This window comes from Flavobacterium xizangense (genome assembly GCF_054075145.1).
This window is the reverse complement of sequence record NZ_JBSIPG010000003.1, coordinates 1-57,671: the sequence shown is the minus strand read 5'-3', so window position 1 is coordinate 57,671 and position 57,671 is coordinate 1. Positions and strand designations below refer to the sequence as shown.

56 protein-coding genes and 1 tRNA gene (1 of these 57 running past the window's edge) are annotated in these 57,671 nt (G+C 33.4%); 29 read left to right on the top strand and 28 right to left on the bottom strand.

Translation table 11 applies throughout. From position 1 onward, the window contains the following. Positions 1-150, top strand: partial view of a methylmalonyl Co-A mutase-associated GTPase MeaB gene (meaB, locus tag ACWA1B_RS10425; RefSeq protein ID WP_456906597.1) — the 3' end only. It extends 945 nt beyond the left edge of the window; only the last 150 of its 1,095 coding nucleotides appear in the window; the start codon falls outside the window, past its left edge; its stop codon occupies positions 148-150. 146 nt (positions 151-296) lie between these two features. On the opposite strand, the gene ACWA1B_RS10420 is transcribed toward meaB, so the two are convergent. The 3 genes from ACWA1B_RS10420 to ACWA1B_RS10410 all read right to left on the bottom strand — a co-directional run bounded on the left by ACWA1B_RS10420 (position 297) and on the right by ACWA1B_RS10410 (position 3,984). Then, the gene (locus ACWA1B_RS10420) at positions 297-2,228 is read right to left on the bottom strand and encodes an LTA synthase family protein (protein ID WP_456906595.1); all 1,932 of its coding nucleotides are present in this window, start codon (positions 2,226-2,228) and stop codon (positions 297-299) included. A gap of 61 nt (positions 2,229-2,289) precedes the next feature. Beyond that, positions 2,290-2,517, bottom strand: coding sequence for a hypothetical protein (locus tag ACWA1B_RS10415; RefSeq protein WP_026984926.1), 228 nt, complete (start codon positions 2,515-2,517; stop codon positions 2,290-2,292). 81 nt (positions 2,518-2,598) lie between these two features. Beyond that, the gene (locus tag ACWA1B_RS10410; protein ID WP_035648195.1) at positions 2,599-3,984 is read right to left on the bottom strand and encodes an MATE family efflux transporter; all 1,386 of its coding nucleotides are present in this window, start codon (positions 3,982-3,984) and stop codon (positions 2,599-2,601) included. 189 nt (positions 3,985-4,173) lie between these two features. On the opposite strand from ACWA1B_RS10410, the gene ACWA1B_RS10405 reads away from it, so the two are divergent. Further along, positions 4,174-4,692 (top strand): hypothetical protein, encoded by a 519-nt coding sequence (locus ACWA1B_RS10405; protein WP_456906593.1) that lies wholly within the window; start codon positions 4,174-4,176, stop codon positions 4,690-4,692. Between the two features lie 191 nt (positions 4,693-4,883). On the opposite strand, the gene ACWA1B_RS10400 is transcribed toward ACWA1B_RS10405, so the two are convergent. From ACWA1B_RS10400 to ACWA1B_RS10390, 3 genes are all read right to left on the bottom strand, one after another. Then, the gene (locus ACWA1B_RS10400) at positions 4,884-6,659 is read right to left on the bottom strand and encodes a cytochrome-c peroxidase (RefSeq protein ID WP_456906591.1); all 1,776 of its coding nucleotides are present in this window, start codon (positions 6,657-6,659) and stop codon (positions 4,884-4,886) included. A 98-nt stretch (positions 6,660-6,757) separates the two neighbouring features. Further along, entirely contained in the window at positions 6,758-8,209 is a 1,452-nt protein-coding gene (locus ACWA1B_RS10395) for a PhoX family protein (RefSeq protein WP_456906589.1), read from the bottom strand. A gap of 191 nt (positions 8,210-8,400) precedes the next feature. Continuing rightward, complete coding sequence (locus ACWA1B_RS10390) at positions 8,401-9,282, bottom strand: PPK2 family polyphosphate kinase (RefSeq protein ID WP_456906587.1); 882 nt, start codon at positions 9,280-9,282, stop codon at positions 8,401-8,403. A 216-nt stretch (positions 9,283-9,498) separates the two neighbouring features. Here ACWA1B_RS10390 and ACWA1B_RS10385 point away from each other — a divergent pair, with 216 nt between their 5' ends. From ACWA1B_RS10385 to ACWA1B_RS10345, 9 genes are all read left to right on the top strand, one after another. Next, the gene (locus tag ACWA1B_RS10385; RefSeq protein ID WP_456906586.1) at positions 9,499-10,335 is read left to right on the top strand and encodes a DUF6929 family protein; all 837 of its coding nucleotides are present in this window, start codon (positions 9,499-9,501) and stop codon (positions 10,333-10,335) included. A 137-nt stretch (positions 10,336-10,472) separates the two neighbouring features. After that, positions 10,473-11,150, top strand: coding sequence for a CPBP family intramembrane glutamic endopeptidase (locus ACWA1B_RS10380; RefSeq protein WP_456906584.1), 678 nt, complete (start codon positions 10,473-10,475; stop codon positions 11,148-11,150). Between the two features lie 167 nt (positions 11,151-11,317). Next, positions 11,318-11,818, top strand: a complete 501-nt coding sequence (locus tag ACWA1B_RS10375) for an RNA polymerase sigma factor (RefSeq protein WP_456906582.1) — start codon at positions 11,318-11,320, stop codon at positions 11,816-11,818. 2 nt (positions 11,819-11,820) lie between these two features. Beyond that, positions 11,821-12,783: a hypothetical protein gene (locus ACWA1B_RS10370; RefSeq protein WP_456906580.1), complete on the top strand. Its 963-nt coding sequence runs from the start codon at positions 11,821-11,823 to the stop codon at positions 12,781-12,783. Between the two features lie 71 nt (positions 12,784-12,854). After that, the gene (locus tag ACWA1B_RS10365; RefSeq protein ID WP_456906578.1) at positions 12,855-15,011 is read left to right on the top strand and encodes a vWA domain-containing protein; all 2,157 of its coding nucleotides are present in this window, start codon (positions 12,855-12,857) and stop codon (positions 15,009-15,011) included. A gap of 9 nt (positions 15,012-15,020) precedes the next feature. After that, positions 15,021-15,368 (top strand): hypothetical protein, encoded by a 348-nt coding sequence (locus tag ACWA1B_RS10360; protein ID WP_456906576.1) that lies wholly within the window; start codon positions 15,021-15,023, stop codon positions 15,366-15,368. A 93-nt stretch (positions 15,369-15,461) separates the two neighbouring features. Further along, positions 15,462-16,049, top strand: coding sequence for an LURP-one-related/scramblase family protein (locus ACWA1B_RS10355; RefSeq protein ID WP_456906574.1), 588 nt, complete (start codon positions 15,462-15,464; stop codon positions 16,047-16,049). A 111-nt stretch (positions 16,050-16,160) separates the two neighbouring features. Further along, the gene (locus ACWA1B_RS10350; protein ID WP_456906572.1) at positions 16,161-16,877 is read left to right on the top strand and encodes a 3-ketoacyl-ACP reductase; all 717 of its coding nucleotides are present in this window, start codon (positions 16,161-16,163) and stop codon (positions 16,875-16,877) included. Between the two features lie 99 nt (positions 16,878-16,976). Next, complete coding sequence (locus ACWA1B_RS10345; RefSeq protein WP_456907035.1) at positions 16,977-17,486, top strand: hypothetical protein; 510 nt, start codon at positions 16,977-16,979, stop codon at positions 17,484-17,486. A 108-nt stretch (positions 17,487-17,594) separates the two neighbouring features. On the opposite strand, the gene mtaB is transcribed toward ACWA1B_RS10345, so the two are convergent. Beyond that, positions 17,595-18,929, bottom strand: a complete 1,335-nt coding sequence (gene mtaB, locus ACWA1B_RS10340) for a tRNA (N(6)-L-threonylcarbamoyladenosine(37)-C(2))-methylthiotransferase MtaB (RefSeq protein WP_456906570.1) — start codon at positions 18,927-18,929, stop codon at positions 17,595-17,597. A gap of 485 nt (positions 18,930-19,414) precedes the next feature. On the opposite strand from mtaB, the gene ACWA1B_RS10335 reads away from it, so the two are divergent. Next, a complete protein-coding gene (locus tag ACWA1B_RS10335; protein ID WP_142451264.1) occupies positions 19,415-19,936 on the top strand; it encodes a hypothetical protein in 522 nt (173 codons plus the stop codon). Between the two features lie 75 nt (positions 19,937-20,011). On the opposite strand, the gene ACWA1B_RS10330 is transcribed toward ACWA1B_RS10335, so the two are convergent. The 12 genes from ACWA1B_RS10330 to hisS form a co-directional block, all read right to left on the bottom strand. Further along, the gene (locus tag ACWA1B_RS10330; protein WP_456906568.1) at positions 20,012-20,539 is read right to left on the bottom strand and encodes a GNAT family N-acetyltransferase; all 528 of its coding nucleotides are present in this window, start codon (positions 20,537-20,539) and stop codon (positions 20,012-20,014) included. A gap of 6 nt (positions 20,540-20,545) precedes the next feature. Continuing rightward, positions 20,546-21,349: a Cof-type HAD-IIB family hydrolase gene (locus tag ACWA1B_RS10325; RefSeq protein ID WP_456906566.1), complete on the bottom strand. Its 804-nt coding sequence runs from the start codon at positions 21,347-21,349 to the stop codon at positions 20,546-20,548. Between the two features lie 71 nt (positions 21,350-21,420). Beyond that, complete coding sequence (locus tag ACWA1B_RS10320; RefSeq protein ID WP_026727963.1) at positions 21,421-21,639, bottom strand: putative signal transducing protein; 219 nt, start codon at positions 21,637-21,639, stop codon at positions 21,421-21,423. Positions 21,640-21,652: 13 nt separating this feature from the next. Next, on the bottom strand, positions 21,653-22,465 hold the full coding sequence (locus tag ACWA1B_RS10315; protein WP_456906564.1) for an alpha/beta hydrolase: 813 nt from the start codon (positions 22,463-22,465) through the stop codon (positions 21,653-21,655). A gap of 22 nt (positions 22,466-22,487) precedes the next feature. Then, on the bottom strand, positions 22,488-23,153 hold the full coding sequence (locus ACWA1B_RS10310) for a DEAD/DEAH box helicase (protein ID WP_456906562.1): 666 nt from the start codon (positions 23,151-23,153) through the stop codon (positions 22,488-22,490). Positions 23,154-23,196: 43 nt separating this feature from the next. Next, on the bottom strand, positions 23,197-24,360 hold the full coding sequence (locus ACWA1B_RS10305) for a sigma-54-dependent transcriptional regulator (protein WP_456906560.1): 1,164 nt from the start codon (positions 24,358-24,360) through the stop codon (positions 23,197-23,199). A gap of 99 nt (positions 24,361-24,459) precedes the next feature. After that, positions 24,460-25,776, bottom strand: a complete 1,317-nt coding sequence (locus ACWA1B_RS10300) for an ABC transporter permease (RefSeq protein WP_456906558.1) — start codon at positions 25,774-25,776, stop codon at positions 24,460-24,462. 79 nt (positions 25,777-25,855) lie between these two features. Continuing rightward, on the bottom strand, positions 25,856-26,785 hold the full coding sequence (locus ACWA1B_RS10295; protein WP_456906556.1) for an ABC transporter ATP-binding protein: 930 nt from the start codon (positions 26,783-26,785) through the stop codon (positions 25,856-25,858). A 162-nt stretch (positions 26,786-26,947) separates the two neighbouring features. Further along, entirely contained in the window at positions 26,948-28,057 is a 1,110-nt protein-coding gene (gene dnaJ / locus ACWA1B_RS10290) for a molecular chaperone DnaJ (protein WP_035647994.1), read from the bottom strand. A gap of 72 nt (positions 28,058-28,129) precedes the next feature. Then, entirely contained in the window at positions 28,130-28,708 is a 579-nt protein-coding gene (locus tag ACWA1B_RS10285) for a nucleotide exchange factor GrpE (protein WP_456906554.1), read from the bottom strand. A 308-nt stretch (positions 28,709-29,016) separates the two neighbouring features. Further along, positions 29,017-29,087 (bottom strand) — tRNA-Trp (locus tag ACWA1B_RS10280). A gap of 120 nt (positions 29,088-29,207) precedes the next feature. Continuing rightward, positions 29,208-30,635, bottom strand: coding sequence for a histidine--tRNA ligase (gene hisS, locus ACWA1B_RS10275; RefSeq protein ID WP_456906552.1), 1,428 nt, complete (start codon positions 30,633-30,635; stop codon positions 29,208-29,210). A 240-nt stretch (positions 30,636-30,875) separates the two neighbouring features. Here hisS and ACWA1B_RS10270 point away from each other — a divergent pair, with 240 nt between their 5' ends. Then, entirely contained in the window at positions 30,876-32,120 is a 1,245-nt protein-coding gene (locus ACWA1B_RS10270; RefSeq protein ID WP_456906550.1) for an ABC transporter permease, read from the top strand. Between the two features lie 50 nt (positions 32,121-32,170). On the opposite strand, the gene prmC is transcribed toward ACWA1B_RS10270, so the two are convergent. Next, positions 32,171-33,019 carry a peptide chain release factor N(5)-glutamine methyltransferase gene (prmC, locus tag ACWA1B_RS10265; RefSeq protein WP_456906548.1) on the bottom strand — a complete coding sequence of 283 codons (849 nt, stop codon included), beginning with the start codon at positions 33,017-33,019 and terminating at the stop codon, positions 32,171-32,173. Positions 33,020-33,102: 83 nt separating this feature from the next. Continuing rightward, a complete protein-coding gene (locus tag ACWA1B_RS10260) occupies positions 33,103-33,588 on the bottom strand; it encodes a GNAT family N-acetyltransferase (protein ID WP_456906546.1) in 486 nt (161 codons plus the stop codon). Positions 33,589-33,697: 109 nt separating this feature from the next. Here ACWA1B_RS10260 and ribD point away from each other — a divergent pair, with 109 nt between their 5' ends. Genes ribD through ACWA1B_RS10245 form a run of 3 tightly spaced genes read left to right on the top strand, consistent with a single transcriptional unit; the run spans position 33,698 to position 35,986 of the window. After that, entirely contained in the window at positions 33,698-34,747 is a 1,050-nt protein-coding gene (gene ribD, locus ACWA1B_RS10255; protein WP_456906544.1) for a bifunctional diaminohydroxyphosphoribosylaminopyrimidine deaminase/5-amino-6-(5-phosphoribosylamino)uracil reductase RibD, read from the top strand. Further along, positions 34,740-35,342: an HAD family hydrolase gene (locus ACWA1B_RS10250; RefSeq protein ID WP_456906542.1), complete on the top strand. Its 603-nt coding sequence runs from the start codon at positions 34,740-34,742 to the stop codon at positions 35,340-35,342. The genes ribD and ACWA1B_RS10250 overlap by 8 nt, the downstream gene beginning before the upstream one ends. Before the next feature lie 11 nt (positions 35,343-35,353). Then, the gene (locus ACWA1B_RS10245; RefSeq protein WP_456906540.1) at positions 35,354-35,986 is read left to right on the top strand and encodes an IMPACT family protein; all 633 of its coding nucleotides are present in this window, start codon (positions 35,354-35,356) and stop codon (positions 35,984-35,986) included. Positions 35,987-36,017: 31 nt separating this feature from the next. On the opposite strand, the gene ACWA1B_RS10240 is transcribed toward ACWA1B_RS10245, so the two are convergent. Next, the gene (locus ACWA1B_RS10240) at positions 36,018-36,422 is read right to left on the bottom strand and encodes an acyl-CoA thioesterase (RefSeq protein WP_456906538.1); all 405 of its coding nucleotides are present in this window, start codon (positions 36,420-36,422) and stop codon (positions 36,018-36,020) included. A gap of 186 nt (positions 36,423-36,608) precedes the next feature. Between ACWA1B_RS10240 and dnaA the strand changes: the two genes are divergently transcribed. The 10 genes from dnaA (at position 36,609) to scpA (ending at position 46,847) form a co-directional block, all read left to right on the top strand. Beyond that, positions 36,609-38,036 carry a chromosomal replication initiator protein DnaA gene (gene dnaA, locus ACWA1B_RS10235; RefSeq protein ID WP_026727948.1) on the top strand — a complete coding sequence of 476 codons (1,428 nt, stop codon included), beginning with the start codon at positions 36,609-36,611 and terminating at the stop codon, positions 38,034-38,036. 9 nt (positions 38,037-38,045) lie between these two features. Continuing rightward, positions 38,046-38,513 carry a low molecular weight protein-tyrosine-phosphatase gene (locus tag ACWA1B_RS10230; RefSeq protein ID WP_456906536.1) on the top strand — a complete coding sequence of 156 codons (468 nt, stop codon included), beginning with the start codon at positions 38,046-38,048 and terminating at the stop codon, positions 38,511-38,513. A gap of 66 nt (positions 38,514-38,579) precedes the next feature. Continuing rightward, entirely contained in the window at positions 38,580-39,293 is a 714-nt protein-coding gene (locus ACWA1B_RS10225) for an SAM-dependent methyltransferase (RefSeq protein WP_456906534.1), read from the top strand. A gap of 21 nt (positions 39,294-39,314) precedes the next feature. Beyond that, complete coding sequence (locus tag ACWA1B_RS10220; RefSeq protein WP_456906532.1) at positions 39,315-39,773, top strand: energy transducer TonB; 459 nt, start codon at positions 39,315-39,317, stop codon at positions 39,771-39,773. Between the two features lie 57 nt (positions 39,774-39,830). Then, positions 39,831-40,958: a methionine aminotransferase gene (locus ACWA1B_RS10215; RefSeq protein WP_456906530.1), complete on the top strand. Its 1,128-nt coding sequence runs from the start codon at positions 39,831-39,833 to the stop codon at positions 40,956-40,958. A gap of 74 nt (positions 40,959-41,032) precedes the next feature. Then, complete coding sequence (locus tag ACWA1B_RS10210; RefSeq protein WP_456906528.1) at positions 41,033-41,914, top strand: SDR family oxidoreductase; 882 nt, start codon at positions 41,033-41,035, stop codon at positions 41,912-41,914. Positions 41,915-42,177: 263 nt separating this feature from the next. Next, on the top strand, positions 42,178-42,786 hold the full coding sequence (gene udk, locus ACWA1B_RS10205; protein ID WP_115888988.1) for a uridine kinase: 609 nt from the start codon (positions 42,178-42,180) through the stop codon (positions 42,784-42,786). A 169-nt stretch (positions 42,787-42,955) separates the two neighbouring features. Next, positions 42,956-43,288 (top strand): FtsB family cell division protein, encoded by a 333-nt coding sequence (locus ACWA1B_RS10200; RefSeq protein ID WP_035648023.1) that lies wholly within the window; start codon positions 42,956-42,958, stop codon positions 43,286-43,288. 12 nt (positions 43,289-43,300) lie between these two features. Next, positions 43,301-44,665 carry a methylmalonyl-CoA mutase subunit beta gene (locus ACWA1B_RS10195; RefSeq protein ID WP_456906526.1) on the top strand — a complete coding sequence of 455 codons (1,365 nt, stop codon included), beginning with the start codon at positions 43,301-43,303 and terminating at the stop codon, positions 44,663-44,665. 46 nt (positions 44,666-44,711) lie between these two features. Next, complete coding sequence (gene scpA / locus ACWA1B_RS10190; protein ID WP_456906524.1) at positions 44,712-46,847, top strand: methylmalonyl-CoA mutase; 2,136 nt, start codon at positions 44,712-44,714, stop codon at positions 46,845-46,847. Between the two features lie 54 nt (positions 46,848-46,901). Here scpA and ACWA1B_RS10185 read toward each other — a convergent pair whose 3' ends face one another. From ACWA1B_RS10185 to dapF, 4 genes are all read right to left on the bottom strand, one after another. Next, positions 46,902-47,543 (bottom strand): peptidoglycan-binding protein LysM, encoded by a 642-nt coding sequence (locus ACWA1B_RS10185; RefSeq protein ID WP_456906522.1) that lies wholly within the window; start codon positions 47,541-47,543, stop codon positions 46,902-46,904. A 532-nt stretch (positions 47,544-48,075) separates the two neighbouring features. Continuing rightward, positions 48,076-49,116 carry an endolytic transglycosylase MltG gene (gene mltG, locus ACWA1B_RS10180; protein ID WP_456906520.1) on the bottom strand — a complete coding sequence of 347 codons (1,041 nt, stop codon included), beginning with the start codon at positions 49,114-49,116 and terminating at the stop codon, positions 48,076-48,078. A gap of 10 nt (positions 49,117-49,126) precedes the next feature. After that, positions 49,127-49,660 (bottom strand): GNAT family N-acetyltransferase, encoded by a 534-nt coding sequence (locus tag ACWA1B_RS10175; protein WP_456906518.1) that lies wholly within the window; start codon positions 49,658-49,660, stop codon positions 49,127-49,129. Between the two features lie 15 nt (positions 49,661-49,675). Further along, positions 49,676-50,458, bottom strand: a complete 783-nt coding sequence (gene dapF / locus ACWA1B_RS10170; protein ID WP_456906516.1) for a diaminopimelate epimerase — start codon at positions 50,456-50,458, stop codon at positions 49,676-49,678. 148 nt (positions 50,459-50,606) lie between these two features. Here dapF and ACWA1B_RS10165 point away from each other — a divergent pair, with 148 nt between their 5' ends. Continuing rightward, positions 50,607-52,007, top strand: a complete 1,401-nt coding sequence (locus tag ACWA1B_RS10165; protein WP_456906514.1) for a Do family serine endopeptidase — start codon at positions 50,607-50,609, stop codon at positions 52,005-52,007. A 222-nt stretch (positions 52,008-52,229) separates the two neighbouring features. After that, positions 52,230-53,678: a glyceraldehyde-3-phosphate dehydrogenase gene (locus tag ACWA1B_RS10160; protein WP_456906512.1), complete on the top strand. Its 1,449-nt coding sequence runs from the start codon at positions 52,230-52,232 to the stop codon at positions 53,676-53,678. 62 nt (positions 53,679-53,740) lie between these two features. Here the strand turns inward: ACWA1B_RS10160 and ACWA1B_RS10155 are convergent, their stop codons facing one another. Further along, complete coding sequence (locus ACWA1B_RS10155; protein WP_035648038.1) at positions 53,741-54,199, bottom strand: Lrp/AsnC family transcriptional regulator; 459 nt, start codon at positions 54,197-54,199, stop codon at positions 53,741-53,743. Between the two features lie 199 nt (positions 54,200-54,398). On the opposite strand from ACWA1B_RS10155, the gene ald reads away from it, so the two are divergent. Next, a complete protein-coding gene (gene ald / locus ACWA1B_RS10150; RefSeq protein WP_456906510.1) occupies positions 54,399-55,517 on the top strand; it encodes an alanine dehydrogenase in 1,119 nt (372 codons plus the stop codon). A gap of 129 nt (positions 55,518-55,646) precedes the next feature. Here the strand turns inward: ald and pafA are convergent, their stop codons facing one another. Further along, positions 55,647-57,287, bottom strand: coding sequence for an alkaline phosphatase PafA (gene pafA / locus ACWA1B_RS10145; RefSeq protein ID WP_456907033.1), 1,641 nt, complete (start codon positions 57,285-57,287; stop codon positions 55,647-55,649). Positions 57,288-57,671: the final 384 nt, after the last annotated feature.

The following is a 57,671-nucleotide window of genomic DNA, read 5'->3' as shown; positions in this document are numbered from 1 at the left end:
ATTAACGAACAATTAAAATCAAATTTCTATAATCAACCAGAAATTATTTCGCTTTTAGAACAAAATAAAAAAGCAGTGCAAAATGATGAAATTTCACCTTTTGCAGCTGCTTCTGAGTTATTAAAATTTTATTTTTCTAAAAGCCGCTAAGTGACTAAGATGCTAAGGTTCTAAGTTTTTTTCTTGATATAGTCATAGAGCTAAATCGAGAATATACAAAGCATTTCGACTTCGCTCAAAGTGACAAGCAAAATAGTCACTAAATTAAAAACTTAGAACCTTAGCATCTTAGAATCTTAGCGCCTTAGTTTATATTTGCTTTCTTTATATAAATTCCCTGCTGTTATCACGTGAGCCAAAGCATCTTTTGCTAAATCTTCATTTAATTTTACAGGAATTAAAGTAGTATCGTTTTTGATTTCAAATTGAAGCGGTTTCAAATTCGGTTGCATGATTACGACCTGATTTTCTACTCTAAATGCATTGATATCATTAAACTGCATAATTGATCTTCCTTGTACTTTTTGATCTAACTTAGTCAGGTTTCTTCCAACCATTGGTGTTTCAAACGGAATTCCTAAATACCCTAATAATGTAGGCGGAATATCAATTTGACTTGCTAATCTGTCATAAACCGCACCTTTTGCAACCCCAGGTCCCATAATAAATGCCGGAATATGGAATTTATTAATTGGCACTAAATTTTTTCCGTACGTTCTTGTATTATGATCCGCAATTACGATGAAAATCGTGTTTTTAAAATACGCTTCTTTTTTAGCCATCTCGAAGAATTTTCCAATTGAAAAATCTGCATATTTCATGGCATTATTAACTGTTGCCGGTTTTTTGTCGTAAGGTTTTATTCTTCCTGCAGGATATTCAAAAGGTTCATGATTTGAAGTCGAGAACATCAAAGAGAAAAATGGCTTGTTTCCTTTTGACTTGAAATATTGATTCGCTTTAGTAACCAAATCTTCATCAGAATAGCCCCAAGTTCCTTTGAAAGCATATTTATTTCCGTCTGATTCAAAATCCGTTTGATCTACAATGTCGCTGAAACCATTTCCGTTGAAAAATGAAGCCATATTATCAAAATTGGCCATTCCACCATAAATGAAACTCGTGTCATATCCTTTTTGTTTTAAAGCATCGGCAAGTGTAAAAAATCCTTGTTGAGAATTTCCAAGTCTGACAACGCTTTCAGAAGGTGAAGGCAAAAATCCTGTTACAACTGCCTCGATTCCTCTCACACTTCTGGTTCCTGTGCAGTACAAATTGGTGAATAATGTTCCTTCTTTTGACAACTTGTCAAATTCTGGAGTCAATGGTTTTCCTCCTAAAATTCCAACATATTCAGCGCCTAAACTTTCCTGAAGGAAAATCACCAAATTATACGGTTTTTGTCTCACTGAATCTGGTTGTTGTACGTGAAGAAACGGAATTTCAGCATCGGTAAAATCGTTTGGACCTGCAATCATGTATTTTTTCACACGAGCAATTGCTTCGGCTTCATCCATTTTACCGTACATTTTTGTGTTTGCTTCATTTTTAATCGAATAAGCAGCAAAAGCAACAGTATAAAAAGAGTTTAAGCCTAAAGTATTTGTTAACTGATCGGTAGAAAAAACCGCATTACTGGCATTGATTGGTCGTTTTGAAGTAAGGCTTGAACGCGCACCAAAAAACAATAAAAAAGCCAATAATGGAAAAACCATCAATTTGAATTTATAATCTGTACTTGAAGTATGAAAATATTTTTTCCCTTTTTTGATAGCAAAATAAAGCACGGCTCCCAAAATCAGGAGAGAAACAATAATTGAAGTTAGATAACTTTTCAAAAGCATTCCAACAACCTCTTTCGGGTAGATTAGATAATCTAAGAAAATTTTATTCGGACGTGTATCGTATTGTTTTACAAAATCAGGTGAAGCCAATTCAACAAAAAGTATCAGAAAGAGAAACAAGAAATTATAAAATACCAAAAATTTGTTGGTGAACTTTATTCCTTTATTTGGAATAAAAGTAATAAGGGCAGCCGGAAGAAATGATAAATAACAAAGCAATATCATATCCATTCGCAGACCGATTGGAAAAATATACCAGAAATTTGGCGTTTCGACTACTCTATCTTTAAAAATAAAAAATAAAACAAGACGGCTTAAAGTAGTGATCAGCAATCCGATTGCTATAAAGTTAAAAATGGGTTTTAAGTAACTTAATTTTTTCATTGAACGATTTACATTTTTTTAGACAGTTGCACAATTTAGGACGCACTGCGTTGCCTCTCTACTACTCTTCGTAACGATTAATTTCTCTGTCGTAAAAATCATTTGCTTTCTCGATCAAACCTTCCATTTCGGCATTTAATTCAGCTTCATCAAGATCCTCTGCTTCTTCTAAAAATTCAACCTCATCGTCTTTTAAATTAATAATAAATCGAGGATAATCTAGATGAATGATGAAAATATCATCTGGGAAATCAGTATTGTCTCCAAGTAAAAATTTAGGTAATTCCATTATATTTATTTTTTAGTATTTGTTATTATTTTCCACAGATTTACAAAAAATTTACAATCTGTGATTTATCTTTTATCAAATTTAATTATTTGAATCTGAATTAATGATTAATCTCTTTGTTAAGTAGTGGAAGCGAATGTACAGAAAAATTGCTGCTGTTGTTAAACCCGCCAAAAGTCCAATCCAAACTCCCTGCGCTTTCAGTTCTGTATGTTCTCCTAAATAATATGAAATTGGAAAACCAATAACCCAATAGGCCATAAAAGTGATGTACATAGGGATTTTTACATCCTGCAAACCACGCAAAGCCCCAAGGACCACAACCTGAATTCCGTCAGAAATTTGAAAAACCGCGGCAATTAAAAGCAATTTTGATGCAATGCTGATTACTTCGCTATTATCCAGAACCTGTCCGGTATTTTCCATATTTAAAAAGATGTATGGCAGATATTCGTGAAAAGCGATAAACAAAATTGCAAAAACAGTTTCGAGTATAATTGCCAAAAGGAAAATAGATCTTGCTACAACAACCAGTTTTTTATAATCCATTAAACCTCTTTGGTTACTAACTCTGATCATCGAAGTCACACTTAACCCCATGGCAAACATAAAAGTCATCGACGCCAGACTCAAAGCAATTTGATTGGCTGCCTGGCTTGTTTTTCCAATATTACCACAAAGCCAAACTGAAGCAGAAAATAAAACTACTTCAAAAAGCATTTGCATTGCAGATGGAAAACCAATACTGATTATTTTTTTTATGGTTGCTTTTTTTATTTCGCTAAAACTGAAATCCTTGAAAAAACGTTTTAAATCATTTCGTCTGGAAAGCATGATATGCATGAACATTACGAGAAATATTCTTGAAATTACAGTTCCAAGAGCGGCACCAATAATTCCCATTTTAGGAAAAATCCAAATTCCGTAAATCAACATATAATTGATTCCGACGTGAAGCACATTAGCCATAACCATTGCATACATCGAATATTTTGTAAGTGACAATCCGTCGGCAAATTGCTTATAACCTTGGTAAACTATTAAAGGAATTAGTGAAAAAGCAACCCAATCTAAATAAGGTTTTGCCAATTTAATTACATCAGCAGGTTGATCCAGCATTTCCATTATTGGCTTTGCCAAAACAATTATCCCAAAAAGAAACAATCCTAAGATGGCGCATAAAAATAAACCATGATGAAATGCAGAACGAATTTTGACATCATTTTTCTCGGCATCACCTTCGGCAACAATTGGCGTAATGGCTGTCGAAAAACCAATTCCTATTGACATTGCCACAAAAATCATCGTATTTCCTAATGAAACTGCTGCTAATTCAGTAGCTCCAATTTTACCTACCATAATATTATCGACCATACCTATTAAAGTATGCCCGACCATTCCCAAAATTACAGGATATGCCAGTTTTAAATTATACGAAAACTCCTTGGTGTACTGCTTTAAATTCACTTCTATTTTATTTTGTCGGCAAAGATAGTCAGAAGCTTGGAATTCTGTCCTATCAATAAAAAGATATCCCATTTTTAAGGCAAAATTAAGCACACCCTAATATTATGTAACGATTTTTAAAAATTATATAACAAGCCCCAAAGCCCTTGATTATACTTTTACATTATTAATAATTCAAATATATAAGCCATGAGAAAAGTACAAATGATATGCCTAGCTGCTTTTGCATTTTTATTCGCCAACACTGCCTTCGCACAAGACAACGCAGCAACAAATTATGATCAGGGATTTAGATTAGGATTCGGGATCAACGGAGGAATTCCAACAGATAACGATTATGACTGGTCACTTGGTGGAGATGTTCGTTTACAATATGATTTGTCAAAAAGAACATCGCTGACACTAACAACGGGATTTACCAATTTATTTATGGGAAAAGATGAACTTGGAAATAACGTAAAAGATCTTGGATTTATTCCTGCAAAAGCAGGTTTTAAAGCCTTTGTTTGGGAAGATCAATTTTATGTTTTAGGTGAAATCGGTGCCGGTTTTGCAGTAACAAACGGTTATGATCAAACCACTTTTTTATGGGCACCAGGAATTGGATACGCAAACAAATACATTGATTTGAGCGTACGTTACGAAGATTATCATGATTTCAGAACCAATCAGGTAGCATTGCGTGTTGCTTATGGTTTTGACTTATAAAAGTTAAGGTTTAATTTATTTTTTGTTTTTGGTATGAACCCGGCAGATTGCACAGTCTGCCGGGTTTGGTGTTTTATATGCTTTCAAATTTCCTAAAAAAAGAAACCCGACAGTCTCGAAGCTTCGGAACTGTCGGGTTTCTTATAAATTTAACATTGAAAAATTATCAAATTATCAAATTGGCACATTATCTAATTACTAGAATATTTTTTATCCGTCAGTGTTTTCATAAAAGCAATCAATTGTTTTTTCTCTTGATCAGACAGATTCAATTTATCTTCTGGCAATGTCTGATTTGGAACATCAAAACCTTTTCCTAAACCTCCACCTTCATTATAAAAATCAATAACTTCTTCTAAAGTTTTATAAACACCATTGTGCATGTACGGCGCTGTGAGTTCAATATTTCTGATTGTTGGCGTTTTAAAAGAATGTTTATGAATCGCCGCCTGTGTTATAACAAATTTGCCTAAGTCACCATCAAGTTTTTTATTTTTGTCAGGAACACCTAAAATTTCACTTTCAGATCGGTCAAAATTTGGCGGCACAGTGCCATTTGTAAGCGGAATAAAATGACACGTAGCGCATTTTGCTTTTCCGGCAAATAAATTAAAACCTGCTTTTTCATCAGCAGTAAAATTTGTTTTCTTTTGCATCACACGGTCAAATTTAGAATCGTAATGACTTAATGAACGAATGTAAGACCCCAAAGCATTTTTGATTGTAAATTCATTTATTTCTCCTTTTGGGAAAGCCTTTTTGAAAGACTGTACATATTGAACATTTTTCTGAATCGCCAAAGCCGATTTTTCCAAAGAGCCATGCATTTCGTTTTCATTTTTAATAACCGCAACGGCTTGATCTTCGAGATAACTCACTCTCGAATCTGCGAAAAATACGCGCTGAAAAGCGATGTTTGAAAGTGTTGGCGTATTACGCTGAATCATTGATTTTCCGTCTAATGAAACCGCTCTTTCCAATCCGTCTGTAAATGCTTTATCGGCATGATGGCAGGAAGCGCAGGAACGTGTGTTGTTTCCAGATAAAATAGGATCATTGAATAACTTTTTGCCTAATGCAATTTTTTCTGGTGTTGTTTTATAATCGGGAAAGCCAGAGAAAGCTTCTGGATCAAAGGCATCTTTATCAAATAAAGTCTGAGCTGTAACTTTTAATCCGCGCTGTTCTTTCATTAATGAAATTCCTAATTCAGATTGCGTTTTAAAAAGTCCTTTGCTTAACGGATTTAGAATTTCATTGATAAAATAAGCACGATCAAAAGCATTAAAATTGGTATTCGATTTTAAATATTTTTTCCCTTTTTCAAAAATCTGAAGTACTTGTTTCGAATTTGAAGCCGATTGATTCTGAAGATAAATTCGATAATATTTTTCGATTGTTTCTAAAGATACTAACGCTTCGGGAAGTGAATTTAAAACAACTGGTGAATCAAAACCTGTTATTCCCAATGTAATGATTCGGTATACTTCTAACCGCATAGCGTCAAAAACATGAGCATCAGTCAATTCATTGGAACTTGAAACTTTTTCCAGCCGAATTAAATTGGCAGATAAAACACCCAATTCCAAAATTAATTCTTTTTTATTCGCTTTGCTGTATTTCGGAAAAACCAATTCTTCAATAACCTGAAATCCTTCGGGCAACACTGTTACTTTATCATTTTCTTCAAATTCAGGTATCGCAGGACCATTAATGGATTTTGAAACTGCTGGCGAATAATACTCACTTATCATTTCGACCTTTTTATAACTTTCGTGCGCTTCCAGAAACTGCCTCTGAATTTGTGCTTCAGTCGAATCTTCCTGCACAGAATATTTCAACTTTGCAACTTTTTCAATTAATGAAGTAATATCTTTCTGAAATAATTCATTTATTTCTTGATGTTTGCTCTTTTTTTGACAGGAAACAAAAGCCATCAAAAACAACAAACAATATATTTTTTTCATGATTTTATGAGAATTAAAAAGAAGAATATTTAGAAAAACAGAAACCACTACCTCAAAATCGAGATAGTGGATTACTGTTTTATAATGACTTAAAAAAATTATCTCGCCAAACCTTTAATAACTACAATTTGACTTGCTTGTTGTTCGTTAGGACGGTTAGTTCCACCATCAACACCTTTATATTTTGCACCAGTCCAAGTATGTGGCTGCACGCTTAGCATAAAAGTATCAGCAATACCAACTTGCTCCGAAACATCGATCAAAGCACCGTATTCCCAATCTCCAAACTTTGAAGTTCCGCCTACATTGTATTTTGCAGCATCTGCAGCAGTACGACGGTGATCTAATTCAACTACAACTTTTAAATCTTTTGTAGCAATGTTGTATTGATAGATGTAAGCATCGTGCGTTTCGTCACCATATCCGTTTGCATCTTCCTGAACATAAACGTAGTTTTTAGTCACACAGATATTATCTGGATTTTGGAATTTACCTGCAATTCCGCTTCTATTGTCTCCGTCAAGAATAACTTCCAAAGTTCCTTTTAATGGGTCAGCAGCATCAAGATTAAGTCTGTAAACTCTTCCGTATTTCGTTCTTGAACCATCAGCATTTGTTCCGGTTGTTGCTTGTCCGGTTACGTTAAAGTACAATTCACGATCTGCATTGCTTCCACCTTTACGGTAATCCAAATCCTCAACTCGTCCAAATTTTATTCCTTTTAAAGTATTTACTGCAGCATTAATTTGTGCACCAGTAAGCGTTGTATGGTTATCGATTTTTACAAAAGAAACTGGATAGGTTTTGCTAACTTCCATGTCTTTCTCTCTTTGGTTATCATCATTTCTTTTAAGCATGTATAAAGAACCATTTGTTAAATCACCAACAGTATTTGATACATACATAAAAACCTGACCTCCATAAGTTCCAGAATCGTCATCGCCAATTACTACAACTGTTTTACCGCTGTATGCGCTAGAACGCAATGGCAAAGCATTCTCAGCACTTAAACGTCCAAAACCTGATAATTCCTTAGATACAGATGCAGAACCTACATCTCCATAAGGGTTTAATGCATGTGTACGAGATTCTTCACCAGATTCTCCACAAGTCAAATAAACCGGCCCAAAACCGTGTTCTGCCTGAGTTGCCATAGTTGCACCGCATAATCTCCAGGTTCCTCCGCTAGAATTCAACAAATATTCTCCCTTTGTAGGCTTGAATGTTTTATCAAGCGTAATTCTTGAAACAGCAAAGTTATCTTCGTTATTTACTAAAAAAGTAAAAGTTCCATCTGTATTTTTTAATAAACCAGAACCATCAGCAGAACCACCAAAAACAAAGTTTGGGCTATCTGGAAAAACATCATCTGAGCTAAAAAGAGAATAAATTTTTAAATTTTCAAATCCTGCCTGCGCTTTCAATAAACTTGGCGTTACAGACTGGTCTTTCAAGACAACACTTGTTGGTTCGGTTTCATCTTTAGAATCGTTATTACATGATGTAAGTACCGACCCTAAAATAATTAAAGGTAGAATGATTCGTTTCATAAGCTAAAATTGGTTTTTTATTTTTTACAAAGTAAATCCCAGTATTTTAACTTAAAATGACTTCTATATTATCAAAAAAACAAGACTTTTAACACAAAACACATTTGTTGCTAAAAAATTTAACAATAAATTAGTAATACAAAATTCTCATAAACTTTCAGTAACATTTAAACAAAAAAAAGAGCCTTACTTTAAGACTCTTCTTTTAACTGTGCTTTATAAGACTCAAAATTGGCTTTTATCTTCTCATCCAGTTCTGGTTCCCTAATATCAGTATGTTTTTGCATTTCTTCCCAAATAATTTTGGCTACAATGTATCGCGCCATTTCTTTATCATCGGCAGGAATGATATACCAGGGAGCATAATCTGTTGATGTTTTATTAATTGCCTCTTCGTAATACTTTTGGTATTCATCCCAATGTTCGCGCTCCTTTAAATCTCCGGGTGAAAATTTCCAATGGTGTTTTTCTTCTTCTAAGCGACGCAACAATCGTTCTCTTTGCTCCTCTTTGCTCAAATGCATATAAAACTTCATTACAATGGTTCCGTTTTGCGAAATATGCTTTTCAAAATTATTGATCTGTTCAATTCTGTTTTCCCAAAAAGCGGGCGTAATATCTTCAACCGAATTAATTCCTGGCAAATTCTCTCCCAAAATATATTCCGGATGCACGCGCGTTACTAACACATTTTCATAATGCGTTCTGTTAAAAATCGCAAACTTTCCTTTTTCCGGCAAAGCAATATAATGGCGCCATAAATAATCATGTTCCAATTCACTTGAATTTGGCGTTTTAAAACTATGCACTACAACCCCACGCGGATTAAATTCTTTAAAAACTTCCCTGATCAAACTGTCTTTTCCCGAAGTATCCATTCCTTGAAGGCAAATTAAAACTCCATATTTATTGTGCGCATACATCACATCCTGCAAATCGCTTAATTTTGCCTGAACTTTATCTAGTTTTTCTTCCTTTTCATCATCATCGGCATCAATATTTAATAAAGTCGGAATCTTGCTTAGTTTTATTTTATCGGTAACTTTAAAATCTTTCGGGTCTATTGATTTCATATATTTTGATTTTTTTATATCATAAATATACTATTTTTACGTAGCACATTCCTGCTATTCATTGCAATACTTTTCAATAAATTGCTTTTTTCCAAAGCCATAACAAGAGCTTCCGTTGGTCGCTTTGTTCTGTCAGGAAAAAATGCAATTTCTTTTCAAAGTATTTCCATTGCTATCAGGGCTAGGCATTGGTTTTCAAAACAACATTTTAATTTCATGGAAAAATTCACATTAGAAATATTATTTCAAATCATCGGAATCGGTTCGGCGTCAGGATTGTTTTATAACAATGATGCACTTTATATTATTGGCGACAACAGCGGATTTCTTTACGAATACAATATGCAGAATCAGCAATTAAACCAACATCCTTTAATTGACAACCCAACGCAAAATATTCCGAAAAACCTAAAACCAGATTTCGAATCCTTAACAAATCATAACGATACTTTATATGTTTTTGGTTCCGGTTCAACCGAAAACCGAAACAAAATGATTGAGTTTGATCTTAAAAACAAAAAGGTTTTACAAAAAAATAATTTAGTTGATATATACGCTTTGATGCAAAGTTTTGGCGAAATAAAACCAGAAGATTTTAATTTGGAAGGCGCAATTTTCGATGGCGAAAACTGGTATTTATTTAACCGAGGCAATGGCGTCTCAAACAAAAACACGATTTTTACGATTCATGCGAAAAAACTGGATCAAGAATTTGCTTTGATTTCTGTCAATTATAAACTTCCAAAAATAAAAGGCATTCGTTCCAGTTTTACCGATGCGATTTTAGTCGAAGATAAAATCTATTTTCTTTCAACTGCCGAAGACACAAAATCAACTTACGACGACGGCGAAATTCTAGGAAGTTTCATCGGAAGAATCGATGTTAAAACCATGAAAATTGATTTCACTCAAAAAATAACTTCAACCAATAAATTTGAAGGTTTGACTTTCTATAAAAAAGAAAACAACAAAATCGAGTTTTTGCTTTGCGAGGATAATGATACGGATGTTTTAGAAACTAAGATTTTTAAATTGACTTTGCCAGTTAAATAAAGTATTTTGCTTTGCGTGCCTTTACGTAATTCTTTGCTAATCTTTGCGTTATAGTTTTACCGCAAAGATTCACAAAGTCTGCGCAGAGATTCACAAAGGCTCTTATTTGCACTAAAACCAACCTACAACCAAAATAAATGCTCAATATTTCAAATTCAGCCAAGAAACCAGCTTTAATTATTAGCATCATAATTTCTATACTTCTTCCTGTTCTGGCTCTTTATACTCCTTTATTATTCAAAAACCTAGGAATCAGCAAGGAAATTCAATTCTACATTTCGAGATTTGCTATTTGGATTTCGCTTTTGCTGTTATTCTTATATTCGTTAAAAATAGAAAAACAGCCTTTTTTGCTTTGGCCGGAAACTAAATATTCTTTTCCTGATTTCGCAATGGCATTCTTCAAAACCTTTGTAAAATTATTCATTGCGGTATATTTTACTGGGCTTTTAATGATGTTATTTAAAATTACAGGCGAAAGCGTGGTATTACAAAAAGCTTTGGCACTTTTTAAAAAGAGTTACATTTTACTTTTTTTTACTTGTATCACTGCCGGAATTACCGAGGAATTAATTTTCAGAGGCTATTTAATGCAAAGATTAGAACTTCTTTTTAAAAACAAAATTCTGGCTATAATCATTTCCAGTGTTCTGTTTGGATTGCTGCATATTGGTTACGGAACATTGCTGAATGTCATTGGACCAATTGTTATCGGACTCGTATTTGCGATTCAATATGAGAAATACAGAAACATTAAAATTCTGATAATCTGTCATTTTTTATGGGATCTTTTTCTTTTGACGGCAAAAACATAAAAAAGCGAGCTAAAAATAAAACCCACAAAAACAACCATTTACACAACAATTTAAATTATTTTTATATTTATTTCATCTTCGTCCCAACCTTTTTATCTTTTTCGCTCTCTTTATAAATAAAGACCAACATTGTGATAAACGAAACACTAATTTCTAACTGCAAAAAAATGAACCGCGAAGCGCAGCGTCAGGTTTATGAGCATATGGCTCCAAAGCTGTATCGCGTTTGCAAACGATACCTCAAGAAAGAAGAAGAAATTGAAGAAGCTCTGGCCGATGCCTTCTATACCTTATTTACCAAATTAGACCAGCTCAAAGAAGACAAAGCTTTTAAAGCCTGGGCCAGAAAAATTACCGTTAATCACTGTTTGGCAACCATCAGGAAGAACATTAATTTCAATATGTATCTTGATGATGTAAAAGTGCTTTCACAACCTTTTACAGAAGAAATGAGCGAGTTAGAAGAGGAAGATTTACTCAATTTATTAAACCATATTCCGGATGGATGTAAAACGGTTTTCAACCTTTTCGTTATTGAAGGTTACGGGCACAAAGAAATAGCGACAATGCTAAATATTTCTGAAGGCACTTCAAAATCACAATTGAATGCGGCCAAAACCAAACTAAAAGATCTGGTTAATAAATTGTATTATCAAAAAGCAAAATAGTCATGGACAATCAAGATAAAATATTCGATAGATTTAAAGAAGCGGCAGAAAATGTTCCCGCAAAAGATTTTCCTGGAATGGAAAAAGTCTGGTCGCGCGTTGAACAAAAACTCGACAAAAAAGAGGATAAAAAAACAATTTCTCTTTGGAAAAAAATTGCAGTTGCGGCTTCACTTTTGTTAGTAATCTCATTAGGTTATCAATTTCTGAAAACAGATAAAAAAGCAACTTTAGAAAACACAGATCAAGTTGTAACCAATGATTCACAAAATCAAACAACTAAAAACAATTCGGCAGAAAAAAATAGTGCGCCAGTTTCATCAGATCCACAATTAGTTACAAAAGAAGAAGGTGCAGCAATTTTAGGAAATCAGATAAAACATAAACAAAGCGTTGCAATTCAGGAAAAAATGAGTTCAAACAATCCGGAAGAATTAGCATTGCCAATAAGTACGGGAACCCAAGAAGTAATTGTAGCAGCAAATGAAGAAAGCGCTGACGAAGAAAGTGACAACATCGTTTCTAAAAAAGAAGTTACACCACAAATGGGTTACTCAAATTATCCTGAAAGAGAGGCGGCAAAAGTTGCTTTTGCTGACAAACAAGCGGCAAAAGCTAAAAAAAGTGCTCCTTTAATTATTATGAACGGAAACGCAATGGCGCACAGCGATGATGCAAAAAGAGATAAAATGATGCAGACAGAACTTCCTAATGTACAACCTGAAAATGTCGAATCACTAGTAATTCTGGACGAACCGCTTTACATTATTGACGGGATATATTATTCGGAAAATGATTTATTCGGAAAAAATCCAACGAGTCCATATGCGCCGTTAAATCAGCAAGACATCAAAACAATAACCATTTTACAAGACCTTGAAGCTACTGAAAAATATGGCGAAAAAGGTAAAAAAGGAGTTGTAATCATTACTACAAAAACAGGAAAACCAACTCTGAAAAAATAATCTTAAGCTTTGTCAAAGTCTGCAGCTTTGACAAAGCAAAATCAAAACATTAATTCTTAAAACTTATTATCATGAAAAGTCTAAAACTTATTTCATCAGCCATTGCTATGCTTATATGTTTCGTAAGCATGGCACAAAAAAGAACTATTACTGGAATTGTTTCAGATGAAACACATCAACCAATTCCCGGCGTTACTATTTTTAATCAAAACTCAAAAGCAAGTTCTGCCACGAATTTTGATGGCCAATACAGTATTCAGGCACAAAAAGGAGATATACTTGTTTTCAGTTTTATTGGGTTCAAAACGCAAAGGCAAAAAGTTGAAAACTCAGACACGATTAATATCAAAATGTATTCTGATGCTCAAGCATTGAATGAAGTAGTTGTTGTTGGTTATGGTGTCCAAAAAAAATCAATGGTAACAGGTTCCGTTTCAGAACGAAGAATAAAAAGAGCTGATGCATCGAAAGGAAAAGCGGCTGGAGTTCAGGTTCAAAATAATGTTGGATATGTTGCTGCTCCAAGCTCAAATTCTACAATTATGATTCGTGGAAATGCAACTATTTCTTCAAAAAATGAACCAATGTATATTATCGACGGAGTTCCTGCAAAAGCCAATCAAATGGCAAAAATTAATCCAAGTGATATTAAGGATTTAAAAGTGCTGAAAGATGAATCGGCAACTTCTATTTACGGAAGCAAGGCTTCAAATGGCGTTGTCGTGATTTCGACCAAAAATGAAATGTATAAAAACCTATCAGAAAAAGAATTGGATAAAAAATTAAATATTCTCCCAATTCCGACTGAACCAAATCAGGAAGATTATGATTCTTTTGTAGAGAATGCTTTTGAAAGCCCAAAGACTGCTCCGCTTTCTACATTTTCAATAGATGTTGATAACGCTTCTTATACCAATATCAGACGCTTTTTAAACAACGGCCAACAAGTTCCAAAAGACGCTGTTCGCGTAGAAGAAATGGTTAATTTCTTTAAATATACTTATCCACAGCCAAAAAATGAGCATCCGTTTTCTATCAATACTGAAGTAAGCGATTCGCCTTGGAATTCAAATAATAAAATTTTGAAAATTGGTTTACAAGGAAAAAATATACCAACCAATGATTTACCAGCCTCAAATCTTGTTTTCCTGATTGACGTTTCGGGTTCAATGGGCGACATGAACAAACTGCCTTTATTAAAACAATCCATGAAAATTTTGGTAAACGAACTGCGAGCAAAAGACAAGGTATCTATTGTAGTTTATGCGGGAGCTGCAGGAATGGTTTTACCTCCAACTTCGGGAGACGAAAAAAAGACAATTATTGATGCTTTAGATAACTTACAATCCGGCGGCAGTACTGCGGGCGGCGCGGGAATCGAATTGGCTTATAAAACAGCAACAGAAAATTTCATCAAAGGAGGAAATAATCGCGTGATTTTAGCAACTGACGGCGATTTTAATGTTGGAAGCGCTTCGAATTCGGATATGGAAAAATTAATCGAAGACAAAAGAAAAACAGGCGTTTTCCTAACTTGTTTAGGCTACGGAATGGGAAATTACAAAGACAGTAAAATGGAAATTTTAGCGGATAAAGGAAACGGAAATTATGCCTATATCGATAACATTCAGGAAGCGAATCGTTTTTTAGGAAAAGAATTTAAAGGTTCGATGTTTGCTATCGCTAAAGATGTAAAAATCCAGATTGAATTCAACCCAAAACAAGTTCAGGCGTATCGTTTGATTGGTTATGAAAACAGAAAATTGCGTCCGGAAGATTTTAAAAATGATGCAATTGATGCGGGTGAATTAGGCAGCAATCACACTGTTACCGCTTTATATGAAATTATTCCGGCAGGTGTAAAAAGCAATTATTTAGCCGAACAGCCAGATGATTTAAAATACACAAAAACAGAACCAAGTTCAAACAATTACAGCGACGAATTGGCAACTATAAAATTCCGTTACAAAAAACCTGACGGCGATAAAAGTATCGAAATGGTTCAGACAATTGAGAATAAATCGGTTGCTTTGGAAAAATCAAGTGATGATATGAAATTCAGTTCTGCTGTAGCGTGGTTCGGATTGAAATTGAGAGATTCAAAATTAATTACCAACAAATCTTCTGAAGAAATTGTAAAATTGGCCAAACAAGGAAATTCAAATGATGGCGAAGGTTATAAAGTTGAATTTATTCGTCTTGTAGAAGGTGCAAAACAATTTAATTAATAACTAAGCATGAAAACAACAAAATTTCTTTTATTCATTTTTCTGCTTAATTATACCGCAAACGCACAAGATAAAGCGCTATTAAAAACAAAAGATACAATTGGAAAAACAGAAATTCCTCCCATTACTGAAGAAACACAAATTCAAACTCCTAAAGTTATAATATGTGGTCCTTCGAGATCTGCACTCATTCAGTTGTTGTATATATTGGATGGCAAAATTGTCGATTATGTAAAATTTAGCAAAATTAATCCGAATGACATTAAATCTATAGAAGCATTGAAACCTGAAGCAGCAAAATTAATTTATGGTGACCAAGGCAAAAATGGCGCAATTATAATCATTAGTAAAAAATGAATTTTATCATCCTTAAACAAACATAAAAAACTCAGTAATTAACAGATATTTTACTACATTTGGGCTTCATTTTAAAATCAATTTTACACGCATATGAACCCAATTTTAAGCCAAAATCTATTTTTAGTAAAAGAACATATCGGAATGTTCAAAGCCTCAAATAATTACGACATTTATAATCCCGAAACGAATCAGATTATAATGAATTGCCGCGAAAATAATTTGGGATTTTTTACCAAAATATTACGTTTCACCGATTATAAAAGAGCAACGCCATTTAATGTTGAAATCACAACGGCTTCTGGTGAAAAATTAATTACTGTAAAAAGAGGAATTGCTATTTTCAGATCGACTGTTGAAGTTTTAGACGAAAAAGACAGATTGATTGGAACTTTCAAACAAAAATTCTTCTCATTTGGTGGAAGATTTGAAATTTTAGACAAAAACGAAAAACCTGTTGCAACACTTCAGGGAAAATGGACGGGCTGGGATTTTAAATTCTCTCATGAAAATAAACAACTAGCTCAAGTAAGTAAAAAGTGGGCCGGATTAGGAAAAGAGTTTTTTACCAGTGCCGATAATTATGTTTTACAAATTGAAGATACTGTTGCAGTTGATAGTCCGTTGAGACAATTAATCTTAGGAGCCGTTATGTGCATTGACATGGTTCTGAAAGAATAAAAAAGGTGTTAAACTTAGATTAAGAAAGCATTGAAAGCATCGTTTTAGGAAGCAAAAACTGTATTTTTGTGTAACTCAAATGATGCTTTCTGCATTTCTAAAAATACGATCATGACAGACTTAAAAAATAAAACTGCACTAATTACAGGAGCAGGAAAAGGAATTGGAAAAGCAATTGCAATTGCACTGGCCAAAGAAGGTGTAAATCTAATTTTAATTGCCAGAACTCAGGCCGATATTGACCAGCTTGCAGATCAAGTAAATAACTTAGGCGTAAAATCTTTAGCAGTAGCCGCAGATGTTTCGGATATTAATTCTATAAACGAAGCAGTTGAAAAAGCTTTAGCCGAATTTAAAAACATTGACATTTTAATTAATAATGCCGGAATTGCTTCTTTTGGAAAATTCTTAGAATTGGAGCCAAGCGATTGGGAAAAAATCATTCAGGTGAATTTAATGGGAACGTACTACACGACTCGTGCCGTTATTCCAAACATGATTGAAAGACAAACGGGAGATGTCATCAATATTTCATCAACTGCAGGTTTGAACGGAAACCCATTAACAAGTGCTTACAGTGCCTCTAAATTTGCGGTTTTAGGTTTAACTGATTCTTTGATGCAGGAAATGAGAAAACATAACATTAGAGTTTCAGCCCTTACACCAAGTACCGTTGCAACAGATTTGGCAATAGACTTAAATTTAACCGATGGAAATCCTGAGAAAGTAATGCAATCTGAAGATATTGCCGAATTATTAATTGCTCAGCTTAAATTAAACCGCAGAGTTTTTATCAAAAACAGCGCTATCTGGTCAACTAATCCTTAAAAAATTAAAATCATCCCGATAGCTATCGAGACAAATTCCAATCTAAATCAAACTTGGAATTTGGAATTTAAGTATTGATATTTGATAAAATTAAAAATGATGGAACAATATTTAAGACAATTAGTCGAAATAGAATTTGAAGATAAAAAGCAAATTTTTACCGGATTCCTTATTGATTATTCTGATGACTGGATTTTGCTTCGAAATAATCCTGTTGATTTTATTTTAGATGGTTTTGTGATTTTGAAAAACAAAAACATCTTGGCGGTTAATCGCGATCATGATTTGGCTTTTACTGAAAAAGTGATTCGTTTAAAAGGCTTAAAAATCAATTCTGAAGATATAATCCCGATTAGAGATTTGGAATCGATTTTAAACTTTATCAGCAACAAATATGGCATTTTTCAAATTGCTAAAAAGTCTGCAAAATCGGCATACTTAGGGAAATTACTTTCTCTTTCAGAAGAAGAACTTCTTATTGATTTTCTGGATATCAGAGGTCAGTTTGGCGGTGAATTAAGTTTCAATCCTGAAAAAATCCGAGTTATAGAATTTGATACGGATTATATTAATTCTTTGAAATTGGTGGTTTCTGAGGATCAGAAATAAATTTTTAAAAAAACAAAAAGCGTATAATTTTTAAAAATTATACGCTTTTTGTCATTCCGAGGAACGAGGAATGACAAACTATACGCAAAATTGGATTATCTTACGATTTTAAGCTTCCGCCAATTTATTTACAAACTCTATACGAACACTTCCATCTTCATCAATTTTAGTTAAATTGATTTCTTGCAAAGTATTTACCAATTCCGGATTCCAAGGTGTTTTTACTTTTACGTAATTTTCTGTGAAACCGTGAATATATCCTTCTTTATTTTCTCCTTCAAAAAGAACCCTTCTTTGCGTTCCTAATTGACTTTCGTAAAAAGCACGACGTTTTTTAACCGATAATCCACGAAGCATTTTACTACGTTTTGCACGAACATTTGCCGGAACAACTCCATCCATTTCAGCTGCTTCTGTATTATCTCTTTCTGAATATGTAAATACGTGTAAATACGAAATATCCAATTCATTTAAGAAATGATAGGTTTCTAAAAAGTGTTCATCTGTTTCTCCAGGAAAACCGACAATCACATCAACACCAATGCATGCATCAGGCATTACCTCGCGAATTTTATTCACGCGATCAATATAAACTTCGCGCAAATAACGGCGTTTCATCAATTTCAAAATATCATTGCTTCCCGATTGCAGCGGAATATGAAAATGCGGAACAAAAGTGCGGCTTTTAGAAACGAATTCGATGGTTTCATTTTTTAATAAATTCGGCTCGATCGACGAAATTCTTAAACGTTCGATTCCTTCAACTTTATCTAACGCCTGAACTAAATCCAGAAAAGTATGTTCGTGTTTTTTATTCCCGAATTCTCCTTTTCCGTAATCACCAATATTCACACCCGTTAAAACAATTTCACGAATATTTTGAGCCGAGATTTCTTTTGCATTTTTAAGAACATTTTCTAAAGCATCACTTCTAGAAATTCCTCTTGCCAACGGAATTGTGCAATACGTACATTTATAGTCGCATCCATCCTGAACTTTCAAGAAAGCACGGGTTCTATCACCAATGGAGTAACTTCCAACATAAAAATCGGCTTCAGCAATTTCACATGAGTGAACTTCACCCATATCGTTTTTGCTTAAATCATGAATATAATCGGTGATTTTAAATTTTTCTGTAGCTCCTAAAACCAAATCAACACCATCAACAGCGGCTAATTCTTCTGGTTTTAACTGTGCATAACAGCCAACTGCCGCCACAAAAGCTTTGTCATTCAGCTTCATGGCTTTTTTTACAACTTGTTTAAACTGTTTATCAGCATTTTCAGTTACCGAACAGGTATTTATTACATAAATATCGGCAACTTCTTCAAAATCGACGCGGTCAAAACCTTCGTCATTAAAATTTCTGGCGATTGTAGAAGTCTCTGAAAAATTCAGTTTACAACCCAGCGTATAAAAGGCAACTTTCTTTCTATTTTCCATAATTTTCTTAAATTAATGAAATCGTTGTCAAAAAATTTAAGGGTGCAAATTTACAAACAATATTTGTAAAAGAAAATTCAATAATCGACTTCGTTTCAACAATTTGCATAAATTAGAGTTTTTTTAAAAATAAAATACACTTAATGATTGCAAAAATTTTGTAAAACAATATTTTTTTCGAACTTTACGTTATACAATTCAATAAGAATTAAATGACAAAAATATCGATTAAGTGCAAATTTCATCGATTAAATACATTTTTTTTCGATTTAAATTGAAAAAATCTTACATTTACTAGAGCTAAATCTTCAATCGAAATTTAGCAAGATTTGGAATTAATAGAACGTATTGATTAATTTAATAATAAATCGGACATAACAATTTTGAATTTCAATCGTTATGTTGTTGTTTTGTGTTACAAAATGAAATGGGAAAGCCGAAAACCAAAGAGAGTAGGCAAAATAAATTTACAAATACCACACTTTATGAAAGCATTTTTACCCACAATCTGCTTGATGTTCTTAGCCATTTTTAGTTCCCAAGCGCAAACTAATGCTGCTCCAGCAACAAATCCATTTCCATCTATCAGTACTTTAACGACTTGGGCAAGTTTAAACTCTCAGCAACAATTTGATGTTGCTATTCGTGCCGTTGGTTTTAAATTTGAAGTAAAAGAACCAGGCGCAGAATCTACTGCCTATACTTATATTCGTAAAGTAACCGTAAATGAAGTAAATTACACAGACAGAATTGTTTACAGAATCACAAATAACAATTCTGCAAGCATTATTTCCCTTGTTACGGCATCTACAGATTTAGTAAGTTTGTACACACCACAATTAGCAACTTTCAAAAACAACAATTGCAAAACTGAAATGTCTAAAGACAAAAACACTACTTGCAGCTGTTACGAAAGTGCTGCGTATGCAATCGATCTTTGCGACGAACGCGTAAAATTAACAATGGGTGACGGAAATAAATATTTTGTTTCTGTAGCTAAAAAATAAATAAATCAAGAAACGACGTTTTCCAAATCTTTGCAAGCCTTAAAAGTTTACAAAGATTTGGAACGCATTTCTTAATTATACATTTGGATTTTTCATTTCATACCAGACTTCAGTTTCTCCTTCATACTCAAAAGAGTTTACATACTGTAAGCCTAATTTTTCGAGAATTTTTCTTGAGTTTTCATTCCCTGCGTCTGCATATGCATACAGCGCATCTACTTTCATTTCATTAAAAGCATAATCTACAAAAGCTTTTCCTGCTTCGGTCGCGTAACCTTTTCCCCAATGTTTTTCTATGAAACGATAACCAATTTCATAAAAGTTTTTATGCCCGTTAATTTCATCTGTGATAAATTTTATTCCAGACCAACCCAAAAACTCATTGGTTTCCTTAAGAACTACCGCCCAACGCCCAATCCCAAAATCCTTGTATTGTTTTCGAACAAAATGAATATATTCAATACTCTCTTCGAGCTTTTTTACTGGATTATTTCCCAAAAAGAGATGAACTTTTGGATTTGAATCCAATTCAAACATTCCATCAGCATCTGAAAGAAGAAATTCCCTTAATAGCAAACGCTCAGTTTCAATTGGATTTTTCATCAAAATTTAATTTAAGATGTATTTCTGCACTACCTCTGCTACTCCATCATCATTATTTGAAGCTACAATTAAATCTGCTCTATCTCGTAATTCAGGCGTTACATTATCAACCCAAACACCAAGCCCGGCATATTCTATCATTGTCAAATCATTTCCTGCATTACCTACAGCAATAATTTCTTCTTGAAGAATTCCTAGTTTCTCTGCCAAAAATCGCAAACTTGCCGCTTTATCAATTCCTTGCTGTGCTGCTTCCAAGAAAAAAGGTTTTGACATCGAAACACTTAAATGTGGCATTTTAGCTTTCAAATCTTCTTCTAATTCTTTCAATTCTGAAGGCTCTTTTAAAAGAATACATTTTACAGCAGGTCTGTCTACAAAATCCTTAAAACTAGAAACCAAAAGATGAGGCATTCCTGTAATTTCTTTTTCGATTTCTATAAATTCAGAATCCGTTTCGCTTATAATTTCGCCATCTAAATATGTAATGATATGTGTATTCATTTTCACACTGTAATCATACAAATCATGAATTTGTTCAACAGTTAATTTCTGCTCAAATAAAACAAGATCATCTTTTACACGACTTATAATTGCTCCGTTAAACGAAATCATATAAGAATCATTAATATCTAATTCCAATTCTTTCGCATAAGCTGTCATTGCCGAAGTTGGGCGACCAGAGGCCAAAACCACATACACTCCTTTTGCCTGAGCTTCTAATAATACTTTTTTATTTAAATCTGAAATTCTATGATCGTCTGTCAACAAGGTATCATCCATGTCGAGCACTAACATTTTGTATCGCATGTTTTTTAGTTTGCAGTCGCAATCTCAGTTTTCAGTTATACTGTGAACGGAAAACTGGAACTGAACACTTTTTAAATACTCATTCTGAAATCTTCAATAACAGGATTTGCTTTTGCAAAATCGGTTTCCTGAATAAAAACCTCAACTGCCAAATCTGTTCCGCCAAAACCTCCCAAACGAGCTGATTGGATATTATCTTTTTTTACTGTTTCTACTCCCGCTTCTTCTAATCTTTCCTGCAAAGCAATTGCTAATACTTCACTTCCTGAAAACACCTTCATTAATCCCATAACATTTTATTTTTTATTGTAAAATTATTTTTAATTCTTCCTGAAAACTTTCATTTTCATTCATCCCGATATGTCCTTGCCCTTTTAAAGGATAAAAATGCCCTTCAGAACCTAAAATTTTATTTAACCGAATTGAATTTTCAACAGGAATTAGCTGATCATCCAGACCATGAAAAATATAAATCGGCGCTTTGACTTTTGGCAGATATTGATACGTTTCTAAATGAAACTTTTTCATGAAATCAGGAAAAAAACGAACTCTGGTTCCTGATAATTCTGTGAAACTAAAATAAGGCGATTGCAGAATTAACGCTTTTGGATTATTTTCTGAAGCTAAAATTGCTGCTAAACCAGAACCAATTGAATAACCTGCAATAATAATTTTATTTTCAGAATATTTTTGACGTAGTTTTTTATAGACAACAGCAACATCTTTATTTAATTGTTCCTCATTCTCAATCTCACCTTCACTTTTTCCAAAACTGCGATAATCCAGAATAAAAATATCATATCCTAAATTAGTATATGTTTTCGCAATCGTTCCCCAAGTTTCTAATGTTCCAGCATTTCCATGAAGATAAAACACAAGTCCTTTTGAGTTTTTTTCAGCCTTAAACAACAAGCCATTTAAATTTACACCATCAAAGGATTTAATATTCAATTCCTCAAAATTGCTCTGATAATTAAATTGATAATCTTTTGAAAGACTGGCACTTTGAAAAACCATTCCAACTTGATTAAAATATACATAAGAAACAACAATTACATAAATAATAACAAAAAACGCCAATAGCGCAATTGTCAAAAATTTGAGTGTATTTATCATTTCCAAAAATATTCTAAGATTTTTACTCCTCTTCTTCTACGTCGTCTTCCTCCTCATCCAATTCTTCTTCCCCTTCTTCATCCATATCGAATAAATAAGGTTCCAAAAGCATTTTATCTGCTAAAATTTCGATGCGTTCTGTCAAATTTTCAGTAAAAATCAAACGCTGTGTTTTGGCAATACTATTTGAGATACGCATAATTTTGGTTTCATGGCGTAATTTCAGAATAGGATCTGCATCGTCAAGAATAAACATTCTTAAACGATTTACATTATAACCAGCGGTAGAAAACATATCACTCAATTTTGTTGGTGTTCCAATCAAAACATCAATTCCTGTCGAAATATAGTTTTTATCGTAGTCCATGTCTCCTTTATCGTGAACACCATAAACTTCCAGATTGGTATATTTTCCGTACTTCTCAAAAAGCGCTTCCATTGCCAATACTTTTTCTTTGTCTTCGACAATAATCAAAGCACGTGGAGATTCTTCGTTTTTTCCTGCCAACTGCTGAATTACATTCAAAACAATTGTAGTTGTTTTTCCACTTCCACTAGGAGAAACAACAATACAGTCAGCACCGCTTTTTATAGTCGAAAAAGTTTCCAGCTGCAAAACATTTGCTTCTGTTAAACCATTTTCAATAAGTGCATCTTGTAGTTTTTCGTTTATTTTTTTTAATTTCATTCCTAAATTTTAGATTTATGATTTTAGATTGAAAACTAAATCATCATTTACTTGCGAACATTTTCACATCATTCTCTGAGATTTCATTTCCTCCTAAAATGATTAATCTTTCAACAACATTTCGAAGTTCACGAATATTCCCTGTCCAATCGTATTCCTGCAATAATTTTATGGCTTGCGCCGAAAATCCTTTAACAGCATTTCCTTGTTCCGAAGCAATTTTTTCAGCAAAATGCGAAATCAAAGCCGGAATATCGTCACGTCTTTCATTCAATGGCGGAACTTTTATTAGAATTACAGCCAAACGATGGTATAAATCTTCACGGAAACGACCTTCGGCAATTTCTGTTTTTAAATCTTTATTTGTTGCCGCAACCACGCGAACATCAACTTTAATATCTTTATCAGCACCAACTCTGGTAATCATACTTTCTTGTAAAGCACGTAAAACTTTGGCTTGCGCAGAAAGACTCATGTCCCCAATTTCATCTAAGAAAATAGTTCCTTTATCAGCCGCTTCAAACTTTCCTGCGCGATCTTTCACTGCCGATGTAAACGCACCTTTTACATGTCCAAATAATTCACTTTCGATCAATTCACTCGGAATCGCAGCGCAGTTTACTTCAATTAAAGGAAAATTTGCACGCTCGCTTTTTTCATGTAATTGATGGGCTACTAATTCTTTTCCAGTTCCGTTTGGTCCCGTAATTAGAACTCTGGCTTCAGTTGGTGCCACTTTATCAATCATCACTTTTATATGATTAATAGATTCGCTCTCGCCAATCATCTCGTAATTCTTGCTGACTTTTTTCTTTAGAATTTTATTCTCAACAACTAATTGCTTTTTGTCTAAAGCATTACGAACGGTATTCAATAAACGGTTCAAATCTGGCGGTTTTGAAATATAATCAAAAGCGCCCAAACGCATCGTATGAATCGCCGTTTCCATATCGCCATGCCCCGAAATCATCACCATCGGAATTTCCGGTTTTATCTTTTTTACTTCTTCTAAAACCTCAACACCGTCCATTTTTGGCATTTTGATATCGCACAAAACCAAATCGTAATCGTTGTTTTTTATTTTTTCAAGTCCCGCAACGCCATCCTCAGCTTCATCAACCTGATAGGAATCATTTTCTTCTGATAAAATTTTTACCAAAACTCTTCTGATCGCTGCTTCGTCTTCGATAATTAGTATTTTACTCATTTTTTTTAAGGTTCTGAGGTTCTAAGATGCTAAGGTACTGAGGTTTTTTTTACAAGAAGCTAAAAGCTTAGCATCTTAGAACCTTAGCACCTTTAAAAATTAATATTTTAACCATTTATACAATTCTTTCCATGTTGGTTTTTTTCCGTACATTAAAATACCAACTCGGTAAATTTTTGCAGCGAACCACACAACAAGGAAAAAGGTAGCAAACAATAATGATACCGAAATTGCGATTTGCCACCACGGCACGCCAAACGGAATACGCATTAACATAACTATTGGCGACGTAAGCGGAATCATCGAAAATACAACGGCGACTGTTCCGTGCGGATCGTTTACAACTGTAAAAAACCCGATATAAACGCTCAAAATCAGAGGCATTAAAATTGGAAGCAGAAATTGCTGAGAATCGGTTTGATTATCAACTGCCGCTCCAATTGCTGCATAAAATGAACTGTATAAAAAATATCCTCCAATGAAATAAATTACGAAACCAATTAAAATACTTGCAATAGGTAAATTCCATGCTTCTCTTAATCCCATTTGTATTATTCCAGAAAAATTATGATCTACTGATTGCATTAATACGGGTGGAATATTTGATCCCGGTCCAATATTTACACCAAAAAATGCTGAAGCTGCAAACATTAATCCTAAACCAATTATCGCCCAAATCATAAATTGCAGAATTCCTGCCAATGAAGTTCCGACAATTTTACCAATCATCAACTGAAATGGTTTTACTGATGAAATAATGATTTCGATAATTCGGTTTGTTTTTTCTTCGATTACGCTTCGCATTACCATATTTCCGTAGATGATAATAAACATCATAATCAAATAACCAAATGCGCCACCTATTGCGATTTTTATCTCATTTAAACCTTTTAAACTCTCTTCTCCAGAAGCTTTTACTAAGTGAATATTTACATTTGATTGTGCTTTTTTAATAGCCAAAGTATCCAATTTTGCTTCTTCAAGATTTAACTTTGTAATCTTTGACGCAATAACATCCTGCGTGTTTTCGATAAAGGAAATACTCGGACTATTATTCGAAATAAATTCTATTTTACTTTCTAAATCTTTAAGATTATTTGTTTTTGGAATAACGATTAATCCGCTGAAATCTTCTTTTGTAATGCTGTCTTTCAAAGCTTTCACATCAATTTCAGATAAATTCAGATATTTAAATTCTGCTCCTTTTTTATTTTCTTTTAAGAAATCAGAAGCAAAAAGTCCGGTTTCGTCATGAATAGCAATTCTTTTTGTTTCGGCTTTCATTGAGCTCAAATAACCAATAAAAATGGCTATCGCAACAAATAAAAGCGGACTCAAAAAAGTCATGACAACAAAAGATTTATTGCGGACTTTGGCAATAAATTCTCTTTTTATAATTAATGAAATAATGCTCATTTCTTTATTTTAGATTTTAGATTGTTGACTTTAGATTTTTAGATTTTAGGTCTTCACTCTAAAATCTAAAATCTGAAATCTAAACTTTGTTTTCCGTTACAGTCTGAATAAAAATATCGTTTATGCTTGGAATTTTTTCTACAAAATGCGTTACTTGTCCGCGTTGCGTAAGAATATTCAAAAGTTCATTTGGTGAAGCATTTCCTATTTGGATATTTAGCTTTAAATCATCATTTAGCGATTTGAAATGAGCAGGCGAAACGGTAAATTTTTGCGTAATATCATACATCAAGCCTTCAATATTGCTCGTCAGGATTCCAACTTCAAAACTATTAGTTCTAAACTTGCGTTTAACATCGACCACTTTTCCTTCTATCAGTTTATTTGATTTGTGAATTAAAGCGATATTTTCGCAAAGTTCTTCTACACTTTCCATTCTGTGCGTCGAGAAAATAATAGTTGAACCTTGTTCTTTTAATGCCAAAATTTCATCTTTAATAACATTAGCATTTACAGGGTCAAATCCTGAAAATGGCTCATCTAAAATCAACAATTTCGGCTTATGCAAAACACAAACAACAAATTGAATTTTCTGTGCCATTCCTTTAGAAAGTTCCTGGATTTTCTTGTTCCACCAGCCCTGAATTCCTAAACGATCAAACCAATAATCCAATTGCTTTTTAGCTTCGGCTTTAGAAAGTCCTTTCATTTGTGCCAAATACAAACATTGCTCGCCTACTTTCATAGAACTGTATAATCCTCTTTCTTCCGGAAGATATCCAATTGTCTGAACATGTTTCGGCTGGAGTTTTTCTCCATCCAAAATTACCTCACCGCTATCGGGTAATGTAATTTGGTTTATAATTCTGATAAGGGAAGTTTTTCCAGCTCCATTCGGACCTAAAAGTCCATATATACTGCCTTTTGGTACATTTAATGAAACTTCGTTAAGCGCTACATAATCGCCATATCGTTTTACGACCTTATGTACTTCGAGTAAGTTGCTCATGCTGTTTTTGAGATTTTCTGCGTTGCTTATGCCATTATGGCCAAGCGACTGTAAAAGTAAATAATTAGAAGCGAATCTTACTACTATTACATAAAAAACCCATCCTAAAATTATGTTAGAATGGGTTTTTCTATTTATTTAAACATTTTGAAAAAGTCCTGATTATGAGAACATATCTTTTACTTTCTCAAAGAATGATTTCTCTGATTTTTCCGGACTTGGAGCAAAATGCTCATCGTTTAAAGCATTTTCAAAGAATTGTTTTTGTTCTTTGTTTAAAGTTTTTGGAGTCCAAACGTTAACGTGCACTAATAAATCTCCGCTTCCGTAACCGTTTAAGCTTGGAATTCCTTTTCCTTTTAATCTTAAGATTTTTCCAGATTGGATTCCTTCCTCTAACTTAATACGAACTTTTCCGTTGATTGCTTCAATATCTTTTGAAGCTCCTAAAACTGCTTCAGGAAAACTGATGTATAAATCAAAGTGAACGTTTTCACCTTCACGTTTTAGGAATTCGTGTTCAACTTCTTCAATTGCAACAATCAAATCACCCGGAATACTGTTTCCTGGCGCATCGTTACCTTTGTTAGAAACTTTCAACTGCATTCCATCAACAACTCCCGCAGGAATTTTGATTGATACTGTTTCATCTTCCTGAACCATACCTTGAGCATCAGCCTCAGCAGGTTTTTTATCTAAAATCTGACCAGAACCACCACAAGTAGGACAAGTTGACGCAGATTGCATTCTTCCTAAAATGGTATTGGTTACACGCATTACCTGTCCCTGACCATTACAAGTCGTACAAGTTTTATACGTTACACCTTTAGCCTGAACTTTACGTTTTACTTTTACTTTTTTCTCAACTCCATTTGCAATTTCCTCTAAAGTCAATTTAACTTTAATTCGAAGATTGCTTCCTTTGGCACGGCGAGGACCTCCGCCTCCGCCTCCGAAACCGCCAAATCCGCCACCAAAAATATCACCAAACTGGCTGAAAATGTCATCCATATTCATACCACCATGGCCGCCGCCAAATCCGCCAGCGCCATCAAATGCCTGATGACCATATTGATCGTATTTCGCTTTTTTCTGTGGATCACTCAAAACTTCATAAGCTTCAGCTGCCAGTTTGAAGTTTTCTTCTGCCTCTTTGTCGCCTGGATTTTTATCAGGATGATATTTTAAAGCGCTTTTTCTGTACGCTTTTTTAATTTCGGCAGCATCAGCATTTTTTGAAATGCCTAATATTTCGTAAAAATCTTTTTTCATAATTAGATTAGGTTCCAAATCTTAAAAATTCCAAAATCCAAAAAATGCACTTGAAATTCTTTTGCATTTTTTTTAGTTTCCAACTACAACTTTAGGGAAACGAATAATTTTGTCTCCTAATTTGTATCCTTTTTCAATAACATCAACAATTTTCCCTTTCAATTTGTCAGATGGAGCCGGAATTTGAGTAATTGCCTCTGCAACATCAGCATTGAAAGCATCTCCAGCCTGAATTTCAACTTGTTCTAAACCTTTAGAAACTAAAGTGTTTTTGAATTTTTCGTGAATCAACTCAACACCTTTTTTCAAATTTTCATCATCAGATTTGTTGATTTCTACAGCAGCTCTGTCAAAATCATCTAAAACTGGAAGCATCGCCAATAAAACCTCTTGGTTTGCTGTTTTAAACAATTCAAGACGCTCTTTTGAAGTTCTTTTTTTGTAATTTTCAAATTCGGCAAATAATCTCAAAAACTTATCTTTTTCGTGAGCCAAGTCTTTCGCTAATTGCTCCTCAACACTTAATTCTTCAACAATTAACTGCTCTCCGTTGGCATTGTTCTCTAACGTTACATCATCTAATTCCTGATCGAATTCTGTATTTTCCGTAGTCATATTACTTTTATTTTTAAAAATATTCTTAAACTTCATTTTTATTCTTTTTTGTGATTGCAAAAGTACTGCCAAATATTTTAAAATGTCAAATTGTCACTTTATTAAAAATGAGTTGCTTAAAATACGAAAGCAATCCATAAAAATTTTATTATAATTTTAAGACTATTACGTTATAGTTTGTTTTATCTTTGAGGTCATTAAAACGTAAAACATTACACCAAAATTGAATTTAAGGGTTGGCTTCGGCCTCAAAAATAATTATTAATTCAAATTTACCTTATATTAAAAAAAGCTTCGCCTTATAGAGACGAAGCTTTTTTTTATACTTTCATTTGATTTTATTGCACGGGCGGAGGGATTCGAACCCCCATCAACGGTTTTGGAGACCGCTATTCTACCCTTGAACTACGCCCGTAACTTAAGGTCGGCAAATTAAAAGTTTTTTTTCTTCTCTGGCAACTATTTAGGGCAGAGATTTCAAAAGAAATCCCTTTAAATCTGCACATTCCGAAGCAAAAACCTTTCTTACAGACAGTTAACCTAACAATGCATTTTTCAATCCTTCAAAATCAACCGAAACCTGCTCGCCTGACACTAAATTTTTAAGCGCATAAGTATTTGACGCAATTTCCTGATCTCCTGCAATTACTGCAAACGGAATCAAACGTTTATCTGCATATTGAAACTGTTTTCCAACTTTTACATTATCTGGATACAATTCTACTTTTATATTTTCTTGTCTTAATTTCTGAATTGCTTTTGAAGCATATAAAGCTTCTTTATCTCCATAATTCACAAACAAAGCTTTTGAAGTAGCGGCAACAGTTTCAGGAAACATTTGCAATTCTTCTAAAACCAAATAAATTCTATCTAATCCAAATGAAATTCCTACACCGCTCATATTTTTCAATCCAAAAATTCCCGTCAAATCGTCGTATCTTCCGCCACCGCCAATAGATCCTATCGAAACTGTTTTTGGAGCTGCAACTTCAAAAATTGCTCCAGTATAATAATTTAAACCACGAGCCAAAGTCACATCTAAATCCAAAATCGCAGTCGAAAGTCCTAAATTTGCAACATTGTCGCAGATGAATTTAAGCTCTTCAACACCTTTCATACCTTCTTCTGATGAAGACAACAATTCTGAAAGCTGATTGATTTTGTCGGCGAAAGAACCACTAAAGCTAAACAAAGGCTGAACTTTTACTAAAGCTTCTTCAGATATTCCTTTTTCGATCATTTCTTTTTTAACACCGTCTTCTCCGATTTTATCTAATTTATCAAGAGCGACAGTAAAATCGATTAATTTATCTGAAGCACCAATAACCTCAGCAATTCCAGATAAAATTTTTCTGTTATTGATTTTGATTGTCACACCTTCTAAACCTAAAGATGTAAAAACAGTATCATATAGTTGAACTAGCTCTACTTCCTGCCATAGTGATTTTGAACCAACAACATCGGCATCACATTGAAAAAATTCTCTGTAACGTCCTTTTTGCGGGCGATCTGCTCTCCAAACCGGCTGGATTTGGTATCTTTTAAATGGAAATTCAATTTCGTTTTGATGCTGTACAACGTATCTGGCAAAGGGAACTGTCAAATCATATCGCAATGCTTTTTCTGAAATTCTTCCGGTAAATTTATTCAATTCAATTCTTTGATCTAAACTTATTGTTTCAGCAGAATTAGTTTGAAGCGCTTCTAAAGATTCAGGCAATTCAATTTTACTTTTATTGAAGAAAAAATTTCCTGAATTCAGAATTTTAAAAATCAAACGATCGCCTTCTTCTCCATATTTCCCCATCAAAGTATCTGAATTTTCAAACGAAGGCGTTTCAATTGGCTGAAAACCAAATTTCTCGAAATTAGCTTTTATTGTCTGAATAATATATTGACGTTTTGACACCTCTGCAGGTGAAAAATCTCTGGTTCCTTGTGGAATACTTGGTTTTGAAGCCATCTTTTTTATTTTAGATTTCTGATTTTAGATTTTAGATTTCTTTTTGAACTAAAATATAAAACCTTAAAATTAATTTATTTCTAGATTTTGTTTTAGATTGTTGGATCTTCAGACTTTCGACTTTAAAGCTTTCCAACTTTCAACTTAATTAAGTTTGCAAATATCTTACTTTTTAAAATAAATAATAACACTTGGAAAACAAACTTGTAACAAAAACCGTATTTTCGTGACAAATTGGTCATGATGCTAAAATTATTTAAAGAAAATATCCGAATTGCTTTTGGTTCCATCAAAACTCAAATTCTGCGAACCATTCTTACCGTATTAATTATTGCTATCGGAATTACCGCTTTGGTTGGAATTTTGACCGTTGTAACAGCGCTCGAACATACAGTTTCGACCAATTTCGCTTCAATGGGCGCCAATACGTTCAACATCAATCAATACGAAAACAACCTTAAGAATCGAGGTGGAAACGAACGCGAAATCATAAACCCAATTATTTCATATCCTGAAGCCGTTGCTTTCAAAAATAAATACAAATATCCGTTTACCGAAACTTCTCTTTCATTCACCGCAACTTCAAAAGCTGAAGTTAAATTTTTAGGCGAAAAAACAGATCCGGAAATAAAAATCCTTGGTGTTGACGAACATTTCATTTCCAATTCTGGTCTCGAAACTACATTAGGCCGTTCTTTCAATCAATTTGATATTGACAACAATACTTATTCCTGCATTGTAGGTTCTGATTTTGAAAAAGGATTATTGAAAGATGTTAATCCAATTGACAAAATCATTTCGATAAGAGGCGCACGTTTTAAAGTAATTGGCGTATTAAAGGAAAAAGGATCAACTTTTGGAAACAGTCAGGATTTACGTGTTTTGATTCCAATTCAAGTTGCACGTTCTTTATTTACAGCACCAAATATTAATTATACCATTAGTGTCATGGTTTCTAAAAAAGAACTTTTAGATCCTGCCATTGACAATGCAACGAGTGTTATGCGAAGAGTTCGTAAATTAAATCCTGTTCGCGATAACAATTTTGGAATAGGCCGAAGCGATGATTTGATAAATAGAATTCTTGGAATTACACAATATTTAGGCTGGGCTTCTTGGATTATTAGTATTATAACTATTCTGGGTTCCTCAATTGCTTTAATGAATATTATGATTGTTTCGGTTACAGAACGTACTCGCGAAATTGGTGTTCGTAAAGCTTTAGGGGCTACAAAAACAACTATTTCTACTCAGTTTTTTATTGAAACACTATTGATTGGGCAGATTGGTGGATTGGTCGGAATTATAATCGGGATCTTGCTTGGCTTTGCCATTGCAACGGCAATGAATTTCTCATTCGTTATTCCTTGGGGCGCTATTTTTGCAGCCTTTGCGACTAGTTTTACTGTTGCAATAGTTTCCGGTTTATATCCCGCAATTAAAGCATCGAAATTAGACCCTATTGAAGCTCTTCGTTACGAATAATTAGTCGCAGTTTCAGTTATTTGTGTGACTGAAAACAGAGACTGAAAACTTTAAACATTCCCCTTAATCATTCGATCATTATTATAAATATCTTTTCGAAGTTCGATATTTTTGAAATTCATTTTTTCCAGTAAATTATTCATTTCTTTTCCTAAGTACTGATTGATTTCAAAGTATAATTGTCCTTTTTCTAAAAGATTTTTTTTAGCTAATTCAGCAATCTTTCTGTAAAAAATCAATGCATCGTTATCATCAACAAATAGAGCCAGATGTGGTTCAAAATCCAAAACATTCTTTTTGATTTCAACCTTTTCCAGATTCCGAACATAAGGCGGATTTGATACAATGATATCATAATCTGATTTCAGCGCTTCCAATTCCAATATATTCTTAAGCATAAAAGTAACATCGACATTATTATTTATAGCATTTCTTTTTGCAGTTTCTAGTGCCTTTTTAGAAACGTCAATTGCATAGACTTTTGCATAGGGAATATTTTTTGCCAACGAAATTGCTATACAACCGCTTCCTGTCCCGATATCTAAAATTTTGATTTCTTTAGAATGTCCTTTATTTTCATTAATAATCCACTCCACCAATTCTTCGGTTTCTGGTCTCGGAATCAGGACATTTTCATTCACTTCAAAATCCAAACCATAAAAACTGGTTTTTCCCAATAAATACTGAATCGGAACTTCGTTTTTTAAATCATCCAATATTGAATCCCAAACCATAAAATCCTTTTCAGAAAAATTCAGTTCATGATTTAAAGCCAAATCAATCTGGCGCAATTTATGTTTGTCTTCTAGAATTAAATAGAAAAAACTCTCCGCTTCGTATGCATCATATAAAGGCGATAATTCTTTTATAAACTGAGTGCGGTATTGTTTAATTTTCATTTCTGATCTCTAAGTAATTTTATTCAGCAAAAGCTAATTTTTATTTCAAATAAGTATTGGAAAATCTAATTTGTTACAAGATTTTATAAAACTTTCAGCATCCAAACCGGGCAAGAATTATGCCCAGTACATCCTAAAGGAGCATCTAAATATTCAAAACCCGATTTTTTATATAATTTTTGAGCCGCATGCATAAAAGGCATTGTTTCAATATAACATTTTTCAAATCCAAAATTTCTCGCTTCTTGTAGGCATTTCTCCATCATTTGACTACCAACTCCTAAACCCCGTGTTTTAGGCGAAAAATACATTTTTTGAAGTTCACAGATTTCTGAAGCACCATTTTCTAAAGGCGCAATGCCGCAACAACCTACTATTTCTCCTTCACTTTCGACTACAAAATAGACCGATCTCGGTTTATTGTATTCTTCAAACATCAAATCAAGATATGGATCTGCATAAGCTGTCCCTACTTTTGGAATTTCCATTTCGTCAAAAACAGAACGTATTAATTGTGCTACAGCCTTGTTGTCTTCTTTTTTAATTGCTCTGATTATGTAATCTTTCATGTTTCGTTATTCGGTAATATATCTACAAAAGTAAAAATACTTTTCCGATAGTTTCTCAACTATAATGTTAACTATCGGGATTAAAGTCAAAAATGATTATTTTTGCACCGTGAATACACATGAAAAACACATAAAACGCTGCATTGAACTGGCTCAAAACGGTTTCGGAACCACTTATCCAAATCCGATGGTAGGAAGCGTAATTGTTCATGAAGGTAAAATAATTGGCGAAGGCTGGCACAAAAAAGCTGGCGAACCTCATGCCGAAGTAAATGCTGTACAATCTGTAAAAGATAAATCGCTCCTAGAAAAAGCTACCATTTATGTAAGTCTGGAACCTTGCAGCCACTTTGGAAAAACACCTCCGTGCTGCGATTTAATTATTGCAAATAAAATTCCAAATGTCGTCGTTGGAACCGTCGATCCGAATGAAAAAGTAGCAGGAAGAGGAATTAAAAAATTAATTGAAAACGGCGTAAATATTACTGTTGGAGTTTTAGAAGAAGAATGCAACGAACTCAATAAACGTTTTTTTACTTTCCATCAAAAAAAGAGACCATATATTATATTGAAATGGGCCGAAAGTCAAGACGGATTTTTAGCGCCAGAAAAAGAAATCGGTCACGAACGAAAACCAATTTGGATTACGAATCAATATTCGAGGCAATTAGTTCATAAATGGCGAAGCGAAGAACAGGCCATTTTAGTGGGAACGCAAACGGTTATTGATGACAATCCGAAATTAAATACTAGAGATTGGTCAGGAAACAACCCAGTTCGAGTGGTTTTAGATCAGAATAACCGAATTTCAAAAGACAGTTTTATTTTTGATAACAGCGCAAAAACAATTGTATTTTCTAAATTAGAAAACAATATTTCTAACGAAAACACCATTTTTGAGAAGATTGATTTTAATGAAAATACAATTTCTCAGATTTTGGACGTTTTATATCAGCATCAAATTCAATCTGTAATAATTGAAGGCGGAAGACAAACTTTGCAATCTTTTATAGATTCAAATTTATGGGACGAAGCCCGCATTTTTATTGGAACAACTATTTATGAAAAAGGCGCAAAAGCACCAATAATTCACAAAAGCAATATTTTAAAAACAACTATTCAAAACGACGAATTATTATATATTACAAACCATGATTGATACCATAATTTTTGACTTTGGCGATATTTTCATCAATTTAGACAAACAGGGAACTATTTCAGGATTGAAAAAATTAGGAATGACCGAATGGAGTTCAGAAATGGATCGTTTGAATTTATTATACGAAACTGGTGATGTTTCGTACGAAGATTTTTTAGGTGGATTTCAGAAAGAACTTCCAAATGCTTCTATTGAAGAAATTTTGGAAGCTTGGAATGCTGTTTTAGCTGATTTTCCATCATATCGATTAGAGTTTTTAAAAGAGCTTTCAAAAAAATACCGTTTGTTTCTTTTGAGCAATACTGATGCCATTCACATTGCCACTTTTGAAAAAACTGTAGGCAAGCCTTTTTATACTGATTTTTACAATTGTTTTGAAAAAGTTCATTTTTCATATGAAATCAGAAAACGCAAACCAAATGCCAATTCATTTCAGCATTTAATTGACGAACATAATTTAATTCCGGAACAAACGTTATTTGTTGACGATAAAAAAGAAAACACAAATGCTGCCGCTGCTTTAGGATTTAAAGTATGGAATTTACAAGTTGGACAGGAAGATGTGATTCAGTTATTGGATAAAAATTTACTTTAGAAAAATTACTTTTGGAATACAGCGATATTTATCAAACCATTGCTTTCGCATCTGATGAAGTGCTTTTTAAGGAAAAAGGAAGCAAATTCTTTGGGTACGCATTTCCTATTGAAAGCGAAGACGAAGTAAAACCAATAATTGAAGACTTAAAAAAACTGCATCCGCATGCTGTACATTATTGTTATGCGTATCAATTAGGAACCGCTCCAAAAATATCGTATCGGGCAAATGACGACGGCGAACCCAGCAATACTGCGGGCGCTCCTATCTATGGACAAATTCAATCTTTTGGGCTGACAAATATTCTTGTCGTTGTTGTTCGTATTTTTGGCGGAGTAAAATTAGGTGTCGGAGGTTTGATTTCAGCTTATCGAACTACAGCACAAATGACGCTTGAAGTTTGTGAAATTGTCGAAAAAACAATTGACGTTCATTTTTTAATCTCTTTTGATTATAAAAATATGAATAAAGTTATGCGGGTTATCAAAGAAAAGAAACTGGAAATTACCTCTCAGGAAATGGAAATCGATGAAGATTCCGGACTCCCAATTGGGAAAATAATCACAAAAACACGCAAAAAAAATGCCGAATCAGTATTCGACATTTTTGATTTAATGTTTGAAATTGATATTAAAATTGTGTAAATTAATATTAAAACACACCTCATTTTAACAATTATTCCAACGTTTTAAACAATTCTAAAATATAATCCGGAGGTGCTGTTGGACGACCCGTTTTTAACGAAATAAATACTAAAATAAATACTGCAGTTGTTAATAACTCATTTGCCTCATTATAGATGGCACAGTCAAATTCAATCTTAACAGATGACTGACTTTTGAAGGTTGTATGAATTGTAAGAAGTTCATCATATCGCGCTGATTTTTTATAATTAATTTGCATCGAAACAATCGGAAGCCCAATACCTCTTTCTTCCATGCTAGCATACGAAATCCCTTTATTTCTAAGCCATTCCACGCGTCCAATCTCAAAATAAGGCACATAATTTCCGTGATAAACAACTCCCATTTGGTCAGTTTCTGAGTAACGAACACGCACTTGCGTTTGATGATTTTTCATTATTTATAGATTAAAAAAAATTAAATTCCTAAAGTTCACTTACAACTTTTTTTTTATAAAATTAGACCCAAAATATTTTTTTTTACAGAAATTTGTTCACATATTTGTTATCCCGAAATACGGAAAAATTTTGCTCCACTTTTATTAGGAGAATCTTTATCAATAATAAAAAACTTATCTGAATCTATGACTAAAACTGCTCAATCGGTATGGGAAAACTGTTTGTCCTTTATAAAAGACAATATTCAAGATCAAGCTTACAAAACTTGGTTCGAACCAATCAAATCAGTTGAGCTAACCGACAACGCATTATATATTCAGGTACCAAGTAAATTCTTCTACGAATGGTTAGAGGAACACTACGTTAAATTATTGAAAGTTGCGCTTACCAAAGAACTAGGAAAAAACGCAAAGTTACTCTATAAAATTAAAATGGAAAACACTTATGGAAACAAACAGCCGTTTACCGAGCAGCTGCCAAGTTCCAACAGAGTGCCTATGAAACCGCAAGAGGTTGATGCTCCGTTTAAAAACTTAAATCCTGAGCTTAAAAATCCTTTTGTAATTCCGGGAATCAGAAACCTAAAAATTGAATCACAACTAAACCCAAATTACAGTTTTGACAATTTCCTTGAAGGAGACTCAAACCGTTTGGCTCGTTCTGCAGGTATGGCTGTTGCCAATAAACCTGGAGGAACTTCATTCAACCCCTTATTGATTTTTGGTGGAGTTGGTTTAGGAAAAACACACTTAGCGCACGCTATAGGTGTTGAAGTAAAAGATAAATATCCTGAAAAAACGGTTTTATATATTTCTGCCGAAATTTTCACACAACAATATATTGATTCTGTTAAAAAGAATAATCGTAATGATTTCATTCATTTTTATCAGTTAATCGATGTTTTAATTATTGACGATGTTCAGTTCTTATCTGGAAAATCCGGAACTCAGGACGTTTTCTTCCACATTTTTAATTACTTGCACCAAAACGGAAAACAGGTAATTTTAACTTCAGATAAAGCGCCTGTTGACATGCAGGATATCGAACAACGTTTGTTATCTCGTTTTAAATGGGGATTATCTGCAGAATTGCATCAACCAGATTACGAAACGCGTATTTCCATCTTAAAAAACATTTTATACCGTGACGGTGTTGATATGCCGGAAGATATTTTAGAATATGTTGCACGAAATATCAAAACCAATGTTCGTGAGCTTGAAGGTGCAATTATTTCATTAATTGCTCAATCTTCTTTCAACAAAAAAGAAGTTACTATTGAGTTGGCAAAAAGTGTTGTAGAGAAATTTGTTAAAAACGTAAAGAGAGAAATCTCAATCGATTATATTCAGAAAATTGTATCTGATTATTTCCAATTGGATATTGAAACGCTTCAATCTAAAACCAGAAAAAGGCACGTTGTACAAGCGAGACAATTGGCTATGTTTTTTGCCAAGAAATTTACAAAAGCATCTTTGGCAAACATTGGGTCACAAATTGGAGATCGCGACCACGCTACCGTTTTGCATGCTTGTAAAACCGTTGACAATTTAGTTTCTACAGACAAACAATTCAAGAAATTTGTCGAAGACATCAACAAAAAATTAACGCTATAAACGCGAATCATGCCAGTAAAAATCTTAATGGTTTGTTTGGGAAATATTTGCAGATCACCTTTAGCCGAAGGTATTCTGGCTTCTAAATTACCAAAAGACAAATTTATAGTTGATTCAGCCGGAACTGGATCCTGGCATGTAGGCCACGCGCCCGACAAACGTTCGATTGCTGTTGCTCAAAAAAACGGGCTAATTATTGACAATCAAAGAGGAAGACAATTCAAATCTTCAGATTTTGAAGAATTCGACTATATCTACGTAATGGATAATTCGAATTACCGCGATGTCATTCATCTTGCCAAAACTCCTGAACACAAAAACAAAGTCAATCTAATTCTGAATGAATTATTTCCAGATGAAAACGTCGATGTTCCAGACCCATATTTCGGAGCAGTAAATGGCTTTGACAATGTTTACCAAATGTTGGATGAAGCCGCAGACATAATCGCTAAAAAACTTATCGAAAAGCATTCATAATTTGTATTTCAGTTATTTATAAATAATTGAAATACATTTTTCTTTTTTAATTTAAAATATCTCAAAATGAAACTTCTAGGAAAACTATATTTAATTCCAACTACAATGGGCGAAAGCGATCCGATGGATGTTTTACCTCAGACAGTAAAAAGAAGTATCGAACTTATAGATCACTACATTGTTGAGAATGACAAAACTGCCAGAAAATCAATAAAAGCAGTTTATCCTGAGAAAAAGCAATCCGAATTAGTTCTTTTTACTTTGAACAAACGTACCGAACCAAGCGAGCATTTGGATTTCATAAAACCTTTATTAGAAGGAAAAAATATGGGATTAATGAGCGAAGCTGGTTGTCCAGGCGTTGCTGATCCAGGCGCTGTGATTGTAAAACTGGCGCATGAAAAAGGAATTCAGGTTGTACCATTAGTTGGACCATCTTCTATCCTATTGGCAATGATGGCTTCAGGAATGAACGGACAAAGTTTTACTTTTAATGGTTATTTGCCAATTGACAAAGACGAAAAAAAATCAGCAATACGTCATTTTGAAAGATTATCTCAGGACAAAAACCAATCACAGCTATTCATTGAAACTCCATATAGAAACAATAAATTAATCGAAGATCTTTTGCAAATTTTAAATCCCTCAACACATTTATGCATTGCAACAGATATTACTTTGCCAACAGAATTTATCAAAACCATGAAAGTTTCTGACTGGAAAAAATTAAAAATTGACATTGATAAACGTCCTACGATTTTTATTATCCATAAAATGTAAACTTACTTTAAAACCAACCTAATGAAAAAATTTCTTATCCTCGTTTTGATTTGTTTTGTACAAAATACATTTTCGCAAAACACTACTCAGAACGCAAAAAATACTGAAACAGTAATAACTATAGATCAACCTGCAGGCAATTCAGCAACGACCAGCAATGAGGACAATGCTGTTTATAATACTGCAGGCATAGATGTTAAACCAGATTTCCCAGGAGGAATGGAAAAATTTTATCAATTTGTAGACAGCAATTTTAAAACTCCTGAAGGAGCAAAAAATATAAAAGGAAAAAAAATCTACATAACATTTGTGGTCGAAAAAGACGGCTCACTAACTGACATAAAAGTTCTTAGAGATGCAGGTTATAAAACGGGAGCTGAGGCAATTCGTGTTCTGAAAATATGCCCAAAATGGAATCCCGGAGAGCACAATGGCAAAAAAATAAGAGTTTTATATTCTTTGCCAATAGCCATGAAATAATCTAATCTAGATATTTTCACACAACACTCACAAGTTTTCCCCAAATCAAACTTTAACATGAGTAAACTTCCAAACATAACAACAAGCATTTTTACGGTAATGTCTAAAATGGCAACCGAATACAATGCAATTAATCTTTCGCAGGGATTTCCGAATTTTACTGTTGATGAAAGGTTAACGGATATTGTTGCACGATTATCAAAGGAAAATGTACATCAATACACACCAATGGCAGGTTATCCGCCGTTGATGAATAAAATTGCGGAATTAACTCAGCGTTCTTACAATAGAACAATCAATCCAGATACAGAACTTTTGGTTACAGCTGGGGCAACTCAAGGAATTTTCACTACAATTTTGGCTTTGATAAAAGAAAATGATGAAGTAATTATTCTCGATCCGAGTTATGATTCTTATGAATCTCCAGTTTTACTCTGTAAAGCAAAACCAGTTCGTGTAGCATTAAATGATGATTATACTCCAAATTGGGAAACGATTGAAAAAGCCTGTTCGGAGAAAAGCCGAATGATTATTATCAATAATCCGCATAATCCGACGGGAAAAATTTTAAATGAAAACGATTTTATCCAATTAAAAAATCTTCTTGAGAAATATCCTGGCATTATTGTTTTATCTGATGAAGTTTATGAATACATTACTTTTGAAGAAAAACATATTTCGGCACATACAAAAAACTTTCTTATCGATCGATGCGTAATGGTTTCCTCTTTCGGAAAATCATTTCATATTACAGGCTGGAAAATTGGCTACACGATTGCACCCGAATATTTAATGAAGGAAATCAAGAAGGTACATCAGTTTTTGGTTTTCAGTGTTAATAGTATTTCTCAATTTGCCATTAGCGAATATTTAGATGTTGTCGATGTAAATTTGCTTGGAAAATTCTATCAGGAAAAACGAGATTATTTTCAAAAACTACTACTAAATAGTCGATTCGATCTAAAACCTTGCGAAGGAACTTATTTTCAGGTTGCTTCTTATGCCAATATTTCAGATGAAGACGATGTTACTTTCTGTAAAAATCTAATCATTAATCATGGCGTTGCAGCAATTCCGATTTCAACTTTTTATTCCAATAACAAAGACCAGAAATTGATTCGTTTCTGCTTCGCGAAAGATAATTTTACCCTTGAATCTGCCGCAAAAAAACTTTGCCAAATATAAAGTTTATCAAAATTTTATAACAATATTATGCGTGCATCCTATTTTTTTAATTAATATTGTAAAAAAAGAAAAGTATGAGCTATACAGATAAAATGTTGCGCGATGATGCCTTAAAAGGCAAAGTCATTGTAGTTACTGGGGGCGGAAGCGGTTTAGGAAAAGCAATGACAAAATATTTCTTAGAATTAGGCGCTCAGGTAGCGATTACTTCAAGAGATTTAGAAAAATTAAAAACAACAGCTTCAGAATTGGAAAGCGAAACTGGCGGAAAGTGTTTACCGCTTCAGTGCGACGTTCGTCATTATGAAGAAGTAGAAAATATGCTTCAGGAAACTTTAAAAGTTTTCGGAAAAGTGGATGTTCTTTTAAACAATGCGGCAGGAAATTTCATTTCACCAACTGAACGTCTATCAGCAAATGCTTTTGATACAGTTATAGATATTGTACTTAAAGGATCTAAAAACTGCACACTGGCTTTTGGAAAACACTGGATTGACACCAAACAAACATCAGCAACGATTTTAAATATTGTAACAACTTATGCCTGGACAGGTTCGGCTTATGTTGTGCCAAGTGCAACTGCTAAAGCAGGAGTTTTGGCCATGACAAGAAGTCTTGCAGTAGAATGGGCAAAATACGGAATTCGTTCGAATGCGATTGCTCCGGGGCCATTCCCAACAAAAGGAGCTTGGGACAGATTATTGCCGGGCGATCTTTCTGAGAAATTCGATATGGCTAAAAAAGTGCCTTTAAAACGTGTTGGAGATCATCAGGAATTAGCAAATTTAGCCGCTTATTTGGTATCTGATTTTTCAGCTTACATAAATGGTGATGTTATTACAATCGACGGAGGCGAATGGCTAAAAGGCGCAGGACAATTTAATTTATTAGAAGCAATTCCAGAAGAACTTTGGGATCAGCTTGAAATGATGATAAAAGCAAAAAAGAATAAATAATTACAAGTGCTTACTAAATTCAGAATATTTTATCAAATCTATACTGATTGCACGAAATCCCGAAGGTTTACTTTCGGGATTTTTTTATGTTTTTCACCATATTTTTAACCATATAAGTGATATAAGTTCAGTTAAGTATTGTACAGCTTAAACATTTTGTAGCTTAAATTTACTTACATTACTTATATGGTTAAATTAAATTATATGTTTAGAAATTCACTTTAATTATTAATTTTGCCAAACAAATATCAAACAAAAATTTTATGCTCATTATTGGACTTGCAGGAGGAACAGGAAGTGGAAAAACAACAGTAGTACACCAAATCATGACAGAACTACCCGACACTGAAGTTGGCGTAATTTCTCAAGATTCGTACTACAAGGAAACAACCAATTTGTCATTCGACGAAAGAGCATTAATTAATTTCGATCATCCAAGATCTATTGATTTTGAATTATTGGTAAAACACTTAAAGGCTTTAAAAGCTGGAGAGACAATTGATCAGCCGGTTTACTCTTTCATTCAACACAACAGAACGGATGATACAGTGGCAACGCATCCAAGAAAAGTAATGATCGTTGAAGGTATTCTAATTCTGACAAATCCTGAATTACGTGAACTTTGCGATATTAAAATTTTCGTTCACGCTGATTCTGACGAAAGATTGGTTCGACGTTTAAAAAGAGATATTTCAGAACGCGGACGCGATATTAACGAGGTTTTAAACCGCTACCAAAATACTTTAAAACCTATGCATGAGCAATTTATAGAACCATCAAAGGCATTTGCAGACATTATTATCCCAAATGACAAATACAACACTGTAGCAATTGATGTAGTTCGTGCCGTAATTAATCAAAGAATTTCATAATTTTTATTGTAAATTTAAACCATAAAAATTAGGAGCTAATTCCCGCTATACATTGCAATCTATTGTATCTTGTTAAAAGAAACGAGATACAGAAGGACTTTCACCCGAAGCATCGGGACTATCGGGGGTTAAAAAGATCAATCGATTCAAAAGAAAAATTCGTTTAAAAATGAAATTCAAAAATCCATACAAAGACAAAAAATGGTTCAAATATTTGGGTAACAAATATGTTTGGGTTTTGCTGTTTTTTATTGTCTGGATGTTATTTTTAGATAATTACTCCTATTTTGACCATCGTTTTCTGGACGGACAAATTAATGAACTTCAGGACAATAAAAAATACTATCAGGACGAAATAAAAAAAGATCAAGAACAGATCAAACAACTTAAAAATCCTGAACAAATAGAAAAATATGCTCGCGAAAAGTACTTTATGAAAAAAGACAGCGAGGATATTTATATCATTCACTTTGAAGGAGACACAATTCAAGAACAAGAATAATCACAAAAACTAATGGCTACTAACCTATTCAACGATTTTAATCCGATTTCATCAAAACAATGGAAACAAAAAATCCAGTTTGAATTAGATGGAGCAGATTATAACGAAACTGTAATTTGGAATTCTCCAGAAGATATTCAGGTGAAACCTTTTTACCACAATGATGAATTTACCAAATCGGCTGTGGTTGAGACACATGCCTCTGATTTTAAAATTTGCCAGAATATTTTTGTTCACGATGTTGAAAAATCAATCAAAAGAGCAAACAACACACTTGAAAGAGGTGCAGAAAGCTTGCGTTTTACTATTCAAAACGAAAATGCTGATATTGTTTCTTTATTGGAAAATCTTCCTTTAGAGAACAGAATCGTTTACTTTAATTTGACTTTTCTCTCAATCGATTTCGTAAAAAAACTGGACACAATTTCTGCTCAAAAAAAAGCAATCTTTTATTGTAATTTAGATCCAATTGGTCAATTAGCCCGAGACGGAAATTGGTTTACAACATCGGACAAAAACAATTTTGAAACGCTGGAAAAAATATCAAAAGAAACTTCAAATATTTCTCTTTTAAGTGTTGATTCTAGCTTATATCAAAATGCAGGAGCGAATATTACACAGCAAATTGCTTATAGTTTAGCACATGCGAATGAATATTTAAACCGTTTATCAACTTCAACAAAAACAATTGTTTTTCAAATATCAGTTGGAACAAATTACTTTTTTGAAATTGCAAAACTTCGTGCTTTGCGAATGCTTTTCAAATTAATTGCTGAAGAATATAATCCTGATATAGATTGTCATTTTCTAGTTACACCAACCAAACGAAATAAAACTATTTACGATTATAATGTCAATATGCTTCGAACTACAACCGAATGTATGTCGGCAATTTTAGGCGGGGCCGATGCTGTAGCTAATTTACCTTATGATGCTTTGTATCATAAAGACAACGAATTTGGAGATCGAATTGCCCGCAATCAGTTATTAGTCTTAAAACATGAAAGTTATTTTGACCGAGTAAATAATCCGGCAGATGGGAGTTACTACATTGAAAGTTTAACGATGCAATTAGCAGAGAAAAGCCTTAAATTATTCAAAGAAATCGAAGCTGATGGAGGTTTCTTAAAACTTTTGAACGAAGGAACAATCAAAAAGAAAATTCAGGAAAGCGCTACTAAAGAACAGGAATTATTTGATTCTAAAAAAGAAGTTTTATTAGGGACCAATAAATATCCTAACAGGGAAGACAAAATGAAACATGATTTAGAATTGTTTCCTTTTGTAAAAATCAAACCTAGAAAAACATTAATTACACCTATTATAGAAAAAAGATTAGCCGAGAAACTGGAACAGGAAAGGCTAGAACTTGAGTAATTCCTTTTAAACGTAATTAATATTCACACCAAAGAAAAGTGTCTCCATGATAAGAAAAGACCTTAAACATATTAATCTTCAAAGTCAAAAGTCGAAAATTGAAAGTCAAAAATTAGAAAACCTGATTGATAATTTTACGACTGCCGAAGGAATCGAAATTAAAAAAAACTATACTGAAAAAGATATAGAGAATTTGGAATTTCTTGATTTCGGAGCTGGTTTTACGCCTAATTTACGGGGACCGTATGCAACAATGTATGTAAGACGTCCATGGACAATTCGTCAATATGCCGGGTTCTCGACAGCAGAAGAAAGTAATGCTTTTTACAGAAGAAATCTTGCTGCGGGTCAAAAAGGACTTTCAATCGCTTTTGATTTGCCTACGCATCGCGGTTACGATTCTGATCATGAACGTGTTGTTGGTGATGTTGGAAAAGCAGGTGTTGCAATCGATTCTGTAGAAGACATGAAAGTATTGTTTGACCAAATTCCGCTAGACGAAATGTCGGTTTCAATGACCATGAATGGCGCCGTTTTGCCTATTATGGCTTTTTACATTGTGGCCGCTGAAGAACAAGGAGTTGAACTCAAAAAACTTTCGGGAACTATCCAAAATGATATTTTAAAAGAATTCATGGTTCGTAATACCTATATCTATCCACCAACGCCTTCGATGAAAATCATTGCTGATATCTTTGAATTTACGAGCAAAAAAATGCCAAAATTCAATTCTATTTCTATTTCTGGATATCACATGCAGGAAGCTGGAGCAACGGCTGATATTGAATTGGCCTATACTTTAGCAGATGGTTTAGAATATATTCGAACAGGATTATCTACCGGAATGACAATTGATGAGTTTGCTCCTCGCTTATCTTTCTTTTGGGCCATTGGAATGAATCATTTTATGGAAATTGCTAAAATGAGAGCCGGCCGAATGATTTGGGCAAAATTGTTACAGCAATTTAATCCCAAAAGCGAAAAATCATTAGCATTGAGAACGCATTGTCAAACCAGTGGATGGAGTTTGACGGAACAAGATCCATTTAATAATGTAGCCAGAACTTGTATTGAAGCTACTGCTGCAGCTTTTGGAGGAACACAATCTTTACATACCAATGCATTAGATGAAGCAATTGCACTTCCAACTGACTTTTCGGCAAGAATTGCCCGTAATACACAGATTTATTTGCAGGAAGAAACTAAAATCACTAAAACTGTTGATCCTTGGGGAGGCAGTTATTATGTTGAATCACTCACAAATGAAATTCTAGAAAGTACCTGGAAATTAATTGAAGAAGTAGAAGAATTAGGCGGAATGACGAAAGCGATTGAAGCTGGAATTCCTAAACTTCGAATTGAAGAAGCTGCGGCTAGAAAACAAGCTAGAATTGATAGCGGGCAGGATATTATAGTTGGTGTCAATAAATTTAGATTAGAAAAAGAAGATCCGCTTCATATTTTGGATGTTGATAACCAAATGGTTCGTAAACAACAAATAGAGCGACTTGAAGATGTTAAAGCAAAAAGAAATACTGAAAAAGTAAATCAATCACTGGAAAAATTAATTCATTGTGCCAAAACCGGCGAAGGAAACTTATTAGAAATTGCTGTTGAAGCTGCACGAGAAAGAGCAACTTTAGGAGAAATCAGCGATGCTCTGGAAAGTGTTTTTGGCCGATTCAAAGCGCAAATTAAATCCTTTAGCGGTGTGTATAGTGCAGCAATAAAAAATGACGAAAATTTTGAAAAAGCAAAACAATTAGCTGATGCTTTTGCAAAACAAGAAGGAAGACGCCCAAGAATTATGATTGCCAAAATGGGACAAGATGGTCACGATCGAGGTGCAAAAGTGGTAGCCACCGGTTATGCTGATGTTGGTTTTGATGTAGATATAGGTCCGCTTTTTCAGACTCCGGCTGAAGCAGCAAAACAAGCTGTCGAAAATGATGTTCATATTTTAGGCGTTTCATCACTTGCTGCTGGTCATAAAACATTAGTTCCGCAAGTTATTGAAGAACTAAAAAAACATGGCCGTGAAGATATTATGGTCATTGTTGGCGGTGTAATTCCGGCACAGGACTATCAATATTTATTTGATACAGGCGCTGCTGCTATTTTTGGTCCAGGAACCAAAATAAGTGAAGCAGCAATTCAAATTTTAGAAATCTTAATTGACTAATTAAATATAAAAAAATCCCGAATTGATTGATTCGGGATTTTTTATGCTTTTTTTTTAGATCTTGTTTATTGTCGCATTGCTATCAGCTTCAATATAAGAAAGATCATAACCTCCAAAGTCTTTCATATAGCTTTTTAATGAAGTTCCGTAAGCATCTCTAAAATGCCTCGCTCCTTTATTTTTAAAGAAGTTTTTCACTGAACCGGCGCCTCCAAGGTGTGCCGCTGCTAAAATTCCAGATTCGGTAATTTCAATACCATTAATTACTTTTCCTTCATACTTTTTGATCTCATAGCGTAATATCCATTTGTTTTTGGACAACAAAGCAATGAAAGCTTTTTCTTGTAATGCAGGATCCTTTAAAAAGGCTTTGTGATTTTTTATACCAATAGCTCTTAGGGCTTCAGAACCAAACTGGTATTTTCCCATGTAACCAAGTGTATTAACCAAGCGGTATTTTCCTTGAGATTCTTTGAAAGCAACTGCTTCTTTAAAACCTATAAAATGATTTCCGGTGTATGGGAAGTTTAAATTAGGATAATCATCCTTTTCTTGTGATGGAAAAATGTATTCTACTCCATCTGATTTTTCGGTGAGAAACCAACGTTTGGTTTCCAGATTGAAGGGTTTAAAACCCAAACTTAAAAATGTAATAATAACGACTAAACTCGCATAAAAATACCATTTCTTTATCATAAATTGTTTTTCTTCAAGACGCTGTCACCCTCTTGAAATTTCTACAGTGCAAAGATAAGAAATACAAAAAAATACTGTAAATCAGTAATTTACGTTATTTTAAAAAATTAAAAATCTTGTTTAAGCCCTTTGATTATGCAGTTTAAGAGCATTTTCGCTGAAGTTGAATTGTGCTCAAAAACATGAAAAATTAAATCTCAAAAAAAGTCATTTTTATCATTTTTTTATCAAATTTGTTAAAAAAAGAAGATAAAGCCTACAAAAAGTATTCGTTTTTTGGGCTGAATATAATTTCAACCACAAAATTTTTAAAATAAATTTGTAGTAAAAAACTTAAAATATGCGTTTTTTTGGTTTTATTTTTGAAATAAAATGGTTTTCACATTTCTAAAACGTCAAATTTGAGTTATCATTTTTGAATTCTAGATTTTTAGAAACAAGCATTATTTCTCACGTAACTATCCAAATTCCACTCATAAAAAAACCGAAGTAAATTTTACTTCGGTTCATCTATAGGTTTCAAAAATAGTATTTATCTCGTAACACCTTGGCTGGCAATCCAGTCTGAATATTTTTTTGCATTTACATTATGTTCTGCTAAAGTAGAAGCAAATTCATGATAACCGAAACGATCAACACTTGCACAGAAATAAATATAATCGTTTTTCTCAGGATTTAAAACTGCATCAAGCGCTGTAATATCTGGCATTGCGATTGGTCCTGGAGGAAGCCCTGTATTTACATAAGTATTATATGGAGATCTCATAACCAAATCGTTATAAAAAACTCTTTTAATTACCTGATCGAAATTATTATCTCTTAATTTCAAAGCATAAATAACTGTTGGATCAGCCTGAAGTGGCATATCTAAACGCAAACGGTTTAAATAGACTCCAGCAATACGCGGCCTTTCATCTTTCTTTACCGACTCTTTATGCACAATTGAAGCCAAAATGGTAGCTTGAACTGGTGTAAGTCCTTGTTTTTTTGCTTTCGCTATTCTTTCGTCAGTCCAAAAATTATGATATTCCTTGATCATTTTATCACGGAATTTTTCTGCTGAAGTATTCCAATAAATCTCATATGTATTTGGAATAAACATCGCAAAAACATTGTCTTCATTGAAGCCATTTTGCGCCATGAAAGTAGAATCTTTAATCGCTTTTAATAAAGACAAACTATCGGCTTCAATTTCAGAACCTACTCTTCCTGCAAAATTCTCAAGACGTTCTTGATTATTAAATGCCAATTTAACAGGAACATTAGAACGCATTGCACGAACTAAATCAATGTTATTCATTCCTTTTTTAAGCAGAAAACGTCCTGATTTTACATTTTCAGGATAACTTCTTTTACTCGCAACCATTTCAAAATTGTCAAAATTCTTGACATACGGCTCTAATATTTTTTTTACATCTGTATAATTTGCACCAGTTGGCACATAAACATAAAGTTCCTCTTTTTCGAATTTGGTGTTGGAGCTGAAAATTTTATTAATTAAAATAAATCCGTAAATCATTAAAACTGAAATTACGGCTACAGCTATTATCGTGATAATTTTTTTTAAGCTCAAAGTTTAAATTTTAAATTTGTTTGTTAATTAATTGAAAAATTGCCTCGTCTTGATAGTGGTTATCGAGCAAAATCCAATCTTTTTTAATTCCGATTTTCTCAAAACCAAATTTAGTAAAAAGTGCTATACTAGCTACATTTCCTACATTAATATTTGCATAAAGCTGATGCAGATTTAAATTATGAAAAGAATATTTTATTAATAACTCTAATGCCTCAGACCCAATGTTTTGATTTCTATACTCTTTATTTTGAATTACAATTCCAATTCCAGCCCTATTATTTCTGGGATCAAATTCAAATAAATCAATTAATCCAATAGCCGGAAAATCTTTATCCTGACAAATGGCCAAGCGTAATTGTTTTGCCTCATAAATATCTTGTTTTGCATTTTCAAGATATTGCCGAATTAAATAACGACTATATGGTGTATTAGTATTACTGACCTCCCAAATGTTTTGATCATTTTCCATTTCGTACACAAACTCTAAATCATTAGGTTCTAATGCACGCAGATAAATATTTTCGCCTTTGAGTGTAATCATGTACGATTTTAGATTTTAAATTTCTATCGTTCCTTTAAAAACAAATTTTGCAGGTCCAGTCAAGAAAACATTTGAAAAATGATCTCCTAATTTATCGAATGAAACAACCAGTTTTCCGCCTTCAACATTTAAATTAATTGCGGTTTTGTCTGTTTCGCCAATTGCATTCATTGCAATAGCAACTGCAGTTGCGCCTGTCCCACAAGCTAGCGTTTCATCTTCTACACCTCTTTCATACGTACGAAGTGAAAAAGTATCTTCATCTATCTTTTTAACGAAATTGATGTTGCTTCCTTTTTCTCCATATAATGCTCCGTAACGAATTGCGGCTCCATTTTCTTTCACATTATATTCTTTTAGATTTTCAACTATTTGAACATGATGCGGAGAACCCGTATTTAAAAAAGTATGCGAATCGTGTTTTTGAACTTCATTTACATCAATCATTTGCAATGAAACAATAGCATCTTTGTCTACTGAAGCATGATGAAGACCATCTGTCGCGATAAAAGTCGCTTTATCCTTAATAACGCCAAGTTGATTTGCGAAAGCAACCAAACAGCGTCCGCCGTTACCGCACATCGAACTTTCATTTCCGTCAGAGTTATAATAAACCATTCTGAAATCAGTTTCAGAATCTTTTTCAAGTAAAATAAGTCCGTCAGCTCCAATACCAAATCGTCTGTCGCACAAACGTTCAATCAATTGAATATCCTCTTTCGGAAAAAAATTAGAACGATTATCGATCATCACAAAATCGTTCCCGGTACCTTGATATTTATAAAATTCTATTTGCATTTTTTAGTGGTTAAGAAATGCAAAAGTACGAAGAAACTGCGAAGATTAATTAATGAAATGTTAATCATTGTTAAAGAGCGTTAAACCATTTTTTCAAATAATTTTTTGCTTTAATTTTACGCTAACAACTTAAACATAAATTGTAATTATGAAAAGATTTTCAACCTTATTTTTAGTGTCATTACTAAGTGGTGCTACTACACTTGGTGCGTACAAATTATTATTTGATGGCAGCAATTCTTTTTTTGGAAAAGGAAATTCTGTTGTAACTCTTGCCCCAAATTCATTTGGTAGAAATGTTGGTTTGTCAGCTGAGGCAGTGGATTTTACCGAAGCTGCAGATAAAACTATTCATACCGTTGTTCACGTAAAAAACGTTTCAAGAAGAACCGTAACTAACCCCATGCTTGAATTTTTCTATGGTTATGGCGGCCAGCAGCAACAAGAACAAGTAGGTACCGGATCCGGAGTAATTATTTCTGAAGACGGATACATTGTGACTAATAATCACGTAATCAAAGACGCAACAGAAATTGAAATTACTTTAAACAATAAAAAGTCATACAAAGCAAAGTTAATCGGTACCGATTCTAAAATGGATATCGCTCTTTTGAAAATTAACGCCGATGAAAAACTGCCTTATACGGCTTTTGCTAATTCCGATTCTGTAAAAGTCGGCGAATGGGTTTTGGCTGTTGGAAATCCTTATAATTTGACTTCAACTGTTACAGCTGGAATTGTTTCGGCGAAAGCCAGAAATTTAGACCAAAGTGGAATTCAGTCTTTCATTCAAACCGATGCTGCAGTAAATCCTGGAAATAGCGGTGGAGCGCTAGTAAATGCACGAGGCGAATTAATTGGGATCAATACTATGATTTCATCAATGACAGGTTCTTATGTAGGTTACTCTTTCGCAGTTCCTTCTAATATTGCTAGAAAAATTATTGAAGATATAATGGAATATGGGAATGTTCAAAGAGGAATTCTTGGCGTTGAAGGTGGAGAACTTAACAGCACCGCTTCTAAAGAATTAGGTGTTACAGAAACTCAAGGATTTTATATCAATCGAGTTTCTAAAAATTCTGGAGCCGAAAAAGCCGGACTTACTAAAGGCGACATTATTGTGAAATTAGATGATCAAAACATAGCAACTTATGCAGATCTTTCAGGATACATCAATACAAAAAGACCAAATGACGTTGTAAAAGTTACTTATATTAAAGATGGAAAAACAAAAACTGTTCCGGTAACATTGAGTAAAAATGAATTTTACAGCGCCGAATTTAAAGGAATAGAGTTGGAAAATATAGATGCTGCTGATAAAAAGAAATTCAGAATTGATTATGGTGTTAAAATCAAAAATATTACCAATGAAAATTTAATGCAATATCAAAACGAACTTCAGGGCAATATTATTTTAAGTATCGACAATGTAAAAGCTACAAATGTAGAAACTGTTTCAAAGCTTTTAAGTAAAAAAGACGAAGGACAAAGTGTGCGTATTGAAATGATAAATCGAAACGGAGAAATCTTTAGAATCATCATTTAAAAAAAATAATTACAGTTTCCAGTCACAGTTTACAATTTATTTTAAGACTGAAAACAGAAACTGAGATTGAAAACTCAAAAAAGGTCATCTTATGAAATTCAAGATGACCTTTTTTTATTTTCAAAAATAAATGCTAAAATAGTTTACGAAATCGATTGAAATAGATACTTTTGCGCCAAATTTTAAAATAGTGAGCGTTTTATTTTTTCAATTTAGTCAATTATGAGCAAAAAATCCTTGTACCAAAAAGAGGTATCATTACAAGTCGACCGAAGAAGAGCTGGTGTCGAATTAATAAAAGTTATAAGTGATTTATGGTATGACAAGTCCATTGAAATGGTTTTATTTAAAAACCAATTATTGGATAAAAATGTCAGCGATATAATCAATCTGCATCAATATGCAGGTGAATTTGTTGGCAAACCCATTACCATTTTTGATTCGGTTGAAATTGCAAAAGTTGTATTATCATTAGATTTACCACCTGCAAAAATAGATTTAGGAAAATTAACTTACGAATATCGTTTAGAGGACGAGAAATATCCAGATGCTCGATATTTTGTAATGGATAAATTAAAAAAAGCAAAATCTTCAGAAGAAATTCAGCCAAAAGATGTTGTTTTATACGGCTTCGGAAGAATTGGACGTTTATTAGCGAGAGAATTAATGTCTAAAACCGGAAAAGGAAATCAACTGCGATTGAGAGCAATTGTAACTCGTGATAAAAATGATGCATCAAGCTTAGAGAAACGAGCTTCTCTTTTACGGTACGATTCCATTCACGGAGATTTTCAGGGATCTGTAATTGCCGATCCTAAAAATAATGCTTTAATTATCAACGGAACAACGGTTCATGTTATAACAGCAAATACACCAGAAGAAATTGATTATACTACACATGGAATCAATGATGCCCTTATAATTGATAATACAGGAGCATTTACTACAGAAGAAGCACTAAAAAGACATTTAACCTCAAACGGAGCAAGCAAAGTTTTACTTACTGCTCCTGGAAAAGGAATTCCGAATATTGTACACGGTGTCAATCATAATGATTTTAATCCTGATGAAATCAATATTTTCTCTGCTGCATCTTGTACTACAAATGCTATAACACCTGTTTTAAAAGCAATTGAAGATACTCTTGGAGTTGTAAAAGGACATTTGGAAACTATTCATGCTTATACAAATGACCAAAATCTGGTTGATAATATGCATAGAAAATACCGTCGAGGCAGAGCTGCGGCATTAAACATGGTTATTACCGAAACTGGTGCAGGAAGCGCTGTTGCAAAAGCATTGCCATCATTAGAAGGAAAACTGACTTCGAATGCAATTCGGGTTCCAGTTCCAAATGGCTCATTAGTAGTTTTAAATCTAGAAGTCAAAAAAGCAACAACTATCATAGGTTTAAATAAAATCATGAAAAAATATGCTCTTGAAGGCGAGCTTGTCGAACAAATAAAATATTCTTTAAATAATGAATTAGTATCATCTGATATTGTGGGAACTTCTGCACCTTCAATTTATGACAGTAATGCTACAATTGTTTCAAAAGATGGAAAAAATATAGTACTTTATATTTGGTACGATAATGAATATGGCTATAGCCATCAGGTAATTCGTCTTGCAAAATATATTGCAAAAGTGAGACGCTTTACTTACTATTAATAAAAAACCAAAACCAACTATTGCTAAAATCCATCAAGTTTTCTTGGTGGATTTTTCTTTTATTAAATCGGAAGAACTGTCGTGCTTTTAACTTCTGAAATAACAAAAACAGTATTTATTAAAGAAACTTCAGGTAAAGTAGACAATTTTTTTTGATGAAAATGATGATAGCTTTCCATATCAGGTATTATAATTTTAAGCATATAATCAAAATTTCCTGAAACATAATTACATTCAACAACTTCTGGCATTTCTAAAATAGCTTGATTAAATCCTTCAGAAGTATCATAAGTCTGTTTGGTTAAAGTAACTTGACAATAAACTGTAAGATTGTTACCTAATTTTTTTTTGTTTAAAATAGAAACATATTTCTCTATAACACCCTCTTTTTCAAGACGTTTTACACGATCATGAACAGGGGTGAGAGACAAATTTATTTTATTTGCTATGTCTTTTAATGTATAATGTGCATTTTCCTGTAAAAGACGTAGGATTTTTTTGTCAATATCATCTAAAACCATAACGAAAACGTTTTCTTCAATTAATATAATTTAGTCATTTTTTCTCTTTTCGGAAGCTTAAAAGCTCTAAAAAAGAAAATATTTCTGTAAAAATATAAAATAAAATAATATTTTCTTATTTATAAGACAATATTCAATAATATATTCTCTACGAGTAACTTTGTAAAACAAATTCAAGAAAACAAAAAAATATAACAATATGATAATAGGTGTTCCAAAAGAAATCAAAAACAATGAGAATCGTGTAGCATTAACTCCAGCTGGTGTTTCTGAAATGAAAAAACACGGACATGTTGTTTATGTACAATCAACTGCAGGTTTAGGAAGTGGATTTGCTGATGAAGAATATACAAATGCTGGTGCAGTAGTTTTAGGAACTATTGAAGAAGTTTACGCAATTGCAGAAATGATTATTAAAGTAAAAGAACCAATTGCTTCTGAATACCCTTTAATCAAAAAGGATCAATTACTTTTCACTTATTTTCACTTTGCTTCATCAGAGGAATTAACTCATGCCATGCTTGAAAAAGGTGCAGTTTGTTTAGCTTACGAAACTGTAGAAAAAACAGACCGCAGTTTGCCATTATTAGTTCCAATGTCTGAAGTTGCAGGTCGTATGGCTATTCAGCAAGGAGCTAAATACCTAGAAAAACCATTAAAAGGAAGAGGAATTCTTTTAGGTGGTGTTCCAGGTGTTCCACCAGCAAAAGTATTAGTTTTAGGTGGAGGTATTGTTGGAACTCAAGCTGCAAAAATGGCTGCAGGATTAGGAGCGCAAGTTACTATCATGGATTTAAGTTTGCCACGTTTACGTCAATTAGACGATATTATGCCAGCAAATGTAAATACAGAAATGTCTAATCATTATAACATCACTAGAGCAATCAAAGATGCTGATTTAGTTGTTGGTGCTGTTTTAATTCCAGGAGCAAAAGCGCCTCACTTAATTACTCGTGACATGCTTAAATTAATGCGCCCAGGAGCAGTTGTAGTTGACGTTGCGGTTGATCAAGGTGGTTGTATCGAAACATGTACTCCAACAACACATGAAAACCCAACTTTTATCATTGATGATATTGTTCACTATTGTGTAGCTAACATGCCAGGAGCTGTTCCTTACACTTCTACTTTAGCTTTAACTAATGCAACTTTACCATATGCTGTACAATTAGCAAATAAAGGATGGGAAAAAGCATGTGCAGAAAACGAAGAATTAAGAAAAGGATTAAACGTAGCTAATGGAAAAATCCTTTACAAAGGAGTTGCTGAAGCTTGGAATCTTCCTTTTAACGAAGAATTAGTGTTAGCAAACGCATAGGCTAACATTAAAATAAGTGCTTACTAAACACTATTTAAAAGGCTTTTCTTAATTGAAAAGCCTTTTTTATCAATAAAAAATAAAGGCAGTCAATTGACCGCCTTTATTTTTGTCATATAATGTGTGAATTTATTTTTTTGAATTCAAAATTTCTTTTTTCTCATCTAAAACTTCCTGCATTACTTTTGCTTCAGTTCCATTAGGGAAAGCAACTTTGATTTTTTGTGCTACAGTTGGAGCAATTTCCGTAATCGCTTTTTTATCATATGATTCACCTTTTTTAATATGCCATCCAAAAAATATAGCAGGCACGTGAGTATCATAACTGTAAGGCGTTCCATGTGATGTACCTGTTGGTGAATATTCAATATTACCAGGTTTATCAATCACAACCATATCACCATCTTGTGTTACATCATAACCTTTTACAACAAAATTTAGATAATAATCGTTTCCACTGTTAGCTAAAATTTCTTCCTCCGTATATACCTTTTTGACTTGAGGCTGTGAAATCAAAAAGTCTTTAAAAGCCTGTTTTACTTTTGTCAGCTCTAAACCTTTATCTTTAATTATTTGCTTATTGAAGTAAATATTAAAGTTGGAATAATTCAGCAATAAATCAACTCCAAAAGTTTTAACTGAAAAATCCTGAAGAATTTTACGCACATCTTTTGACGGATAATTATCTACATTATACTTACGGTCTTTCAAATAAATCACATTCTCAGCGCCAGCATGATCTGCAGTTAAAAATAAAAGGTAGTTTCCTTTCCCGACAGTTTTATCTAAATAAGCAAGAAAATCAGCAATTGTCTGATCTAATCTTAAATAAGTATCTTGAAGTTCCATTGAACGTGGGCCAAGTAAATGCCCAACATAATCAGTTGAAGAAAAGCTTACCGTCAGGAAGTCAGTAATGTCATCCTTACCAAGATTTTCTTTTTCAATAGCTTTTTTTGCAAAATCGGCTAATAAATCATTTCCAAATGGAGTTGATCTAATAACTCCCGCATCATTCTTCTCATACATTGTCTTTAGGTCATATGGAAAAACCGGTGCGGCACTTCCATATAATTTACCTTCATATGGATTATTATCCGGAAGACTTTCATTATAAACCGAAGCTGGTTTATACAAATCCCAGCCTTTGTTGATATATTTCAAATAATTTTTTTCGTTATTGAATTCTGCTACCCAGTCTGGCAATTTTTCTCCATAAAAAGTACTCGAAATAAAAGATCCAGTCTTACTGTACCAAAAAGCCCAATTAGCAAAATGACCAGCAGGCAAAATTGCACCACGATCTTTAAGACTCATTCCAATAACTTTACCTTGAAAGTTAGTTGCCATTCTAACCTCGTCTGTAATCGTAGTACTTTGAAGATTTTTTGGAGACATTGCACCTTCTTCAACTGTTCCATCACCAACAGTTTTTACTCCTGTATCATCAGTACAATATGTTTCTTTACCTAAAGTTCTACTAAACCACTCATTACCAACTATACCATGAGTTGCTGGTGTTGTACCCGTGTAAATTGACGCGTGACCTGGTGCTGTATAAGTTGGCATATAATTATAATGCATATTCTGAAAAGTGAATCCTTCATTCATTAATCTCTTGAAGCCATTTTGCGTAAAATCATCAGAAAAACGATATAAATATTCCATTTTCATTTGATCTACAACAATACCTACAACCAATTTAGGGCGCTGTTGAGCATTTAAATTTGCAATAACAAACAATGTCAACAATACAATAGTTTTTCTCATACTCATATTATAATATTTAAAAACAAAAATAAGGATTCACATTTAAAAAGGCTAGCACACCGGAATTTAAAACCTAAAATTGACTTTAATTTAACAGAATTACACGACTAGATATAACACTTAATGCGAGTTAAATTGAGAATTGAAAGTAGAATTAATTTTGGCATTTCCCTCCGGACCGTGCTGTCCGCTGTATCTTTTGCGGGAGGGGTTTAGATAAGACGAGCCATTGTGGTTTCTCGCAAGAGGATGCCGCTCCCATCACTAACGCGGCATATACCAAATCAGAAGTTTCATTTTCCAGAAGATTTCCCAAACGTTTATAAACAAAAAAATCCCTCCCGATAAATCGGGAAGGATTCTCAAAAGAAAGGCGACGACATA

What these genes read in the sequence shown, in the direction of transcription:
- ACWA1B_RS10420 (WP_456906595.1), bottom strand. Translation starts at nt 2,228, where the DNA reads ATGAAAAAATTAAGTTACTTAAAACCCATTTTTAACTTTATAGCAATC.
- ACWA1B_RS10415 (WP_026984926.1), bottom strand. Translation starts at nt 2,517, where the DNA reads ATGGAATTACCTAAATTTTTACTTGGAGACAATACTGATTTCCCAGAT.
- ACWA1B_RS10405 (WP_456906593.1), top strand. Translation starts at nt 4,174, where the DNA reads ATGAGAAAAGTACAAATGATATGCCTAGCTGCTTTTGCATTTTTATTC.
- ACWA1B_RS10400 (WP_456906591.1), bottom strand. Translation starts at nt 6,659, where the DNA reads ATGAAAAAAATATATTGTTTGTTGTTTTTGATGGCTTTTGTTTCCTGT.
- ACWA1B_RS10395 (WP_456906589.1), bottom strand. Translation starts at nt 8,209, where the DNA reads ATGAAACGAATCATTCTACCTTTAATTATTTTAGGGTCGGTACTTACA.
- ACWA1B_RS10390 (WP_456906587.1), bottom strand. Translation starts at nt 9,282, where the DNA reads ATGAAATCAATAGACCCGAAAGATTTTAAAGTTACCGATAAAATAAAA.
- ACWA1B_RS10385 (WP_456906586.1), top strand. Translation starts at nt 9,499, where the DNA reads ATGGAAAAATTCACATTAGAAATATTATTTCAAATCATCGGAATCGGT.
- ACWA1B_RS10380 (WP_456906584.1), top strand. Translation starts at nt 10,473, where the DNA reads ATGCTCAATATTTCAAATTCAGCCAAGAAACCAGCTTTAATTATTAGC.
- ACWA1B_RS10375 (WP_456906582.1), top strand. Translation starts at nt 11,318, where the DNA reads ATGAACCGCGAAGCGCAGCGTCAGGTTTATGAGCATATGGCTCCAAAG.
- ACWA1B_RS10370 (WP_456906580.1), top strand. Translation starts at nt 11,821, where the DNA reads ATGGACAATCAAGATAAAATATTCGATAGATTTAAAGAAGCGGCAGAA.
- ACWA1B_RS10365 (WP_456906578.1), top strand. Translation starts at nt 12,855, where the DNA reads ATGAAAAGTCTAAAACTTATTTCATCAGCCATTGCTATGCTTATATGT.
- ACWA1B_RS10360 (WP_456906576.1), top strand. Translation starts at nt 15,021, where the DNA reads ATGAAAACAACAAAATTTCTTTTATTCATTTTTCTGCTTAATTATACC.
- ACWA1B_RS10355 (WP_456906574.1), top strand. Translation starts at nt 15,462, where the DNA reads ATGAACCCAATTTTAAGCCAAAATCTATTTTTAGTAAAAGAACATATC.
- ACWA1B_RS10350 (WP_456906572.1), top strand. Translation starts at nt 16,161, where the DNA reads ATGACAGACTTAAAAAATAAAACTGCACTAATTACAGGAGCAGGAAAA.
- ACWA1B_RS10345 (WP_456907035.1), top strand. Translation starts at nt 16,977, where the DNA reads ATGGAACAATATTTAAGACAATTAGTCGAAATAGAATTTGAAGATAAA.
- mtaB (WP_456906570.1), bottom strand. Translation starts at nt 18,929, where the DNA reads ATGGAAAATAGAAAGAAAGTTGCCTTTTATACGCTGGGTTGTAAACTG.
- ACWA1B_RS10335 (WP_142451264.1), top strand. Translation starts at nt 19,415, where the DNA reads ATGAAAGCATTTTTACCCACAATCTGCTTGATGTTCTTAGCCATTTTT.
- ACWA1B_RS10330 (WP_456906568.1), bottom strand. Translation starts at nt 20,539, where the DNA reads ATGAAAAATCCAATTGAAACTGAGCGTTTGCTATTAAGGGAATTTCTT.
- ACWA1B_RS10325 (WP_456906566.1), bottom strand. Translation starts at nt 21,349, where the DNA reads ATGCGATACAAAATGTTAGTGCTCGACATGGATGATACCTTGTTGACA.
- ACWA1B_RS10320 (WP_026727963.1), bottom strand. Translation starts at nt 21,639, where the DNA reads ATGGGATTAATGAAGGTGTTTTCAGGAAGTGAAGTATTAGCAATTGCT.
- ACWA1B_RS10315 (WP_456906564.1), bottom strand. Translation starts at nt 22,465, where the DNA reads ATGATAAATACACTCAAATTTTTGACAATTGCGCTATTGGCGTTTTTT.
- ACWA1B_RS10310 (WP_456906562.1), bottom strand. Translation starts at nt 23,153, where the DNA reads ATGAAATTAAAAAAAATAAACGAAAAACTACAAGATGCACTTATTGAA.
- ACWA1B_RS10305 (WP_456906560.1), bottom strand. Translation starts at nt 24,360, where the DNA reads ATGAGTAAAATACTAATTATCGAAGACGAAGCAGCGATCAGAAGAGTT.
- ACWA1B_RS10300 (WP_456906558.1), bottom strand. Translation starts at nt 25,776, where the DNA reads ATGAGCATTATTTCATTAATTATAAAAAGAGAATTTATTGCCAAAGTC.
- ACWA1B_RS10295 (WP_456906556.1), bottom strand. Translation starts at nt 26,785, where the DNA reads ATGAGCAACTTACTCGAAGTACATAAGGTCGTAAAACGATATGGCGAT.
- dnaJ (WP_035647994.1), bottom strand. Translation starts at nt 28,057, where the DNA reads ATGAAAAAAGATTTTTACGAAATATTAGGCATTTCAAAAAATGCTGAT.
- ACWA1B_RS10285 (WP_456906554.1), bottom strand. Translation starts at nt 28,708, where the DNA reads ATGAAGTTTAAGAATATTTTTAAAAATAAAAGTAATATGACTACGGAA.
- hisS (WP_456906552.1), bottom strand. Translation starts at nt 30,635, where the DNA reads ATGGCTTCAAAACCAAGTATTCCACAAGGAACCAGAGATTTTTCACCT.
- ACWA1B_RS10270 (WP_456906550.1), top strand. Translation starts at nt 30,876, where the DNA reads ATGATGCTAAAATTATTTAAAGAAAATATCCGAATTGCTTTTGGTTCC.
- prmC (WP_456906548.1), bottom strand. Translation starts at nt 33,019, where the DNA reads ATGAAAATTAAACAATACCGCACTCAGTTTATAAAAGAATTATCGCCT.
- ACWA1B_RS10260 (WP_456906546.1), bottom strand. Translation starts at nt 33,588, where the DNA reads ATGAAAGATTACATAATCAGAGCAATTAAAAAAGAAGACAACAAGGCT.
- ACWA1B_RS10250 (WP_456906542.1), top strand. Translation starts at nt 34,740, where the DNA reads ATGATTGATACCATAATTTTTGACTTTGGCGATATTTTCATCAATTTA.
- ACWA1B_RS10240 (WP_456906538.1), bottom strand. Translation starts at nt 36,422, where the DNA reads ATGAAAAATCATCAAACGCAAGTGCGTGTTCGTTACTCAGAAACTGAC.
- dnaA (WP_026727948.1), top strand. Translation starts at nt 36,609, where the DNA reads ATGACTAAAACTGCTCAATCGGTATGGGAAAACTGTTTGTCCTTTATA.
- ACWA1B_RS10230 (WP_456906536.1), top strand. Translation starts at nt 38,046, where the DNA reads ATGCCAGTAAAAATCTTAATGGTTTGTTTGGGAAATATTTGCAGATCA.
- ACWA1B_RS10225 (WP_456906534.1), top strand. Translation starts at nt 38,580, where the DNA reads ATGAAACTTCTAGGAAAACTATATTTAATTCCAACTACAATGGGCGAA.
- ACWA1B_RS10220 (WP_456906532.1), top strand. Translation starts at nt 39,315, where the DNA reads ATGAAAAAATTTCTTATCCTCGTTTTGATTTGTTTTGTACAAAATACA.
- ACWA1B_RS10215 (WP_456906530.1), top strand. Translation starts at nt 39,831, where the DNA reads ATGAGTAAACTTCCAAACATAACAACAAGCATTTTTACGGTAATGTCT.
- ACWA1B_RS10210 (WP_456906528.1), top strand. Translation starts at nt 41,033, where the DNA reads ATGAGCTATACAGATAAAATGTTGCGCGATGATGCCTTAAAAGGCAAA.
- udk (WP_115888988.1), top strand. Translation starts at nt 42,178, where the DNA reads ATGCTCATTATTGGACTTGCAGGAGGAACAGGAAGTGGAAAAACAACA.
- ACWA1B_RS10200 (WP_035648023.1), top strand. Translation starts at nt 42,956, where the DNA reads ATGAAATTCAAAAATCCATACAAAGACAAAAAATGGTTCAAATATTTG.
- ACWA1B_RS10195 (WP_456906526.1), top strand. Translation starts at nt 43,301, where the DNA reads ATGGCTACTAACCTATTCAACGATTTTAATCCGATTTCATCAAAACAA.
- scpA (WP_456906524.1), top strand. Translation starts at nt 44,712, where the DNA reads ATGATAAGAAAAGACCTTAAACATATTAATCTTCAAAGTCAAAAGTCG.
- ACWA1B_RS10185 (WP_456906522.1), bottom strand. Translation starts at nt 47,543, where the DNA reads ATGATAAAGAAATGGTATTTTTATGCGAGTTTAGTCGTTATTATTACA.
- ACWA1B_RS10175 (WP_456906518.1), bottom strand. Translation starts at nt 49,660, where the DNA reads ATGATTACACTCAAAGGCGAAAATATTTATCTGCGTGCATTAGAACCT.
- dapF (WP_456906516.1), bottom strand. Translation starts at nt 50,458, where the DNA reads ATGCAAATAGAATTTTATAAATATCAAGGTACCGGGAACGATTTTGTG.
- ACWA1B_RS10165 (WP_456906514.1), top strand. Translation starts at nt 50,607, where the DNA reads ATGAAAAGATTTTCAACCTTATTTTTAGTGTCATTACTAAGTGGTGCT.
- ACWA1B_RS10160 (WP_456906512.1), top strand. Translation starts at nt 52,230, where the DNA reads ATGAGCAAAAAATCCTTGTACCAAAAAGAGGTATCATTACAAGTCGAC.
- ACWA1B_RS10155 (WP_035648038.1), bottom strand. Translation starts at nt 54,199, where the DNA reads ATGGTTTTAGATGATATTGACAAAAAAATCCTACGTCTTTTACAGGAA.
- ald (WP_456906510.1), top strand. Translation starts at nt 54,399, where the DNA reads ATGATAATAGGTGTTCCAAAAGAAATCAAAAACAATGAGAATCGTGTA.
- pafA (WP_456907033.1), bottom strand. Translation starts at nt 57,287, where the DNA reads ATGAGAAAAACTATTGTATTGTTGACATTGTTTGTTATTGCAAATTTA.